This window comes from Rhodococcus sp. WY5 (genome assembly GCF_018588185.1).
Lineage (GTDB): Bacteria > Actinomycetota > Actinomycetes > Mycobacteriales > Mycobacteriaceae > Rhodococcus_F > Rhodococcus_F qingshengii.
On the sequence record NZ_JAAMPR010000005.1, the window covers coordinates 1 to 57,478 of the forward strand.

Below are 57,478 nucleotides of genomic sequence, written 5' to 3' on the forward strand. Positions count from 1 at the left end.
AAAATACAACGCGCATTGGCGAAACTTCTGGAATGTGGTTGCTTTCGACGATGAGTTAGCGGATCGGGCGACCGCCATCCTCGAAGACTTTGTGGACCAATCCAAAGCAGCTCTCGACGAGGGAGAGCTGGATGACAAACAACAAAGCCGCGCCCGGAAATTCCTCGACAAATCTGTCATGGCGCTCGACCGAATCGACAAGGCAGAAAATGCGCCTCTGGCCTGGATAGGTGAGCGGGCCGTGCAGTTCAACCCGCAATCACGAGAGGTCATAGAAAAGCTCGTCCAAGCAATCGCGGAACACCGCAGGACTTTGGACAACGAAAAACTCTGGCGAGTACTCAGACGTGTGGGACTGGACCCGGACGCACGCTGACCTCTCTTTCGTGGCGTTTTTCACCGGTGAGGTGGTCTTTTCAAGACGTCGGTATCGCCCGTGGGGGTGTCAGCGCAAAGCCGCGGCGACAGCGATCTGCGAAAGATCCACTGTTGGACCGTCTTCAGCCCAGACTTGAGTCCTACCGACTGCCAGGATCCCGCGAGAAGGCAAGACGCACCACGGCTCGACACGTGAGAGCACCTCGTGAACGAGAACAGTGGCGTGGAACCGTGTCGGTACGGTGGTGACGTCGAGCAACTCACCTCGCCGCCGCAGGTCGGCAGTCGATCGAGCAGTGCCGTTACTGATCACCACTTGCCGAAGTGGAAGACCGCGTAATGCGAGTACTCCGACGACGTGCGGTTCGAGCCAACCTTGTTCGCGCCATGCGGGAAGGATTCCTCGCCCTTTGGGCAGAGAGATTTTCACGATCGCTTCACGTGCATAGTCAGCAGCCTGTTGTGATCGCTCCTGAGTGTCGGCCGGCGGGCGGCACAACTGCAGAAGTCTGGTGTGCGGAATCGCCGCGTTCTGGCGATTGCTGCCCGCCATCCAGCGCTGGACGGTGCGAACGCTGACGCCGGCGGCATGTGCGACGGCAGCCGTATCGACGTGGCCGGTGGGTGTACGCCCGTAGCAGGTCCCCAACATCGCCTCGAGGCGCTTACGCGTCCACCGAGGGGCCGCAGGTGCCATCACGGGCGATCGATCCCCATCTCGTCGATGCGTTCGAATTCCCAGCCGGCGACATACTGCTCGTCGGCATGGTTCGTCATCCACGTGGACACGCCTTCATCTCCGTTCTTCTCGAACGCCGACCACATTGCTTCGACATCGGCAGGGGTGAGTTCGAGTTGGATCTGGCGGTCCCGCTTGTAGGTCTTGCCGGCGGCGCTCGGACCTTGATGGCCACGTATGCGAAGGTGACCACCCCGATTCGCGAGTGCCTTGCCCTTCGGCGTCCCTCGAAAAGATGCCAGCGCAGCTTTGCGGCCGCGCTGTGTCGTGGCCGCTTGCCGCGATTTCTTTGCGAGTTTCTGCAACGTGTCGGCTTTGGGCTTACCGATCCGCTGGTGTCCTTCAGTTGCTACCCACCGCTGAACCGTACGTTGTGTTACCCCAAGATCTTTGGCGGCATCTGCAGTGTTGAGGCCACCTCTCTTGTTGAGTCCATAGGCAGCGAGCAATAGTCCTCGAACGTCCGGAGCTGCGCGCCCGGGTGAGACCGAGGCGCCGCTTCTTCCAGTGAGGGCACCGAAGATTTTCGACCGGCGGCCAGGATCTTTGTTCGTGTTCTTGCGCGCCATCACTGATCACCGCCAACGGTGTAGTCCGCGGCATTCCAGTCCAAATGGAGTTGGTCTTTTCCTCGGTAGCCCTTACCTGTCAAGAACTCGACCTGGTCGGCGAGCAAGGCCGAGCCTTCCCATTTGTACTGTCCGAACCCGCGGCCTAACGTCTCTTGCTCTCCCGGCCAGGATGCGATCGGATCAGGATTGTCGGAGACGTACAGAACGGTGTCGTTCGAGATGGCAACTGGCCACCTGTCGCTGGCCTTGCCGATCTTCACCACGCGGCGGAGGATGTTCGCTCGGGCTTTCGCGATGATGTGATGGCGCCGTTCCGGTGCATAACCCGGCCGGCCCTTCATGAAATCGCTACTGCCGAGCATGCCCAGAGTGCGCGTGTAGACAACCTTGAGTTGATCGCGGGCGAGTTGAGCATCGGGATCGGCAAGGTCCAATGCGGTTCGCGCATCGCGGATCCGCTTGTACCAAGGATCGAGAACTCTGCCGTGCTCGTTCCACACGTACGCCTCGATAACTTCCGGCTCGTATCCGAGTTCGTGGGCGTACTGCATGGTCGGCGTTGTGACCCATTTGGGCTCGTTGATCGAAAGCCCTCTCGGGTTCAACGGATTCGGGTACCGCCAGTCCGAGGATTCCGGAATCTCGATCTTCCAGTAGCCAGGCAGAGATTTGTCGAATACTGCCCCGCTCTCGTGATGCTGCGGATCTCCGATTCCGAGTTCGAGGCTGGCGATGCCCGCGGCGTGGGATCCGCCTCGGTCATACGCGTGGATAAAGAGATGCTCGGCTTCGTCGGCGGTCAGCGGCCGTGACCAGTCGATGTCGGTTTCGGTGTTGCTCATCTGGGAGGGTGGAATTGGTTGTGACGGAGCGAAAACCGTGTCTCGTTCCCGTGAGCGAGTGCTGATCATGAGATCGAATCCGGTCGTGGACGCAGACATTGCCCACGGGAACTTCAACGCATCGGCGAATGTCGCCAACCTCGACGCCAGCACTGCTGGTGTCGGCGCATCGGCGAGGATCGGCATGTCCAATTCGTCCTGGCCCATGGCGGAGACGAACGCTACCCAGACGCCGCGCTCGTCGCCATGCCATACCCGCGTCCACGTACCCAGGCGATCGCCGAGCTTTCCGCCCAGCGACCACCCTTCCTCCAACGCCTCAGTCACGAAAGGGATTCCTGCAGTCAACGAGCGCATTTCTTCAGCGCGCTTGCGTGGATCGTCCCCGAGGGCGCCCGTCTCGATCCCGAACTGACGGGCCATGGCATCGGTGATCCAGATCTGTCCTGGTTCACTCCACCGCTCGTTGACTGCGGTACCAAAATTCTGTGCTCGGATGACCTCTGCGATGTGTCCGACATGGAAGATCGGCCCAGGATCGACTACCTCACCGCTCGGTAGCCACAATCCGTCGACGTCGAGCACTCCAGCCGGTCCGATGAACTTCGGTCGTGCCACAGCAGCGACGGATGGCGACTTGGACCTGCCGGGAGACAACGACGTCGTACCTGTGCCGTCAATCGGTGCTGCGCTCGAAACCGAATGTGCAGAAAGATCGGTGGATTCTGCTGACACCGGCGACGCGTTTTGCATCGAATTTCCGCTATGGACGCTTGAATGTACAAGGGCAGCACGCTTTTCCGATGTACTCCTGAGCCAGCACTGAACGTGCATCGCGTTTCCGTCGAAGGTGAAAGGCGCAAGCTCGCCACACACCAGGCAAGCCTGGGCCGGTGACATCGGTTGAGCGACTGCCTTGTGGCCGTCGGCATCGTAATAGCTACCCACCTGGAACTCCTCCGAAATAGCAGGGCTGGTCAGGCTCTGCACGTGCTTGGACACTGTGGACTGTATGTCATCACTACGACCATCCGGCCCCATCGGCAGCAGATCGACAAGGTCCAGCGGCCGATCCGGAGATGCAGAACCACCAGAATCGGGATCATCGATGCCCGGCCCGCCATCCCCGATCGGGCTGCCACCACCGTCAGGGCCGGAATCATCCATGCCGTCGATGTCGTCGTCGCCGAGGTGCTCGCCGATCACCTTCCACAACCGCAGCGCAGTCAACCTCTGACGTCGATCTTCACAATGAATGGTGCGCTGAACCGTGTACCTGGGTGTTTTACCTGCGCGTTCTTCGCCGATCAGGATTCCCTCGTCGTACAACGCACGTAGCGCCGTACCTCGATCGATTTGCGGCGCATCCGACATCGACTGTGCTGCCGATTTGAGTACCTGCTCGAGCGCTGTCGATTCGACGAGCAACTGCGCTTCGCCGTCCCGCGGAGTCGGATCCGTCAGCACATAGCCGAGCCGGATTCCGCGAGCATCCTCGCGATACTTCTTCACGTCCTGGAAGTCGCTGACCAGAGTCCGCTTCCAACCCAAACGCCCAGCCAACGGCCGTCCCGGGGCCTCACCGGTACGCACATCGTCGACGTACGCCAACCCGGTTCGCAGAGCATGCGCAATCAACTCTCGCACCCGGGCACCTGTACGGGAAGGAAGATCCGGATCAGCTGCTGCAGTGATGGCATCACGAAGACCGACATGAACAAGCTCGAGCGTGTGATCCACCTCTGCCTGAGTCAAGGCTCCGATATCGAACAGAAAGCGCGTCATGGCAATCCAGCCACCCCAGACAGCGCCGACGGCTTCGGCCTGCCGGACGCTCTCACCGTGATCGCGCAACGACTCTGCGTATGTCGCGGCCGCCCCGAACGCCAACTCCCGGATCTCTTCCAGCCTGCCCGCCAGGTATTGCAGGAACGACGCCATCAGCAAAGCGCGCCCGTGACGACTTTCGTTCTGGTCGAGTGCGATCAACTGGTCGAGTTCAATTTCATCAGACTGCAACGGCACAGCGAGCATGCGCTGAGCTCCGGACCCTGGACGAGGCATCACCTCGGATGTCACAACCGCCGATGCCCTCGGCGGAGTGCCGTCGAGAATGCCCAAACCATCTCGTGTCGAACGCGACCGTTGCTCGCCGTTGTGCACCATTCGCGCGAATTCCTCGAGCGATTTCTGCGCTGCACCCCAATCCCGAGTCGGCGCGACGTCATCAGCCCAATAGAGTGCATCCTTCGCCGAATTGAGCTTGATACGAAGAGCATTGAGGGTATCGCCGTTCCCGGACATCGACGATGCCGGACGGCGGCGATCCCACAGCTCACCCCAGTGATGCATCGCAATCGAGGTAAGTGAGGTCTTGTACGACCCAGGCGAACCCACAACCAGCAGCACCCACGGGTTCGGGCCGAGAGCGGACCGATAGACATGACCGAGCAAGGTCGCCGAGACTCGCGCCGGGATTTTGGTCAGCATCGACCCGGAATGAGCGAGGAACGCTTCGCGGAGCCGCGACGCGTCTTCCACAGGTGCCGGCAGGTCGTAACGAGCAAGCGGCCCGCTCAGGAGGACCGGCGCGACCCGGGCGCCGTCGTTGCTGATTGCACCCCCGGCATGGACGAAGAACCATTCACCTTCAGGGGTGCGTCGCCATCCAGTGGAGCGGAATCGAACTGTGCGGGTGATGGTTCCACCAGCAACTTTGAGCGCGTCGCGAAGTTTCGCGATCCCGGACGGTCGTGAATCGTATGCGGGCGGACCGGGCAGAGACTCCACCCAACCGCAATCACGGAAGTCGAGTGCAGCGATGCGCAGCCGCATGAACTCCCCGGTGTCCGGGTGTGTGTAGCCGATGATGACAGCTGACAATTGCTCCGGCGCTGGAGGATTCGCCTCCTTCTGGCCGACAATTCCTTCACGTCCCATCAGCTCAGGAACATCGACGTCCAACGAATCATCGGTAGCTTCGAGATACTCCATCTCCACGATCCGGGCATCAAGACCCAAAACCAGTTTGGCGTTCTCCTCGCCGTCCTTGGTTGTGGTGATCTCGACCAGCTGCATATCGACGATCCGATACGTCGGCGCCGAAATCGCGGATCCGCGGCGAATAGTCGAACCGCCGATGGGGGCAGCAGCACCCGCTGCGAAGACACCGGTCTCGCCGGCCTTTCGTTCAGCCGCTTCTGCCTCGGGGACCGGCTCCTCGTCGAGTGCGGGGACGATGTCGATCTGCTCGTCCGGATCCTGAAGCAAGGGAGGGACCGGCAATTGAGCGACATCATGGGCAGCGCGGGCGGCGCTGCGTGCCAGACGCCAGATCGCAACAGCTTCATCAGCCGCCTGACCTGCCCATTCACTTCCCTCTGTTGCCGCCTGCAGACGGCAGCGGTCGACGGCTTCGCTCAATGACTCGAAACGGAGCTCGGACTCCACAGCCCAACGCTTGGCGCGCTTGAGCGCAAGCTCGGAAGACTCTGCATCGGTGGCCAGCGCGGCGTGCGCGGCGGCCTCGGCAGCAGCTTTCTCAACCAAGACGTGTTTGCCGCGCACAGCACCTGCATATGCATGCGCCGCAACCTCCCCCACCCTGACCTCGATGAAGCCACCGAGCTCTTCGTCGCACTCCCACATGCCGCCGTGCACGTGGTCAGTGAAATCGCTCTTCGGTTCGAGTGTGGCGGGCACCAGCAGTTTCACATGTGCGCCCACTCCCCCAAGTAAGGAAGCGAGATCGATCCCACGATCCCATCCGGCGTCGTCACGATCGAGCACGACTCGGACAGTGGCATTCTCGAAAACGGCTGCGCACTCCGCAGGAAAGCTGCGCCCACCCTGCGCGTTCGTGGTGGCGACAAGACCGACCTGCTCGGCGGTCTCGACATCTTTCTCACCTTCGACCAGCCACACCGGTGTGCCGGCCGAGATAGCGGCGAGGAGCTGAGGAGTCCGGTAAAGGACCGACTCGAAATCGCGGGGTTTTTGCTTGACCCGTCGCCCCAGCGCAGAGACGAAAACCTGCCGAAACTGCTTGTGTCGGCCGAGCTCGCAGCTGGAGCATTCTTCCCTGACAACCTCTTGGACGAGCGAGCCCTCGGCATCGACGTACGGGTATGTCGCAACCGGCACCCATTCGTGCTCACTCTCAGGGCCTGCAGCTTTGGTGACGATCGACTTCGGGAGGGCCCCGAGCTTGCCTCGGCGCCGGCCAGCGGTTCGCTGTTGGGCCGATCGACCAGCTAACGGATTTGTCGAACTACGAGGGGGAAGAGGTTCGTCGAAGAGATCTGCTGTGGAAATCCCCAGTGCATCGACGATGTCCTGGGCACTTGCCCCGCAACCGTGGCATTTGAGGAGTACTTTTCCGCCGGCACCGTCATTGGTCCAGGTCACTGACAGTGAGGCATTCCCGTCATCGTGAACGGGGCATCGAGCTGAAAGCTGAGTGGAGCTACGCACCTTCATGCCACCCGAGGACTCGAGGAGTCCTCGGATGTTTTCCATCGACCACATGTGGCCGCGGTGCGCGGGTGAGGTCGTCATCGGTCACCGACGGGTGCTTGTGTCGTAGACGACACTGCCCACAAAGGTAGTGCCCCTACGCAGGGGTGAGCTACCATGAAGACGCACCGCTCCTTTCATCAATCGAATTGAGCAGATACTCCAGCTGGAGTACTGCGCACCGGTTCCTTTCACCCTGGTTCCGGTACCAGTTCCTTTCTTGAATTGAACGGATGAATAATTCGAGAAAAGCCCCCCTCCTGCCGCCAAGCACGGGGGGTTTTTCGCTGTCTAGGACGAGGTCATGTCCCCACCATTCGCAATTGTTGGGGCCGAGATCGACGTTCGACTGCGGCAACCAATCGATCGACCTGATCATCGCTGGACGTGTATTGACGCGGGTCGAGACGATGCAGCGATTCCGGGTCGAGCTGAACGATGATGTAGTCGGGCACGTCGAAGCCATGAACGAGCGCAAGGACGAGTACTGCGTAGTCACCGGACGGGAGACCGACATCCCGGGCGCGCTGCTCGTAGATGTTGTGTTGACATTCAGGCGCCCGGGTTGCAATGAACCCACGCGGCCCCTTGTGTGGACGTGCCATAGCGCAACCTTAGGTCCAATTCGTATCTGATAGCGATTACTCGGATTCGTGGGTGTGTCGCTTGCCAGTGCGGTACTCATGCTGACTTCTCTCCCGCCTTCCCTCGATCGGAGAAACTCCCCTCTCTAAAGAGAGGAGGTTCCCGTCGCCCGCTCCTGTGACAGCTCCGCCGAAAATCTTTTCGTTCAGTCTGCGCACGCGACATGACATCTCTGCACGCCCAGTTCTCAGAAGTGCTTCACGCAGAGTCGAATCTCCTCGCGTATTCCTCTACGCGCGAACCTTCGCGAAAATGTGTGGGGAGCGTGGGGAGTGGCCAGAAATGCCAGTTCAGAGGCTATAAATTGCTCCCCACCAGTGTGGGGAGCATGGTGGGGAGCATGGTGGGGAGCATGGTGGAAGACGCGCCGAATTGGTCCACCAGGGATCGGGAAAGGAATTTGCGAACGGGACTAGATCGCCCGAGTCCCGAGCTGAAGCTGCAATGCGACAGCCACCACAACACTTCGGGACGGTGCACCGAACTCCGCGACCTTCTCGTCAAGCCAGTCACGTTGAGCCTTGGTGAACCGGAGTTGGACCTGGATCCCTCCGCGGATCTGAGGGGATTTGCGGCGCTTGGGCAAGGAACTGCCGGCAGACTTATTCGCCGCCCCTTGCTGGAGAATCTCGCCGACGTGGTCGATGTGCTCATCGAGCGCGGCCTCCGCAACGTCGGCGTAGGTTCCGCCGATCCGACCCTTTTCAGCCTTGAGCGCGGTCAAGGTCGCACTGTCGATGTAGATCGGCATGTTCTCGACTGCATCCGCAACGTCCGCTGAGCTCTCTGTCGGCGACTCGGCGGGCTTGGGCGCTGCCGGCGATGCTGCAGGCGACTCGGCGGGCTTGGGCGCTGCCGGCGCGCTCGGAGCGGCTACAGCTTCTCGGGGTTGCGTTGGCGCGCTCGTCGTGACTGGGTCCGGCGCGTCGTTCTCTCGCTGAGGTGCAGGGTTCCTCGGCTCCGGGGTCTGTACGGCTGGGCGAACAGGTGAAGCAGCGGAGGGGCGTGGCGCACGTGACGGCGGAAGGAAATTCGCAAGGCCCGCTCCCCTTCTGCCTGGGCCGCTGGGCGCGGAGAACGCATCTTCGAGGCTTTCGCGTGCAACCTTGCGTGAAGTCATGACACAGCCTCGACTTCCTGATTGATCTCGGTCAGTTTGCCGATGATTTCCATCGTGAGCTTTTCGTAGTCCTCGGCGAGCCCAGTTGCATTGCGCGCCAAGAAATCTTCTTCAGGCTTAGTTCCTGCTCGGAGTGCCTTGAGTCGACCCTTCTGCGCGGCAGCAGCTTGAGTTTCGAGTTCGTGGGCGAGGATTCCGTGTCGGCGCAGGTCGAAGCCGGCCGTCTCGAGGTACCGAATGTAGGTGTCGAAGACGGGAGCAGATTCCCCGATGATTTCGTAGACAGAGTCTCGAACCGCGTCTTCGAGTCGCGAAGAGCGGGAACCGATGCCGAAGAGGACAACGCCGGCGAGACGAAGGTCGGGATTGACGCGCCGAGCGCGTTTGAACCGCTTTGCGATGCGGGTGAGGCCGTCGAGGCTACCCTCGTCTGCTCGCGTGGGAATTACCACGCCCTGGCAGCAGGCCAGCACAGCGTCGAGGATCATGACGTCGCCCGGAGGGGTGTCGAACAAGATGAGATCGTAGTCGGACGCGATACCTGAAAGTGATCGGAATAGCAGGTCACCGAGTGTTTCGGGTTCCCCGTCGTCGTCGCCGTGTGACCTGTTTGCGCGTGAAAACATCAGACCCTGGATGTCGGCGAGGGTGGGCCCTCCCGGAACTACGTCGAGGCCTGGTCGGACGTCTTTGAGTAGCGGCGGCTCGGTGCCGGTGATGAGGGCGTTGAGCAGGTCCTGGCCGTCGGCGACGTCGTATCCGAGGTCGCGGGCGAGATTTCCCTGAGGGTCGAGGTCGAGGATGAGGACTCGCCAACCACCTGCGGCTGCCAGTCCGCCACAATTGGCGCTCAATGAGGTCTTCCCTACCCCGCCTTTGCCGTTGGCGAAGGCGATGGTGTTGGGGATCTGCTTGCTGATTGCAGTTTCGGAAACGGCTGCTGCGATGTTCTGGGCCATTTGGTCACTCCGACGTTGGTGAGGTTTCGGATAAAGAATGTCTGCCGGTTTTCACGCCGCACAACGCGTAGGACATCGCGTGTGATTGATGGTGTTAATTACCGGGTGTGTTCACGCTGTAGTACATACAGGAATTGCTGCGAGGAATCGCGCGGTAATACGTGCGTGAATCGCTGCCTGCATGCAGGTAGTGAATCACGGAGGAAAACTACTTGCAAGTCCTACGTGAAAACATGCAGGTAAACACGGTGGAAATCACGCCAGAAACCACGCCGGAATTATGGCGTGAATGCGTGCGTGTGTTGCCGTGCGAACCGACGCCGGAAGTGATGACGGAAGTGTCACCACAAGAGGGGGTGGAAAGCGCAGGAGAAATCTCAGCGGAACTGCCGGAGGAACGACCACGTGAAATCACGGTGGAACGCCAGCCAGAAGAGCTGCGTGAACACATGCCGGAAACGGCGGTAGTCGGCACGCCTCAAAGGACAGTGGAAGCCGCAGGGGAACGCAAGCCATATCCGATGGTGGAGAAGGCAGGAGCACCAACAGTGGAACCTGAGGTAGAAGGCGCAACAGCAGGCATGACGGAACCGGTGCCGGAAGTGGCGGCGGATGAGGGGGAGAAAACCGGAGGACTCGCTGTCGCTGGCTCGACGCAATTCGAGCCAGATCACCCCAGGCATGGTCGCGCGGGGCGAAAACTCCGTCCACATCGAGATGAATTGAACGGCATACGGGATGACGGAACCCGCACCATAAACCGTGGTATAAAACTATTTGACCTGCGAATATGGGTCAGTTGGTGAGTGGGGAGAAAGTCTGACGAGGTACCCGGCGAGGATCTCCAGACGGCCCGCGTTCGTGTCGCTGACTGCTGATCCGATTGTTGAGGCCGACCTCGGTCGTCGTATGCAAAGCGTGGAGAAGATCCGAGGTCCGCACGAGTGGTTGCAACTCCACGACGAGGTCGACGAGGGTGTCCTCGAGTAGCTCTTCGGCAGCTCGATAGAGCTTCCACAGCTGGGATAGTTCCCACGCCAGAAGTAGGGGACTGGCGAAGAAGAATCCGGCACACATCTTTCTGATCCTGCGGACTTGAGGATTGCTGAATTGGCCGGCAACACGGGCGTCGCCCCAGCGCGCGAAGTACGAGCTGGCCGCACAGTCCACGGCGGTCAGATCCAGCAGTGTGGCGATGTCTTCCCAGTGGCCTGCTCCCAAGCCATACCGGGCCTCCTGCAGGGCCAGCCCGAGTGCACGCTGACACGTCATCGTGTACTCCGACAGGGCGAGGCGGTATCCCTCCAGATCGCGCAAATCGGCGACGGTCCGGAATTCTTGACATCCTCCGGTGAATTCGGTGGCAACCAGCAGGGCCTCGGTGCCGTCCCAGCGGAACTTGGATTGTTTGTAGACCTGTCGATGCCACGCCAGATCATCGATCCAGTGCGCAGGTTCCATGCGCGTCGAACCTAGCGGCAGGGGCATGCCGTCAATGATCGCAGCAATACGAGCCGCTGTCACGAGGAGTGCGGAGGGACACGAGGCGAGCGTCGGTGAGCGATCGGAAGGCGGTCATTCGGTTGTTGGCTGCCGAGCGGTCGAATCTCAGTAGCCGACTGGAAGGGCTACGGAAGGGCGAGCGCGGAGGGCAGGTGGACCACTGGTGGACAAATGGTGGCGCATTGGTGGGGATGTGGTGGGCGCGTGGTGGGCATGCGGTGACGCAGCGGGGAGGCGTTCTTGTGGTGTGGTTGGACCCTCGGTTGGGTGTGCAGCGACATGTTGTCGGGGCCAGGCGCCGACACATGTCAGGGGCAACCGTTTGGCGTTGCGTGAACGGACGTCGTCCCTATTTCCGTGGTGAGGGAAGCCGAGGTCGACCGAATGGGGACTGAAGTCCTTTTCCTCGCCAATTCCCCTGCTGTTGTGCAAGTTTCAACCACATTCCGTGGGGGCTGGTCGCCGCTCTGTCGGGTCACCAACCGGCTGAATTCCGGCGGCAGGGTCTCCATCGGCGGCCCAGCGGAATATCTGTGACAGACGTTACACAGGCAAGAATAACCCGATCTACCACCCAATTGCGGAATGTTTGCATCAGGATCCGAACCGCGCGGTCTATTTATCGTTGTCGTATAACCGCAGGTCAGATTAGGGTCCCAGACGATGGTTTACCCGCTTTGCATCGTTCCTCCTATTTGGAGCGGGTAACTGACGTGTTCGTGGTGTAACTACCCGCCGCTATACCTAGTCGTGTGGCACAAGGTCAGGGCCACACGCCACACGGCCGAAGCGATAGGCGGATACAGATGATTGAGCAATCAGGAGACGATCACACGTCTCAGCGGCAACCTGAGCGCCTTTCCTCGCGCGCCTATGGGATCAGTCACGGGGGAGTGCGATGAGCTCTCCACGGGCCACTGAGCCGACACTTTCGCAGGGGCTCCCCGGGATGCGTCGCCGCCACGAATCGCTCGAAGCTGACTTCGCCACACCAGCGAGCGCTACCTATGCGCTCGTGCCCGACGACGACGATCTCGCCGATCCCGTCGTGTCCTCGAATGTCCATCTGCCCACTGCAATTGCGACGCAGTTGGCCGAAGCGCGAACCGAACGTCGGTTGACCACCGGCGAATTCATCATCTGGGCGATCGAAGAAACACTCGATCATCTCAACGACTACGTCCACCCCGGTGGCGTGGTCGGCGGGCGCCTCTTCAAAGCCAGGGGAGTGGGATCGACATCGCCGGCAAAAGTCCCCACCACGCCGGTGGCCTATTCCCTTCGCGCCTCTGACTTCGACGTGCTCGACGAACTGAAGAAGTCCTTCGCCGCGCGATCCCGGAGTCAACTCATCACTGCGGCACTGACCGCGCACTTTCAGCTTGAGACCGAAAAGGACTGAAACCCATGGTTTTCGAAAAACTCCGCACGACAGCAAAGTCCAAAGCCATCGGGGAAGACGTCGATCCGGACAACCCCACCACCCGGCGCGGTTCGGACTTCACTGCGACGTCGAGAACGAAAGTTCGGCGCCGCCCGATCTTCCTCGCAGCCGGCATCGCATTGGTCGTCGTCTTCGTCATCGGAGCTGTCGCCCTGGTCAACGGAATGCGTCAAGTGACGAATGTACTGGTGGTCTCGCATGACATCGCCCAAGGTCAGCAGATCACCTCGCAAGACCTCACCACCAAACAGGTGAACGCCGACGCTGGAATCGCCTCCGTCGCAGTGGAAGACAAAGCCTCCGTCGTCGGCCAGGCGGCGGCCGTGCCGATCCCCAGCGGCACCGTTCTGAACCCCAACGCAGTGACCACAGCTGTCATCCCCGGCAAAGGCCTGACCCTCGTGGGTGTCACCGTCAGCTACTCGAAACTACCCGCCGAACCGCTCCGAGCCGGCGACCAGGTCCGCATCGTCGACACTCCCCGCGACCAGGATGATTCCCCAGTTCAGGGCCCGATAACCAGCAAAGCGCAGGTCGTTTCGACCAAGTTTATTCCCGAAACGTCGGAAACCACCGTCGACGTTCTGGTACAGGCCGACGAAGCCTCCTGGGTATCGGCGCGAGCAGCGACACGGCGCGTTGCCATCGTGCTCGACCCCAGAGAGAAGTAGTCCGATGTTCGTAGTACTCGCGTCGGCAACCGGCGCTCCTGGCGTCTCGACAACCGCCCTCGGGCTCGCACTGAATTGCGAGAGCGGCGGCGTCCTCTACGTCGAAGCCGATCCCGTCGGTGGATCGCCCTTGCACAGCGGATATTTCAAGTCCTCCCGAGAATCCGCACTCGCTCGTGGCCGCCGATCACTGATCAACCTGGTTGAACCCGCACGACATGGACAGATCGGGCAAGCATTCGGTGCCCAGACACTGAATATTCCAGAGACCAATGTCTGGGCCGTGCCAGGACTCAGAACGGCATCACAAGCAGATTCCATGACCTCCACGTGGGGACCACTCGGCGCGCACCTGCGCACAATCGATCGGAATGGAGCGACAATCATCGTCGACGCCGGCCGAATCGGACATCGTTCGGGACCGCACGACCTGATGGTGCGATCCGACCTGATCCTGGTAGTCACGCGAACGAGCGCAACAGCTCTCGGCTCACTCAAGGGCGTACTCGACCAGCTGCGCGGCCAGCTCCGAGCAATTCGGTCACCCGCTGCACTCGGGCTCGTGGTGATCGACGACAAGTACTACGGAGCAGCCGAGATCGCAAAGTCGTTCGGTGTCGATGTCGCCTTCACCCTCCCCGATTCCCCGAAACACGCGAAAATCTTCTCAGAAGGTCACCAGCTCACCAAGTTCCAGAGAACCCAGTCCCGATACCTGCGGAATCTCGAAGGTGCATGGCCGAAGATGCAGACCTACGTCGAAGAACATCGGCCCGAATGGGTGAATCCGTCCCGGAATCAAACACTCCCGAGCAACCCGTCAACCCGTGAAGCCCTTGGAGAGTCGTCATGACAGACCGCAACGAACAAGACCCGGCACGCGTTCCACTCTGGTTGGTACTGAACGAGGTCGACGAAGCAGACGCCTTGACGATCGACCAGCACTCGGCCCCACCGGTTGCACCAGGGCCCCACGAAAACGCTGACGCTCACCCACTCGGCGCGTCAAGCCCCCATCCCCAGCATCGTAGTAACAGTGCCGCGGCCAACCTCCTCAGCGCCGCAGGTCACGGCAATGCCGCCCCCGTCTCGGCCGAGCAACCCTGGCATGCTCCTCCCATCCCGAAGAACACTGCGAAGCCGATCGATTCCGCAATGAATGCTGTTGCGTACCGGCGTCTGGTGCGCAAGCTCGTCGACGAAGCCTCACAAGAGCTCACGTCAATCGTCTCCGAGCGAAAAGCAGACGTCGCCTCCGAGGACGCCCCCGACACCCTCCTTCCGTACACCAAAGACGAAGAGCAGGCCAAGGGCCGCGACATCATCGCTGACAAGGTCAAACGCCACATAGCCGCCGGAATCGAAAGGGGCTCCGGCGCAATCGATCCAGGCGAAGAGGCACAACTCGCACAGGACGTCTACAACACCATCTTCGGGCTCGGCCCCCTTCAGGTCCTCGTCGACGACCCGAGCATCGAAAACGTTCTCCTCACAGGCACCAGCGTGCTCGTCATGTACCCGGACGGGCGTATCCAGAAGCGCCCCAACATCTTCGACTCCGACGAAGAACTCATCGACTGGCTGATCAACCTCGGCCAACGCGCTGACGGCGGCGGCCGCACATTCGCAGTCAACAATCCGCATCTGCGACTGAACCTTCCCGGCAACATCCGCCTCTCCGCAATGGCATGGACCGTCCCCGAACCTCACGTCGCGATCCGCCTGCACCGGCTCAAAAACATCACACTCGACACCCTCGTCGGATACAAAGTCATGCCCGACCTCCTCTCCCAACTGCTCGCCGCGATGGTCATCGGCGGAGCATCCATCGTCACGTCAGGACCCATGGGCTCGGGTAAGACAACGCTCACCAGAGCGCTCGCGAACGCTCTGCCGGTCGAAACTCGAATCGGCACAGCCGAAACCGAACGAGAACTGTTCCTCCACGACATGCCCGGCCGTAAAGGTTTCGTCGTACCGGCCGAGGTCATCAACGGCGGCGGGGAACGAGACTCGACGACAAACGAATTCAAAGGCGGCACCGACCTGTCCGCCATCCTCTACGCATTCGTGCGCATGCAACTCGAACGAGTAATCGTCGGTGAGGTAGCAGGCAAAGAGATCATCGCGATGTTCAAAGCGATGCAGATGGCCAAAGGCTCTCTCTCCACCACCCACGCCGACGACGCAAAAGGCGCGATCAACCGCCTCGTCACCGTGGCCCTCGAAGCAGGCGTCACCGAACGCTATGCCATCCGACAGGTCGCCGCCCACATCAACCTGATCATCCAGCTCGATACGTCCTACTCCGTCAACGACGCCGGTGAACGCGTCCACACCCGCTACATCAGTGAAGTGATTTGGATCGAGCCGGGCGAGGAGGGCATGCCGGCAGTATCCACGGTCTATCAAGGCCGCCCAGGCGGCACCGGAGAATACGGAACCCTGCCCCCCAAACTTCGCCGCAAAGTCATCGAAGGCGGGTTCCCCGAACACCTGATCCCGCTCCACTCACTGGAATTCGAGGAAGGACACTAACCATGTACACCCTGATGGCAGTTCTCCTCGTCCTCCTACTTCTGGGCGCTCTCACACTGATCTACCACGGCTGGAAAGACCGCAGAGACCCCACAGCCCCCCAGAAACACCGCCGAACCCCCATCCACCTCAGCCGAAAGTACCGCCTCCTCATCATCGCCGGCACCCTCGTCGGCGCGCTGACCTGGATGGTGAGCGGATGGTTCATCGCACTACCCATCAGCCCCATCGCATTCGTCGCTCTGCCTTACCTTCTCGGCAAACCAGCAGCCGAAGGAGAAATCGCCCGACTCAACGCCATGGAAGAGTGGGTGAGAAACCTCAGCGGCGTACTCGCTGTAGGAACGGGCATCGAGCAAGCAATCATCGCCACCCACAAAGCGATGCCAGAAGCCCTCACCGACGAAATCAGCCGACTGATCCAAAGGCTCCGCACCAACACACCGATCAACGACGCACTCCGAAGCTTCGCAACAGACCTCGACGACGCCACCGGCGACCTCATCGTGGGATCACTCATCCAAAGCGCCGCCATCCGTGGATCCGGACTCACCGCAGTCCTCGACCGACTCTCCCGATCAGTGGCCGAAGACGTCAGGAACCGCCGAGCAGTCGAAGCGGCACGCAAAGGCAGCCGCACCACCGCTCGATGGGTCACCATCATCACCATCGGTTTCATCACAGGCCTCTTCGTTCTCACCGACTACATGGCCTTCTACAAAACACCAGCAGGACAACTGATCTTCGTCGTCGAAATAGCCGCCTTCATCGGATGTCTCCTCTGGATGAAGAAGCTCGTACAACCACCGAAACTCCCGCGATTCCTCGGAACCACCCGCAAAGCGGCGAACGAGAAAAGCGAGAGCTTCATCGAGGGAGTTCTGTCATGACATTTCAGATCCAAGCCGCCCTGTTGGCGGTAGTTCTCTGCGTCGGACTCATCTGCCTGTTCCTGCGTTTCGCACCAGCACAAGCATCTCTCTCCGAAGTGCTCGACAACCTCGGCGCACACCGCGCCACCGACAAACCCGCCGACATCAACGTCGACGAATCCGTTCGAGGAAAAGTGGGAAGGCGAGTACTCCCGTACACCGCAGACTCCACGATCCTCAAAATTCCTCGATCAGATCTCGCGATCCTCAAAATCGAGGTTCCATACTTTCTCGGGGACAAGGTTCTTTCTGCGCTCCTCGGGCTACTTTTCTTCCCCGCCGTCAATCTCATGCTCACGATCCTCGGCCGCGGGATCCCCTGGGGCATTCCCGCAATCCTCTCCCTCGCCATCGCTGCAGCGTGCTTCGTCGCCCCAGACATCGAAGTCCGCAAGAAAGCTGCCGTAGCCCGTGAGGAATTCGGCCGGTCCCTCGGCGCCTACATCGAATTCGTCGCACTCAACCGCACAGGCGGCGTCGGAGCCGTGCAGAGCCTCGAAAGAGCCGCAGCAGTGGGCGACAGCTGGGTCTTCCGTCGCCTCGACGAAGAACTCATGCGAGCTCAGCGATCCGGACAAGCGCCGTGGGACACCCTCACCCGAATCTCCGGCGAACTCGAGCTGCCCGACCTCGCCGACCTCGCCGACATCATGACGTTGACCGGCGAACAAGGAGCATCGGTCGCCGTCACCCTCAGCGCCCGCGCATCCGCACTGCGAAACGCTCAACTCTCCGACGAACTCGGCAAAGCCGGCTCCTCGACCGAGAAAATCCAAGCACCCCTCGCGCTCATCGGAATCGTCTTCATGATCATGCTGTTCATCCCAGCCATGTCCAGCATCATTCTCGGATCGTCCTGAGGAAGAGACCAATGGCAACTATTCAATTACCGCCCCAAAGGCGCACCAGCGACCAGAGTGCGAACGCTCCACCAGTGCAAACACGCATTCTCGGCAGTACCCCCCAACAATTCCGCGCTAACCTGCAAACGCCAAGTTTCTGCCTACTCAAAAAAACTTTCACCCAGGCGGTCACAGCGGCACACGAAACGGACCTCTTCATTAGTAGAGGGAAAAACAAACAGGAGGAACCCAGATGATCACCAATTTCGCCCACCGCGCACAGCGCGCAACCACCATCACCACCCTCGCTGGCATCGCGATGATCACCGGATTCCTCGATCGAGCCAGCGGAGCCAACCGACGACGTTCTGACCGCGGATCAATGCTCGAATACGTCATCATCGCGGCCGGCGTGGTGACTCTCGCAATCGCAGTCGTCGCATACATCGGACCCGTCGTCATGCGCTACCTCAACCAGATCCAGTAGCAACCCCACCAGGTGCAAGGGTGGATCGCCGCAACCCTCCTGAACCAGAGGAACACAAACAACGCGCTCCTCCGACGATCCACCCTCACCAAAAAATTCGAGCCAGCGATGCAGAACGGAGCGAGACGATGACACTCATCAACCGCAACCGGCACAACGACAGCGGAAGCATCCTGCGCCTCTGGATCATGTCCGCAGCAGTCTGCCTCATCGCGATCTTCGTTCTCATCCAGCTAGGCCCAACAGTTCAGCGTTACCTCGCAACCATCGTCTGAACACACACCAACGAAGGAGGGGCGATCATGCGGCCACCCACAGCAACACCACTCGCCCGCTTGAAGTCTCGGCTCGGCAACGACCGCGGTGGCGTTCTGGAAACCGTCATCATCTGGCCAGTCGTCCTCCTACTGTTCTTCGGCGCAGTCCAAGGAGCGTTGTACTTCCACGCCCGCAACGTAGCGATGAAAGCAGGCGAAGAAGGACTCCGCCAAGCACGAACACAATTCGGCACATCAGCAGCAGGAACAGCCGCCGCCTACGGATTCATCGCACAGACCGGCGCCACAGTCCTACGTGGCCCCGCCGTCACAGTGACACGCAACCAACGCGAAGCCGCAATCCAGATTGTGGGACAACCGATCTCGCTCATCCCCTTCCTCAACCTGACCATCAACATCGATCAAAGCGCACCCGTCGAACGCATCACCAACCCCGGAGACCTCTGGTGAGCGGCCACCGCCCGGTACCGGCCCGGACGTCGGAAACTGTCAACCTCAGCGGAGGGAAGGTCACCGCAATGACGGACTCACTCAGGAATGAACAGACCGTGGACGAGAACAGTCGCCTATCCCTCAAAGAAGTAATTTGGGGGATCCTGTTCACCGGATCCATTACCGCGGCTCTCTACTTCTACAGCCCAGACGCGATAGTCACCGTCATCCTCGGAACCGGACACCCCATCCCATGAACCCGACACACGCGCGTCCTACGAGCGGAGAAACCTATGATGCGAACACGCAGAAACCGGCTCCTCGTGGCCGCATCCCTCTCACTCTTTCTCCTAGCCCTAGGGGTAACGACCGGATTCGACCCCGACATCCTCTTCCCTTACCGGCCCCTACCGTACTGAACGCAATGACCAACCTACGCAAACGAATACACACCAACGACCGCGGCGCCGAAACCCTCGAACTCGTCATACTGACGCCCTTCATCCTGCTCCTCATCGGCGTCATCATCGTCGGCGGCATGGTCACCATGGCACACCAAAAAGTCGAACACGCCGCAGCCGAAGCATCCCGATCAGCCTCCCTCGCACGAACCATGTCCCAGGCCACCACAAGCGCAACCGAAGCAGCAACATCTGACCTCGCCGCAAAAGGACTCAACTGCGTCAACCTCTCCATCAGCACCGACGCCAGCGGTTTCCGCACCCGCCCCGGCGTGAGAGCCACCGTCCAAACCACCGTCACATGCGACGTCTCCCTCGACTCACTCGGCCTCGTCGGAATCAGCGGAGTCCGCACCATCCGCCACACAAGCTCCTCACCGATCGACACCTACCGAGAGCGAGTCCGATGAACACACTCATCGCGAAACTCCGCAACAAACAAAACGACCAAGGATCAATCGTCCTCTGGGCAGTCATCGGAGCATTCGCTCTACTCCTCGCCCTCGGCCTCGTCGTCGACGGCGGCGGAAAACTCCACGCCAAACAACAAGCCCAACTCGTAGCCGAAGAAGCAGCACGCGCCGCAGGCCAAGCCGTCATCACCCCACTCGCCGCACGCGGAACAGCCGTCGTCGTCAACCCCGCAACAGCCATGATCGAAGCGCAAAAGTACCTCAACGCAACCGACATCAAAGGCGTAGTCGTCCCCACCGGCCCCAACACCCTCCTGATCACCACGACAGCCCACTACACACCGAAAGTCCTCGGCCTCATAGGACTCGGTGAACAAACAGTCGTCGGAACAGCACACGTGAACCTCAACCGCACCAACACCGGCGCCGGAGCAATCGGCGCACCATGAGCGAACCCGGGACCCGGCCCCACCCCGCCCCCGCGCACCCCAGCAGCGAAGGCACCACAACTCCCACCACTTACCGAACGAGCGAGAGGACCCCGACGTGAACGTCGCCGCAGCCCGCCTCAAAGGCCTGCTCTACCTCATTGCACTCCTCGCGCTCACCGCCGGAATCCCGTTCGCGCTCTACACCTTCGCCGGAAACCCCCTCGCCGGCATCACCAGCCTGACCCTCGACACCGTCAAAGAAGCACTCACCACCCAAGACGACGGGACCCTGTTCCTCTCCGCACTGACGATCATCGGCTGGATTGCCTGGGCCACCTTCACCTACTCGATCATCATCGAACTCGCTGCAGCACTCCGCGGCGTCAAAGTCAGACGAATCAAAGGACTCCAGCTCCAACAACACTCGGCAGCGATACTCGTCAGCGGCGCACTCCTACTGATCACAGCCGGCACAGCAACAGCAACCCCCGCAGCCGACGTCCTCGGACCCAACCACACCTCACCCACCTCGATCAGCGCACCCGCCTTCCTCAACGACACCCACACCCAGACCCCACAACAGAACGCCCCCTCCTGGACGAAAACACCAGCACAGACAGCTGCCGGAACAACCATCGTCACCGAATCGGGTGACACACTCTGGGGCCTCGCCGAACGGCACCTCGGAGACGGAACACGCTATCCGGAAATCCAGTCACTGAACCAAAACGCAATCCCAAACGAAGCCTGGATCGACGCAGGCCTCACGCTCACACTGCCCGCATCCCCCGAGAAGCAGCTCGACGGCGCCTACACAGTAAAGGCCGGCGACACACTGTGGGACCTCGCTGAAACGTATCTCGGTGACGGCTCCCTCTACCCCCAAATCCACGGCGCCACCGGACCACTGACTACAGACGTGATCCAGATCGGCCAACAACTCTTCCTGACGCCCACCTCCATCAGCGCAGAAGAAGTTCCGCCGGCAGCATCGCCCAACCCCGCTGAGGAATCGTCCGCACCGCAGCCCGCACCCGAGCCTGCACCCGAGTTGATCCCGGACATCGCACAGGCACCTGATGAGGCAGCTTCGCAGGCGCCTGAGGATGCAGCATCGGCAACTCCTGAGGTGGCCCCTGAGGCTCTTACCGCCGCAGCCGCAGAGGCTCCCGCCGCAGAAGCGCCGGAGGCTCCAGAGGTGCCCGCTTCGTCTGCACCGGCCGAGGCAGCAGGGGAGCAGTCACCGTTGGTGGTTCCCGATGTTCCGGAGCTACCGGAACTGGTGCCCGGCGGCGACGAGATGGCTCAGGCCGAAGCGCGTGCCGCGGAGGAAGCTGCCGCGCGGATCTTCGGTATCGAGATCCCCGCCGCTCCCGCGCCCGAAGCTGCACCCGCGCCTGAAGCTGCACCCGCGCCTGAAGCTGCACCCGCGCCTGAAGCTGCACCCGCGCCTGAAGCTGCACCCGCGCCTGAAGCTGCACCCGCGCCTGAAGCTGCACCCGCGCCTGCACCCGAGTCGGTTCCGGACGTCGCAGAGACCCCCACCGCACCTCCGGAGGCTCCCGTCTCGCCTGCACCGCCCGAAGCGGCAGGGGAGCAGTCACCGTTGGTGGTTCCCGATGTTCCGGAGCTACCGGAACTGGTGCCCGGCGGCGACGAGATGGCTCAGGCCGAAGCGCGTGCCGCGGAGGAAGCTGCCGCGCGGATCTTCGGTATCGAGATCCCCGCCGCTCCCGCTGCAGAAGCCCCCGCGGCAGAAGCTCCGGCGCCCGAGCCTGCCCCGCCTGTACCTGTTGACGTACCCGCCCCCAGCGAAGCGCCTGACGTCGCCCCAGCACCAGCACCGGACCTCCATGAGAACTCACCCCTCGCCTCCGCCCCCACCGCACCAAGTGCCCCCGAAGCACCGATTTCCCCATCCGGGCAGCTCAATACACCGGAAATCGCACCAGAACACACGCCAGAAGTAGCACCAGAATCAGCGCCAGAGACCGGCGCACAACAGGCCGCACCCGCAGACACCGACAACCCCGAAACACTCGTCCCCCTCAACACCACCGCCCCACAAGTGCCGGAAAACACCGCAGCAACCACAGCCCTCACCTCAACCGACAACGCCCAAGACAGCAAAACCGTCATGGGACTATCCGCACTCGCCGGCATCGCCCTCCTCGCCGGCGTCGGGCTCTTCCGTCGACGCCAGCAGAACCGCCGGCGCCGCGGAGAACGCATCCCGATGCCCCAACCCTCGACCGCACTCGTCGAACAGCAGATCCGAGACAACGCAGACCCCGCCCTCCTCGACCTCCTCGACAAAGCACTCCGCGACGTCGCCGACATCTGCCGCACCAACTCCATCCCACTACCCGCACTACTCGGAGTCTTCCTTCACGACCGCAGCATCGAACTCGCGCTCGTAGACGACATCGAACTACCCGCCCCATGGCAACGCGACGCCGAGACGTCGGCCTGGACCATCACCGCCGACGACGAACTCGACCCCCCACTCACCACCGTCAGCCCCTACCCAGCCCTGGTGGAAATCGGCGAAATCGACGGCGGATCCAGACTCCTCCTCAACCTCGAACAGCTTTCCCACCTCGGAATCGCAGCCCCCACAGCAGAGGCCCGCGACATCATCCGAGCACTCGCAGTGTTCCTCGCCTTCTCCCCACTCGGCGACAACCTCAAACTCACCCTCGTGGGCACAGGCGAAGCCCTCGCACGCCCGAACACCGACGGATCAGCACTGATCGAATACGCCCCAACCGCCGACGCAGTCCTCGAACGACTCGCCCGCCACACACGAACCGACGCACAAGCCCTCGCGGACAACGGAATCGACGACATCGCGCACGCGCGCATCGAATACACAGACAGTGCCATCACCAATCCCGAAATCATCCTGCTGTCCGAGCCACTGACACCCGCACAACGCGAAATCTTCGACAACATCCTCGCCAACGCACCACGAGTCGCGTTCGCCGCGGTCACCGCTGCAGACGACCCCACAGCAGACTGGACACTGACCACCGGAACCGACGGATCCGCCACACTGCGCCGCCCAGGCAGACCCGCGTTCGACCTCACACCCGCACGCATCTCCGAAGCAGAATTCGACGCAATCATCGACGTCCTCGAAACAGCGGACGCCGACCCCATCGCCGACGCCGCTTCCCAGAACGACCCATGGACAGCGGAAACCTTCGACGACCGCATCGCAGAAGCAACATCGGTCGACGACCTCCTACCCCACCAGGCGCCGACCGTCCATATCCTCGCAACAGAACCGAACTTCGACACCCCAACAACCGAATTCAACGACGACGAAGCCGACACCGAGCCCCTCACCTACCTCGACCCCGCCGACGAAACATCGATCAACAACACACCAGACACCGCAGAAAACACGCCACCCATCGCGATGGCGATCGCGCCGACACCAGACAACACACCCTCCGTCGACGAACACATCTGGATCCACGTCCTCGGGACCCCACGCGTGACAGCACTCAACGAAGGATCCGATGTCGGCCGACGACCTCACCTCACCGAACTCGCAGCCCTCATCGCCACCCACCCACACCCCGGAATCCGCGGACCCCAAGTCGACGAAAAGATCTGGCCCAAGCAGACATACGCAAACCTCAGCTTCTCCGAACAAACCACAAAACGCACCGCCCGCCGAAACACCGCCTTCACCCGACTCCGCAACTTCCTCGGCGAAACCGCCACCGGAGACCTCGCCTTCCCCAAGGTCTTCGACAACACCGGCAACACCCCATACCGCCTCGACGACACCGTCCACACCGACTGGGACATCTGGAACAACCTCATCGAAGGACACCCCGCCACCGCCGACCACAACGAACTGACCACAGCCGTAGCCCTCGTAGAAGGCGCACCATTCACCACGAAAAAAGCACCCGCACGATACGGCTGGGCAGAAGAACTACGCCAGAACATGATCTCCGAACTCACCGACGCCATCGAAGAACTCTCAGCACGGCACCTACAAGAAGGCGACACGCGCACCGCACTCGAACTCGCACAAAAAGGCCTCGACGTCGACGAATACCACGAAGGCCTCTGGCGCCTCGCGATCATCGCAACCCACGGCAGCGACGACATCACAGCCACCCAAGGCCTCATCGACACACTGCTCACCAAACTCGCAGAACTCGACGTCGACCCCAACGAGCAGACAGCTGAACTACTCCAAATACTCGACGACTTCCACGACACAACCGGCGAACGCCCCTACCGAATCACCCAGAGAGCATCCTGATGCGAACCAACAGACCCAGAGAGCCCAACAACTGGACATGCGAAAGTGTGACATCCAGCCGATACGCTCCGAACAACACCGATAGGGCACCCGAACCGGAAGCCCTGAAGGGGGAACCATGACACACAACATCTTCCGCAAGACGGCAGCTTTGACGTTTGGACTCGTCACAGCCGCCGCCATTGTCTCTGCTTGTGGAACGGACGGCGACACTTACGATCCCGCGCCGACCTCAACACAACAGCCAGTGCTCACGGGTCCGGAGGGATCGCTCAAGTCACCAGAACAACAGGCAACAGAAGCCGCAACCGCGAAGATCAACGAGTTTTACGCAGTTCTCGCAAGCATCCAAAATGATCCAGCGGTTGATATCAATAAATTGGATGGTGTCGCGGTCGACCCGGTGTTGTCGGGGATCAAGGCGGACATCACGACACAGCGATCGAAGGGTGTCGTCGGTTCGGGTGCGATCACAGTTCTAGATACTTCGGTGACGAAACAGGAAGCACCAAAGGACGCAGATGGGAACCCCATTGCTGGCGAGGCTTTCGTGGAGATGCGGACATGCGTAGATATCTCCGCACTGAGTTCGACTTTGCCTGACGGAACGAGCGCGCTAAGTCCGAACCGCGCGCCGGAGCTCGCGAAGTTCACCGTCAGAAACTCGGCATGGCCAGACGCGAGTGGCTGGCGAATTGCAAGTCAACCAACGAAGCCAGGTACATCCTGTGACTCGCCATAACTTCACCAAACACTCCACGAATCCCAAACTTTCAGCCGAATTAGGAGGTGTTCAGTTGAGCATGTCAAGAGCTTTCCGTCGCTCCTCAGCGGCGATGTTCAGTGTCGCTGTTTGCATGAGCATGATGCTCGTAACTCAGTCATCGGCCTACGCGGCTCCAGGTGATTCGTGGGGCGGTGGTGCCGTCGGAGGCAATACGGTTACCGCAGGTGGCGGCTACATTTCTGTCCCCTCCGGGGGAGGTGCTTCAGGCGCGTCCCCGGGGATGCAAACAGGTGGTGGCGGAGCGGGTGGAGCAGGAGCGGGCGGTGGTGGCGGAGCGGGCGGCGGTGGTGGTGCAGGAGCGAGTGGCGGCGGTGCCGCTCCCGCAAATAGCGGCCCTCCGGTTCTGCAACGCAACAGTTGCAGCAACCTCCGAAACAACTGTGCCCCAGCGCCTGCTGCACCAGGAATTGATGTCCCGCCCACCCCGGTATCCCTAGCGGAGGTGATGAACATTGTTTCATCTGCGGTCTCAGCATTGCAGGTTGAGCCGATCGACATCGGAATCACGCCCGAGCCAACAAGCACCGGAGAAAAAGTCGGTTTGGTCGGTTTCAATAGCTGGTTGTGGGTGAACAACCCTTCCGAGCGGACAACCGGGCCAATTAACCGTACGGTTACTACAGGAGTTGTCACCGTCAACCTGAATGCGGTGAACACAGGACTTGCAGTCAATTACGGAGATGGGTTACCGACTATCCCGCCGGTGTGCCCGGTCAATTCAATTCCGTATACCGATGTGGCGATGGATTTGCCGAGTCCGACCTGTAATCACTTCTTAGGCAAGTCGTCTCAGGGCCAGCCTGGTGGGGTTTTCCGTCCGTCGGTCAGCTCGATTTGGGTGGTGTCGTGGTCGGCGATTACCCCTACGGCGAGCTTCGGCGGAACTATTCCGATCACTCCGACCGCTACCACTGAGGTTCGGGTCGGAGAAATGCAGGTGTTGGTTACAAAGTGACAGGTTCGAACTGAGTCTCCGCGAGCAAGGCTTCAAAGCTCCCTGAACGAACCCGATGGGTTCGTTCAGGGAGTTTCCTTTTGTGCGGAAGAAGGACTGCCGCAGGGGAATTGCTTGTCGGACAACGCACTGTGCGCGTCGTCGATTTCCTTGAAAGCGGTCGGGACGAGAGATCTAAGTAGTACGTAGATCCGTTCGGCGACGACGTGAGCAGGCTCGTTGGGGCCGCACTCGATGAATGGGACATCAAGCAGCGGAAGCCTTTCCTGTCGGGAACCGCGTTCACGGATTCGCACAACGGTCCACCCCAACTCTTCGAGCAGGCGGCATTTTCTCGTGTCGCTGTCGAACTTTTCTTTGTGCCAGTACCAGCCGTCGTACTCGATGACGATGCCCAGTTCGGCTGCCACAAAATCGATCGGTATCGGACAGCCGTCCACACGACGCGGCCCGTCGTAGTCATAGACCTTAAGTAGTGCGGCGATCTGTTTGCAGACCTCGCGTTCGCGACGGGACGTGCCTGCGTTGCATCGGGGGCATCCAGCTCCTCCGTAAGCGCGGTTGGAGATTGTTGCTTTCCATGCGTGGTTCTTGTCGCATGTCCACCACGCTTTCGTTCCGCTTCCTGCTGAATATTCCGTTGGGGGAGCGGTATTTCGGGTGGGGTGCCATTCCGCTGCGAGGACCGGTCTTGTTGTTGTGAGGTCGTTGAAACCGGCAAGAACTTTGTAGCCGGAGCAGATGGGGCATGAGCTCCCCGAGCTACGCCGCTGAACTTCTGCTTTCCACTGATGTTGGTGGGCGGTGCATATCCATAGGGCTTCGTGGTCGCTTCCGAAGGTCACGGATTCTGGTGATCGGGTGTTGTCGGGGTGCCATTCAGGGATCAGGTGTGGGTGGGTGGTTGCGAGGTCGTTGAATCCCTGAAGTGCTCGACGATTCGAGCAGTACGGGCAGTCTTGACCGATAGATCGTGACTCCGGGGGTGCTTGCCATTCGTGTCCTTCGTTGCATTGCCACCAGATTTTCTTTTTGCTTCCGATCGTTACTTCTGTCGGTTTCACTGTGTTTCGGGTTGGATGCCATTGGCTGGCCAGCTGTGGCATCACTGTTGCGAGGTCGTTGTATCCGGGGAGAACTGTTCGGTTGGTGCAGACGGGGCATCCGTAGCCGCCGCTGCTGCGATTAATAATTGTTGATTGCCATTCATGGCCGGAACTGCAGGCCCACCAAACCTTTTTGTTGCTGCCGGATGTGAAGGCGGTTGGGGTGAGGGGGTTTCGGGTGGAATGCCATTCTCGTGCGAGGTCGGGACGTGTTGTTTGGAGGTCGTTGTAGCCAGGGAGTACGGCTTTTCCTGCGCAGAAGGGGCATCCTGTGCCCTTCTTTGTCCGACTGTTGACGGCGGCGCGCCATTCGTGTCCGATTTTGCACTGCCACCAGGCTTGCTGCGGGGTCCCGTTGCCGACTTGTGAGGGGGTTGTGGTGTTTTTCGTAGGGTGCCATTGGGACGCGATGTCGACGGCCATCGTAAGCTCCCCACTGGCGGCCATTTATGGCGCATTTTGTGGCCATGGTTTCTCCCCGCGTACGGCCAGATAGTTCCCCACCTGCTGTGAGTCAGATTCGGTCCCGGCAACGCTGGGTGGATGAAATCGAGCAGGGAGATCATGGAAATTTTGGAGGCGTACGACCTCACGGGTAGTTATCGGGCGGCGGCGGAGCTGGCTGGGTGTGATCACCACACGGTGGCCCGGTATGTGCAGATGCGCGCTGCGGGGCAGCCGCCGGACCGCCGGCGGCATCGAGCGCGGGCGATCGACGACTTTCTGCCGAAGATCGAGGAGTTGGTGGTCCGCTCGCAGGGCAAGGTCCGCGCGGATGTCATCCACGAACGGATCGTCGCGCTGGGGTTCACCGGCGGTGAGCGGACCACGCGCCGGACGGTCGCGGAGGCGAAGGCCCAGTTTCGGGCTGGTCGGCGGCGAGTGTATCGGCCGTGGGTAACCGAACCTGGGCTGTGGTTACAGTACGACTTCGGTGACGGGCCAACGATTTCCGGCCGGAAGACGACGTTGTTCTGCGCATGGTTGGCGTGGTCGCGATTTCGGGTGGTGATCCCGATCTGGGACAAGACATTGCCGACGGTGGCGGCGTGTTTGGATGCGACATTCCGCCGCTTGGGCGGGGTTCCGGTCTATGTCCTCACCGACAACGAGAAGACCGCGACGATCGATCACGTGGCCGGGATCGCGGTCCGCAATCCGGAGATCGTGGAGGTGGCACGGCATTACGGCACGACGCTGCGGACGTGTTTACCTGCTGATCCGGAGTCGAAGGGAGGAAGTGAGGCGACGGTGCGGATCGCCAAAGCCGACCTGTTGCCGAAGGAGGTGAACCTGCGCGAGCAGTATCACTCTTTCGGTGAGCTCGAGTCGGCTTGCCGGCAGTTCTGCACCGACGTCAACACCCGCGTCCACAGCTCTACTCGGCGGCGGCCGGTCGAGCGGCTGGCCGAAGAGTTGCAGCGGCTGCATCCGCTGCCGAAATCTCCGTTCACCGCGGTGTTCGGCACTACCCGGCGGGTGAACTGGGAGTCGACGATCTCGGTGGAAGGGGTGCGGTATTCGGTGCCGCACACGTTGATCGACACTCGGGTCTGGGCCCGCTTCCATGGTGAGGAGCTGATCGTGACCGCCGTCGACAATGATGGCGGTGCAGTCGAAGTCGCGCGGCACCGCCGCGGCCAACCCGGTTCACCGGTCCTCGACAACGACCACTACCCACCCCGCCCAGACCGCGACGCCGCCGACCGGGTGCCCAAGCCTCGTACCGCCGCCGAGCTCGCCTTCCTACAGTTGGGCCAGGGTGCCAACAGCTGGCTGGTCGAGGCTGCCGCCGCGGGAGCGCGCCGCATCAGGGCGAAGATGGCCGAGGCCGTGGACCTTTCGAAGCTGCACTCCCCGGACGCAGTCGACAGAGCGTTGGGGACGGCGGCGATGACCGGCCGGTTCGCCGATCGGGACCTGATCTCGATCCTCGACTACCAAGTCACCCACGAACACGCTGATCCGGTCCGTCGCAGCGAGAACCACACTCTGCAACCGGGCACCGCCGCCTGGTCCACCTTCGGCCAGACACCAGCGCCGGCCAGCCCAGCCACTACTGACGATGAAAGCGATGACGCCTGATGAGCACCCCTTTGCGCACTGTTACCAGCGCTAACGGCGACCCGTTGGCCGAGGCGATCGACCTGACTAAACGCCTGAAACTGCCCCATATCCGCAGGTCCTTGAGCGATATCATCCCGACCGCGAAAGCCCAACGCTGGGACCCCGCCGAAGTCGTGCGGGTTCTCCTCGCTGAGGAAGCCGCCGGCCGGGACCGGGCGAACCTGCACACTCGCCGCAAACGCGCGGGTTTCCCTACCGGCAAGACCTTCGGCGACTGGGACGAAACGAAATCGTCGATTCCCCGCGCCACCCAGGACGCGCTCCGCACCCTGGAGTGGGTCGGGCGGCGTGAATGTTTCTGCGTCTGTGGGCCTTCGGGAACTGGCAAGTCTCACTTCACCGAGGCACTCGGGCAGGCCGCAGTCGAAGCTGGGCTGGCGGTGTCTTGGTTCACCATCGAAGACCTCGGTGCCCTGGTCCGCCGGCACCGTGCCGACGACTCCATCGCCCGAGCCCTGACGAGGATCATCCGCTCCGACCTGATCATCGTCGACGACATCGGTCTGCTCCCGGTCTCTGAAGACGCCGCCGAAGGATTCTATCGCCTCGTCGACGCTGCCTACGAACGCCGAGCGATTGCCGTCTCGAGCAACCTGCACCCCTCCGGCTTCGACGAGATCATGCCCAAAACATTGGCCACCGCCACCGTTGACCGGCTCCTGCACCATGCGCACGTCGTCGTCACCGACGGCGACTCCTTCCGCCTCACCGAAGCCACCACCGGCAAGGGGGTGAAGCCCTTCAGCTAACCCAAATCAGAAAGCGGGTGGGGAAAAACAACTGGCCGCCACCGGGGAGAACCCGTGGCCACCAGCGGGGAGAACTACTGGCCGCCTACGGGGAGAACTTCGTGGCCATTGACACGCGATCAGCGGGCTTCGTGAGGCTAGGTCGTTGAAGCCGGCGAGCACTTGCCATCCGCCACAGACGGGGCACTTGGATCCCCTGCTGCGTCGCTCGACCGTTGCCTTCCACTCGTGTCCGAGTTTGCACAGCCACCAGGCGACCTTGTTGCTACCGGTTCCTACTTTGGTGGGGGCGGTGTCGTTGAGGGTTGGGTGCCACTGGGCTGCGAGGAGGGGGTCTTGAGAGGCTAGGTCGTTGATCCCTACCTGAATGACTTTGTTGGTGCATACAGGGCACCCAGTCCCTCCGGATCTGCTGGAGACAGCTGCTTCCCATGAATGTGATCGCGCGCATAACCACCACACTTTCTTGTGGCTGCTGCGCGTGACCTCTTCGGGCCCGAGTGAATTGCGACTGGAATCCCATTGCGCAACGAGTTCAGGGTTAACTGTCGCAAGGTCATTGACGCCGGGGTTCAGTCGACGTCCGCTGCAGAACGGGCACCCTGTCCCTCCACAAGTGCGGTTTGAGATGGTCGCTTCCCACTCGTGGCCCTTCGTGCACATCCACCACGCCTTCTTCGCTGAGAAGGCCGAGACTTCAGACGGTTCGTTCGAGTTCCTGTTGGGATGCCACTGATCTGCAATGTTCGGATATTTCGTCGCTAAATCTGTTTCACCGGGAATTGCGCGAACTCGCATGTGCGGATCCTTGCGTAGAGGTACGACAAAGTTCGTTAGGCAGAAGTAGGGTGCTGCTATCTCGTGCAGTTGGAGATAGCCAAATTCGGATCCACCCAGTCTGATTCGGTGTCTAGGGTGAGCGGTTCGCCGTAGATGTCGAGGTGGCGGAGGTCTTGGTAGAGATCCCAGCAGAAGTTCGGTTGATCGTGGTGGGTGAGGTGTTGGTGGGCGGCCCAGGCGATGATGTTTGCCATTTGCGCGCCGGCGGAGGTACTTGGGGGAGTGGCGGTTTCGAGGATACGGTGCAGGCCCAATTTTGGCGACGGGGGGAGTTCTGTTGTGGTGAAGAGGATTCCGAACTCGCCGTCACCTTCCAGTCTGGCGTTGATTTGTTGAAGGAGGGCGGTGTGGAGTGTCTCTCGCTCGGTCCTGTGGCTGTTGGGGGTAGTTCGGGTGTAGACGCTGCCGATGCGGATGCTCTGGTTGCTGATGGTGTGGAGTGCGTTTGAGAGTGCGCGTTGGCGGCGATGTTTGACGATTTGAGTCTCAAGTTCTGTCGATCGAAGTAGTTCGGTGTCGACCGGAATTCGATGGCGGTGGGTGACGTGTACGCGAGTTTCGTCCCAGACTCGTGTGACATTGGCCCAGTCGTCGGGAGTCGTTTCCATCCAGGTGATGGTGGCTAGGCCGCTTTCGATGGTTCCGCTTTCGCCGAGGTAGATCGCGCGGACGTCGGTCAGTGAGGTCATCTGTATCTCCGTCGGGGGCGTTGGGTACGTCGAGACTATGCCAAGTACATGGGCATGACAAATGATTTGGCATGACAAGTCGTTTGGCTCGGGCGATATACTCCCGGATATGGATGAACTCGACGCGGCTGTGGCTGAGCACAGACATGCCTTGCAGCAAGTTGAGGTCACGAGGCTGAAGTTGCATGAGCAGATACTGAAAGCATTGGCTCGTGGTGTAATTCAGGCGGAGCTGGTGCGCAGGACTGGATATACGCGTGAGCGGCTACGCCAGTTGGCTCGTGAGGCAGACGAGAAGTCCGCCCACTGATATTGGTGATGGTCCATGGAGGCTATCCCGCTACCGTTATTGCGCGAAACAATCCGCAGGTTGGCTCGCGCAGCCGGCAAGTGAATGGCTCAGTGCTGGCGGTTCCGGCGTTCTGCTTTTACGTGTGGCGATTCGTGCTGCGTTGGATAGTGGTGTGCGGCAGTCGGATTTGGTGAGGCGGACTGGTTATTCGCGTGAGTATTTGCGGCGGATTGCGCGTGAGGTGGATGGGGAGTGGGGGGTCATTTCGGCTGGGTGGTGGTTCGGTCGAGGTGGGTGAGCATGGTGGTGAGCATTTCGTGTAGTTCGTCGTGTTCGGTGAGTGCTGTTGTTTTGGTGTCGCTGTCGTCGAGTGTGGTGATGAGGTTGCGGCGGGTGTTGATGGAGGTGATGAGTTCCGTGAGGTGGTTGCGGGTGAGTGCGGTGTTGGTGGTGGGGAGCCAGGTTGGTGTGGTGGCGCGGAGTGTTTGGCGGTAGGCGTTGACGATGGGGTCTGCGTTGCCTTTGGTTGGTGTAGATGGTGTGTAGGGCTTCGAGGTCGTCGGGGTCGAGGGTGACGATGTGTTCGATTCGTCGTGTCATGGTTGCGTGCCTTCCGGTGTGTTGGTGTGGGGTTAGTTAATGCGGGTGTTGTGGGGGCGGCAAGGACGTTTCGCACGCGGTCGGGCGTGTCGTGTGGTGTCGGTTGGCGTTGTCGGGGTAGTGAATCTGGTTTTGTGGTGGTCTGCAATGCAACTGTGGATAACTTTGTGTTTTTAGCGTGGGCAGCGTTGCCGCACAGACCAACGCCCAATCCCGCGAGTGAGGTGTGTCAAGGATCTTGGACAGGTCCTCGTCGGTTATGCAGCTGCTGCTGCCTGTCGGTATTCGTTGAATGCTTCGATCGGTGGTCGATAGCCGAGGGTTGAATGAAGTCGTTGCCGGTTGTAGAAGACCTCGATGTATTCGGCGACGGCGCACCGTGCCCGGCTCCGGGTCTGGAACGATTGCTGGTAGTACATTTCGTTCTTCAAAGTCGCGAACCAGGATTCCGCGGCGGCGTTGTCCCAGCACACACCGGTGCGACCGACACTGGTTCTGATCGCGTTCTTCCTCGCGAACTCGGCGAATCCTGTTGAGGTATATTGACTTCCGCGATCGGAATGGAATACTGCGTCCGGTGAGACGTAGCCGCCACGCATCGCCATCGTCAGGGCGTCGACGACCAGACTGGTGCGCATATGGTCGGCAGTCTGCCACCCGACCACCATCCGGGTAGCCAGATCGATCACGGTCGCCAGATACAACCAACCCTGCCCCGTGCGCAGGTAGGTGATGTCGCCGACGAAGCGCTGTCCGGGTTCGGGCGCGGTGAAGTCCCGCTCGATCAGGTCCGGACTGACCACAGGCCCGTCACCGGCGACGGTGGTGCGTTTGTAAGCACGGGGCTGAACCGCACGCAGGCCGAGCTCACGCATGATGTCCGCGACGGTACCGACGCTGACCTCGACATCGTCGCGGTTGAGCGCGGCGGTGATTCGCCGGCACCCATATGTCTTGCGGGAGTGAATGAATGCACGCCTGACGTGGTCGGCGAGGTCCCGACGACGCGCCGTCGCCGGTGTTTCGACCCGGCTGCGCCAGGCATAGAACGTCGAGCGTGGCACGCCCATCAACATGCACATCCAGCCGATTGCATAGGTGGCCTTCTCCACTTCGATCAACGCGCAGCGCTCGGCTACGGTTGAGTCCTCGCGAAGAAGGCCGCGGCTTTTTTCAGGAACTCGTTCTCCATCCGCAGCCGGCGGATCTCGGCTTGCATCTCTGCCACGTGGGCAGCCTCCACGGGTTCGGTTGCGGTCGCCGGGTCGGGATTCTTCTTACGCCAGGTATTGACCCAGTTCGCCAGCGTTCCGGCGTTTATCCCCAGATCACGAGCCACATCAGCGGTCGAACGATCCAGACTGACAACCATCTGCACAGCTTCAGCCTTGAACTGCGGACTGAACTGGCGGCGAGTCTCGGACACAAACAGATCCTCTCTCAAAACGAGAGTCACTGTCCAAGATTATTGGTACACCCCAGAGGTCGGCTTGTGGGGTCCGCCGTGCAACGCCAACGAGTGAAAAGTGATGACCGCCGGTAAGGTTCCTGATCTACGAACCAGGGGGAACACGTGAAGAAGAAGTTCGCAATCTCACTACTATGTTGTGCGGCAGCACTTGCCACGAGTTGCACCAGCAGCCCAGGGGAAGCCTCGGAAGCGGGTACTGGTGCCGCAAGCGCCGAAGGCTCGACGAACACCGCCGGTTCCGACGAGGGCGGATGGCGCTGCAAGTCGGTCGTGAACACCGACGCGGCGAAGGCCGGGTGGACGCGCGGCGAGGCACCCAACTACTTCTTGCGGTTGACCGACGAATTCGATCTGCCGCCTCAGCTCGCGGGGATCGCCGATCCGCAAGACGTCGACGGCTTCGGCGGAAACTCGGTCAACGCATCTTTCCCCAGTCCGTATGGCGGTCTTGTCCAGTATCAGGACAAGACGGTGGGCGTCATAATGCCTACGGGTAGAACGAATCTTGGCACTCCCGACGCTCAGATGGACGTCGCAGTGGTCGGCCAAGACGGGGGTTTGATCTCGCAGACGCACTACGTCGAGCGCGACGGGCAGGACCTTCCCGAACCCTTCGACCTTGCGAACAAGCAGACGAGCGGCTACTTCCGTGTCGGTGTCACAGACGGAGTGGACATCGCGCCGGCCGCTGCCGGGGACAAGGACGAGAAGGTTTACCTGACGTCGGCATTGGCCGACGCTTTCGATGATTCTGTTGTGTGGATACTGAGCCGAGGGTCTGCGAAGCTGTACAAAGCCTCGTTGTGGTGGTCACTCTCCGAGGGCGCACCTGGCGATGCCAGTTGCATCAAGTAGTCCCGATCCTTGCTCTGTCCATCTCGGCAATCGGGGGGTGTGACGGTGGTTGAACGATTGTGGCTGGATGTTCCGTGTGGAGAGAAAGGGTCTGGCGAAGGTTGAGGGTGCGTGGTGGGATCCGTCGGCCGGCGTGTTGGTTCGCGCCAGGTATGTGGTTCGGTACGGATTCTGGTGATGTGACCATTCTCCGCAGCATGCTGCAATAGTTACAACCTGGGATGTAACTTTTGCAGACTGGTGGATATTTACGCTGATATAGTGGTGCATATGTCCAGCGATTCCCGGATCCTCGACCTTGCTGACCTGTCGTCGGAGCAGTGGGGTCTGTTCACCATGGCGCAAGCAAAGGAGCTGGGGTTCTCTGCGCAGCAGATTGCCCGCATGGCTAAGGCTGGAACGGTGGAGCGGATCCGCCATGGTGTCTATCGGATCGGTGGGGCGCCGAGTGTTCCGTCCGAGCGACTGCGGGCTGCGTGGATGATGATCGAGCCCGGTGCCACTGCTGGTGAGAGGCTGCGTGAGGGGTCTCCGGCTGTGGTGACGCACAGGTCTGCTGCGTGGCTTCACGGCCTTGGTGACGTGGATGCGGATGTGATGGAGTTCGCGACGTCGAAGCGGCGGCAGTCTCGTCTTTCCGATGTTCGATATCGCGTTGCGTCCTATGAGCCGGATGCGTGGACGCTCGAGGATGGGCTGCCGGTTACGACGGTGCTGATGACGATCGTCGATCTCGCCGCGGGGCATCTTGACGGTGGGCATCTGGCGGGCATTGTTCGTGACGCTGTTGTCACCAATCGTGTGGATTCGGAGAGTGTGAGTGAGGCGCTGCGGCCGTTTGCGCATATGTACGGGGTTCGTCTGGGCGATGGCGAAGCTCTTCTGAGTCGCTTCCTCGAGGAAGCTGGGATTCCTCACTCCACGCGTGCGCTGGGGCAGCGTCTGGCTAGTCAAGGGGTGCTCGATCTCCCGAACTCCGCGTTCATGGATATTCCGGCGCTGCAAAGTCTGCGAGATACAGTGGCTCTGATGAATTCTCCGGCGCTGCAAAGTTTTCGGGACTCGCTGGCGCTGGTCAATTCTCCGGCGATGCACAGTGTTCGGGATGCGGAGGGGTGGATCCATTCTCCTGCCATGCAGAGCTTTCGGGATGCTGCGCTGGTCAATTCTGAGGCGATGCAGAGCATTTGGGATGCGGCGGCCCTGATGAATTCTCCTGCGATGCAGACTCTTCGGGATGCGGCAGCTGCTGTGGATCTGCCCGTGGTCGAGGCTGCTCGGAAAATCGCCGACAGCCAGCGGCGCGCGCAGTGACGCGAAGTCGAGGAGCTGCGGCGTTCAAGCGGTCGCTGACGGACCGGCTGAAGAAGGAGTCCACACTTCGGGGGCGCCCGTTCGAGCATTTGCGGCGGGAGTTCTATCTCCAGCGGTTCTTGGCGCGGATCTTCTCACAGCCGGAGGGGCGGTGGTTGCTCAAAGGTGGGGCGTCGCTGTTGGTGCGGCTCCCAGATGCACGGTACAGCCAGGATATCGACCTTCTGCATACTGCGGCGGGCCTGGAGGAGGCAGTCGAAGATCTTCGGGCGGCGGCCGATTTGAGTGAACTTGATCCACTTAGCTTCGTGATCCGCGATGAGCCTGTCGCGATGACTGGTGGCGTCGATGGCGCGAAACTGAAGGTTGAGGTCTATTACGACGCGCTGTACCTCTTCAGTTTTCCGATAGACCTTTCCACTGAGCTCGTTGCGGTCGGTGACGTCGATTATCAGTCCCCGAGACCGATTGTGGCGATGGAGGGTTTGGCTGCGATGCCGGAGTTTGCGCTGTATCCGTTGCCTGCGCAGATCGCCGACAAGGTGTGTGCAATGTATGGGCGGTACGGGCGGGATGGAGGTCCGTCGACGCGGTATCACGATTTGGTGGATCTGGTACTGATCATTTCTGCGTGGCGTTTCCCGGCGGATGTGTTGGCGCGTGGTCTATCTCAGGAGTCTGAACGTCGTGGATTGGTGTTGCCGGCCGCTATGTCGGTGCCTTCGGTGGGGTGGTCTGCCGGTTACGAAGCGATCGCTCGGACGGTCTCGGGGTTGCCTGGTGGGGCGTTGACTCTGGATTCGGCGTTGGTGGTGGCAGGGCGCTGTCTTGATCCGATTTTGTCGAATCAGGTTGTCCTCGGGTTTTGGGACCCGGATGCCGCTGTGTGGGGTGGATAGTGTCGTGCAGCAGTCGGTGTCGGCGAGACGTACTTGCGTGCGCGACGTGTGTGCTGCGACGCAATCAGAGCATTTGCGCGGATTGGATCGAATAGTGTTCTGGTAGTGCGGGAGTCGTCTCATTTGACGTTCACTATGTAGAGGTTGTGGCCTCGTTTCTTTCGGTATGTGCATACGTTGTGGTTTTGCAGCGTGGTGAGTAACGCTTCGTGGAGTGTGCCGTTGGGGACGGTGAATTCTGCTCCGGGTTGAGATATCTGTTTGTAATTTTCGTCGAGGACTGAGAATACGGCGACGATTTGATCGGCTGTTGCAGGTGGTTGGGAATTGCGGAGTAAGCGGAGTGAGCGTTTTGTGTTCGAAGTAGCAGTAGCGATTCGAAGTACGGCGGCGGGGGTTAGGCCGAATTGTTCGATGTCGGCCAATTCTGCAGCTGCTGTGAGAGATTCGAGATCATCGTCGGGTATGTAGTTGTCGATGCCGGCGAGGATCATGTGGCCGATTTTGTTGGCGGTGGGTGCGTCCCGTAGAGCGTCGGTGACCATTCCGGTGAGAAGCGATGGGGTGAGGAAGCTGGTGATCTCAGCTGATGTGGCGATGGCGTGTTTGATCGCCGGCCATCCTGCCTGGTGGAAGTGGGCGAAGGAATGGTAGTCGTCGGGGACGAGGCCGTGTTCGATGAGTTGAGCGAGGAGGGTGGTGGGTTCGGGAGCGATTTGTGTGATGGTGAGCGGTAGGTCTGCGTCGAGGCTGAGAACGAGTCCGATGCGGGTGGTTGGTGCCAAGATGGTGTGGGCGTTGAGGATTGTCATCGCGAGCGGTGTTCGGTCAGTCGGGTCGGCCGGATTATCGGTGATGTCGATTGTGCCGACGTGTTCGAGGAGCCCTGCGAGTGCATCGTCGATGGCGCCGATCGTGTCGATGTAGTTGACGATGTTGGCGAAGGATGGATGGAAGAGTTTGGCGTCTGCGAGGGCTGTCCAGGTGGAGGTTGGAGCTTCGTTCAGGTCCTCGAGCATGCTGGTAGGTGCGGCACCGGCAAGGACTCTGGTGAGGTGTTCGTCGGACCATAGGTCGGCGATGTCGGTGAGTACCTGCTCGAGTGTGTGGGGGCCGGTGATCGTTGATGGTGTCGCGGCGTCATTGTCGATGATGGCGAGGTATGCGTCTGGGCGGTTGATGCAGTAGGCGTAGACGGCGGGGTGGGGAAGAATGCGCTCGAAGCTGATGTCGTTTGTTGCGTGGGTGGCGGTACGTAGGTTTTGTGCGGTGAGTTCGTAGAGACTTCGGTTCACGATCACTTCGCGGGTGTCCGCATCGAGGATGTCGAGTTCCGGTAAGTGGGTGTGCGCGCGTTCGAGTATCGTGACGACCTTCCCGATGACGTTGTGTTCCTGTGGCCGTGTGAAGGCTGGCATTCGGCTGTAGTTGTCGACGAGGTAGGTGTTGAACTCGATGGGGAGGTCGTAAACCTGTTGGGTGTCGACTGCTGCGAGGGCCGCGTCGACGAGTACGTGGCGGACGTCGTCAGGGATCGCGTCCTCGGTGGAGAGGTACTCGAGAATGTGACGCCAGCGATGGTGTGCGAGTGCGGCTGCCAGTTTTTCACGCTCGGTGCCGGTCGTGAAGTACGACGACAGGAAGGTCCGTGCGTCGTCGTCGAATGTGGTCGCAAGCCGGTTGACGATATTGACTGCGCGGGGATCCTCGGTGGCGAGGAGATAGTTGACGATATCGGTGTTGTATGCGACTACCGTGTCGGGGAAGTTGTCGTCGGTCTCGTCGAGAAGGTTGGCGACTGCTCCATCGCGGTCAAGGCGGTATCCGATTTCCATTGTCTCTGTTTGAACGTGTTGGACGATGAAGTTCGCTACGTCGGTGCCTGTGAAGTTTCCGTAGAACTGGGCGGCGTAGAGCGCAAAGTTGCGGTCGAGGTAGCGGCGTTTGATCAGTTCTCGTGCTAGCTGCGATGTGATGGTGCTGTCGATCAGTTCAGTGAATGTTCGATTATCTGAGGGTGTTTCGGGGTTGGTGCTGCGGAAGGGCGTTGTGTGGGTGGGGTTGGGGTAGGTGTATTCGGGCTTTTCTGCGAGGTCAGCGAAGTCTGCGGACCGTAGGAAGGTGATGGCGGTGTCGATTCTGGTGAGTTCGGCTCGGGTTTCCGTTTCGTCGATGTCGTCCCAGGTGCCCGATTCGAAACCTTCTGGTAAGAGACGTCTGAGTTGGTCGTTGGTGATTGAAGCCAGTCGGCCCTTGGAGCCGCCTGAGGAAACCAAGATTTGTAGTTCAGCCGCATATTCCGTTCTCTGCCAGAATTCGTAGGTTCCTATCTGTTCTGGTGTGAATTCGTGGTCACCGACTTTGTAATGCGTTGTTGGCCAACCAGAGTACTGCGAAGCCGATTTGAGAAGGCTGGTGAATGCACGCAGCTGTTCGCCTAGTTTTTGAGCCAATGGTGCTCTCGTACGTAAACATTCACGCCCGGAGACGAGGTCTCGTCGTCGGTGTTCGAGGTTCGCGATCGAGTCTCGTACGAGCCGTCGGCGGTAGTCGTAGAGAGTGTCGAGGTTACTTGTGCGCCGTGAGATGTTTTCGAAGTCTCCGAGGTGGAAGTTCTTGTAGGCGACCAATGCGAACAGGTTGCTCGGTGTCAATCCGGGGGCGACTTTGTCGGTTTCGAGGAGTCTTTCGGCGAACATGAGGTATTCGTTGCGCATGTTGCGGAGCAATCGCATGTCTGTGGAGTGTTGGGCGACGATGTTTAGGAGTGGGCGTTCGATTCCGGTGATTTTTGCTTCGTTGAGGAGGTCGACGAGGAGGTCGCGGGCGTTGCGGTGAGAGATGAACGGCACCATCGGGATGACGATGTCGAAGAATTTTGTGCGGTTGGCGCGCACTGTCTCGCTGGCGGCTTCGTCGTCTGTGGGTGGCGGGACGTCGGTACCGAGTTTTTCGAAGAGGCTGTCGCGCACGGCGTACACGAACCGGAGGGGTTTGGTTCTTGCTTTCGTGTTGTTGAGCAGGGTGTTGAGTTCGCGTAGTGCTTCGAAGATGTGTGGGTCGTCGAAGCGGTCGAGGTCTTCGAAGATCACGATGTCGGTGTTTTCGGTGTCGAAGTAATTGACGATGTCGTCGAGGTATTCGTCGAAGTATGTGGGGGTGCGTTCGGAGAGGGTGACTGTGGCGCCGCCGGCGGATACATCGGCGACCACAAATTTCTCGTGGGTGAGCAGACGAAGAACGGTGCCGGTGCCGATGACCAGTGCTGCGAGGATCACCCATACAAGTACGCGGACAAGTAGTGAATGGGTGTCGCTGGTTCCGGTGACGGGCGGCAGCCAACCGAGCAGTATCAGAAAGGCGCCGAGGAGGAGTGTCGCTATCGTGACCTCACCGAGCGCCCGTTGCCATGTGAGTGTGATGCTGCGGCGGAAGCGTGAATGTCGCAGGGTTTTGGGGGAGGCGCTGTAGACGAGTTGTTTGACGAGTTCTTTCTGTATTCGGTTGGTAGGCGACGTTGCCTCGTCGTTCGGGCCGAGCGTGGAGATGGCGAGACGTAGCGTCGTGGACTGGTTGTCTGCTTCGAATTTGTCGAGGACGCTTGATTTTCCGGACCCGTAGCGTCCGGTGAGAGCGATGTTCAGGTTTTTCGAGTCTTTGATGGCGGCTTCGAGTCTGTTCAGATAGGGCTTGTGCTGGGTTTGCACATAGATGGAAGCCAGAGATGTGAGCGGCACCGACGAGGAATTGGGTTGGGTGCCGGCTCCCTGCGTAGCGGCCGTTGAAGATTCATCGTGCATGTGTGGCGCCCCTTCCGAGACTCTGGCCGGTTCATCTTGTGCGGGACTGTAGCGAGCACGCGGTCGGGGTGGGTGGTGTGGGGATAGTTAATGCGGATGTTGTGGGGGCGGCAAGGACGGTTTGCGCGCGGTCGGGCGTGACGTGTGTCGTCGGTTGGGGGTTGTGGTGTGGTCCGCAACCTGACCTGTGGATGGCCGTGTTTCGTTGGGGATAACTTTGCGTGTTTCCTGGTTGACGCCTTTCAGGGAATTGGGTCTCTTTAAGTTTTGATAGCGAGAATTGGTTGGTTTCGTTCGAAGTGTGGTGTCGTGTTAGCGCCTTGTGGTCGTATGAATGGGTGCTGATGGCATTGTCGGTATTCGTCGAAGTCTTCTGTTCTGTCGGATTGTGGAATTGTTTTGGACTTGTCGGTCTTTCTTACTCTTGACTGGATGGTTGGTTTGTTCGTCATGTCGTAGCAGGTCAGTAGCGGAAGCTGGACCAGATTGAAGTTTCAACCGGCGTTTCTACCGCAGTTAATCAGGTGCGCGGTTCCGTGGCCCCCTTTCCGGTGTCTTCATGCATACTGGGTTTTGTTGTCCGATTGTTTCGCTCTGTCGGGTATTCGTTCCGTCCATTCTTGGACCAGTAATTGGGGGTTGTGCACCATGGTTTTTGCAACAGTTTTCGCTCAGTCGATCGTGGAGGAAATGGATGCCGCTACTAGAGGGCCGGAGGAGGCTGTCGGTTACATCGCGTTAGCGTCGGTGTTTGTGTTCGCGGTTGTGGTGTTGGGTGTGCGGGCGGTGGCTCAGGAGATTCGCCGGCGAGGTGGGTATGGCGTATCGGTGGGGTCGGTCGTTGCGCCTGCGGTGGTGTCGGGGGCTGGGTTGGTGGGTGCGTTGGTTTTCGGGTTCCGGGCGTTCGATCGTGTTGATACGGGGCTGTCGATCCTCGATGCGGCGTTGTCGCTTTTGTTTGTGGTGTGCTTGATTGGTGCGCTCGGGCTGGGGATCTTTGTGTCGAGGCAGGCCGTGAAGTCGCTGGTGTGAGGGGGAAGGCGGGTGCGGGGCGGCGAACGCCACTGGCCGGTGGTCGTCGACGGTGACCGGGTTCGATTTCTAGAAAGATCAACGACGGGGGCAGTGATGGGTAAGGCGAAGAGTAGACGGAAAGCTGTTGTGCGGCAGGCCCCTGCGAGGCATTCGCCTGGCGATGATCTCCGGCATGGACTTGCAGTTCGGCAACGAGCGGTTATGGCGTTGTCGACTGGTGAGTTGAAGCCGTCGCAGATGCCGTTGTTGTTGGATGCGTTCGACGAGGCTTCGACACCTGTTGTGCAGTATTTGGAGCCGTGGGGTCTCGTGGTGTGGGAGTTGCGGAGTTTCCACGCGTCGGGAGTTGTCGGGCCGACGTTGAAGTGGTGGACCGATCTACACGGTCAACCAGCCGCTGTGTTGGCTGCGGATCCCGAGCGGTACTTCATGTTGGGTGGAACTCAGAAGTCCTATTACGGAGCAGCCGATGAGGAGGACATGCTTGTCATGTACTGCGGATATCGGTGCACCAGCCGAGCGACCTTGGATCGGCACGCCTATTTCGCGTCCGAGGAGATGACGGCGCTGATTTTGGCGGGAAGCGAAGGTTCGGCGGATGTCGGTGTGACACTCGCTGATCTGCCCTCGCCATCTGGCGTCGCCTATCTGACGCAAGCGGTGGGTGGTTTGGTGTTGCTGTGGAACACCATCGATGATCTGCTTTCGGTTCAATTGGTGCCGACCACGGGCGCTCGGGATTTCATCGTCAACCAGGGGGAGAAGAAGGTTGGGTGGGGGTACAGGTTCGGCGAGCACTTGTACTTCCCGATGCCGTTTGCCGAGGCGGAATTGAGTGACCCTGAGAGTGATTCCCCGCCAACACTTCAGAATGTCGGCGGGTACACCCCAGGGATGCCTGACGATGCGCCGGATTGGTCCCGCAAGGGTATTTATCAGGGGTGGACGTCCGAGCAGATCTTGTCGGTTTTCCTTTCGTTCACGCACATGCTTCGGCAGGGCGCGTTGGTGGACTCGTCGACGATTCGGACTGCGAAGTCGTCGTTGAGTGGGCGACGTCGCAAGCCGGGGTTGGTGACGTATCTGTCGTACCGTTCTCGTGGTGGAGCTCGTCCGGCAGTGGGCGATGACGGGTTGCCGTCGCGGGTGTACTCGCACAGGTGGACGGTTCGTGGTCATTGGAAGCGGCAGTGGTATCCGAGTGAGCAGCGGCATCACCCGATTTGGATTTCGACGTACATCGCGGGGCCGGACGGTGCGCCGATCAAGACGTCGGACAAGGTGACTCTGCTTTGACCGGGGGATGCTGCTGTCGCCTTCGCTTTGATCCGGCCGGGTGGAAACAAGAGGTGGTGTGATGGTTTTCGAACGCGTTGTGTTGAGTGCAGGGTTCATTGCGTTGGTGATCGGTGGGTTGACCGTCCTTTCAGGTTTCTTTGAGCTGTCTTGGTGGATGGGTGTTCCGATCATCGTCGGAGGGGGTGTCGCGACAGCGTTCGCGATGCTTGGGTTCTGGGAGTTCGTCGACCGAACGCCGCGGCGGCAAGACAAATGACCGGGCGTGATCGAGCGTGGAGACAGTTGAGGTGCAGTAATGGATTTTGAACGCTTCGTGTTGTGCGCCGGACTCTGTACGACACTGTTGATTGGTTTGAGTGTTCTCAGCTACTTCCTTCAATTGTCATGGTGGATGAGCTTTCTGGTGACTGGCGGTGGTTTCGCAGCAGTGTTTGCCGCAGGATTCGGGATCTGGGTGGCAGTCGACCGAGCACGGTGGCGCCGAGACGTTTGAGGCATCGTGAAAGTCGCGTTGGCACGGGTAGGAGGTGGAGATGATGCGGAAGGTCAAACCGTTGTCCACGGTGCAGGAAGCGGCGTGGCGTGCACGGGTGGAGGGGTTGTCCGCCCAGGTTGGGGTGTCGTGCCCGCGCGTGGAGTTCGTTGATGGGGGGATGGTGACTGGTGCTTCCTATCATCCGTTTTCGGATCGGTTGAAGATTCGGGTGAAGTGGATCGCTGCGGCTGGTGGTGATCCTTCGTCGCGGGCGGCGACTGCGTTGTTGTCGCACGAGCTGGGGCACAAGGCGGATCGACGATTCGTGTGGTTTTCGCTTGCGCTTGTGGTGGTGTGCTGTGCTGGTCTTTTATCGGCGGTGTGGTTCGCGGATGGTGTGTGGCCAGCTCTGGGCGCGGTATTGGCAACTGTGGTGGTTTTGACGCCGGTGTTTCATCAACGTGAGTTTCGTGCTGATGATGTTGCTGCGGATACGGCTGGGGTGCGCGGGGTGGTGGAGTGGTTCCGCGTGGCACCAGGGGGGTCAGCTGCAGGTCTCTTTCATCCTTCGGATGCGGCGCGCGTAATACGGCAGGAATTGCGTTCGGGGCGGCCGGCGGAGTGGGTGGCGTTCGAGGGCGATCTGGAAGATCGGCGGGTGGAGGGTCGCCGGCGGGTGGTGGCGTGTTGGCGTGAGTTGTGTGCGTCGGCGTGGGGTGTGGTGCAGCGGCCGTTCGATCGGAGGAAGCGGCCCTGGTCGTGTGCGCTGATATTGCTTGGCGTGGGATTGGTTGCGGCTTACCTCTTCACGGGTGAGTGGCGGCTCCTGGCTCTGGCGTTGGGTGCCCCTGTGCTCTTTGGCGTGGTGGGTTTTCTTGTCTACTTCGTTGTTCCTGGATGGCGTTTGTCGAGTGCGGATGGCTGCGCTTCGTTGCGGGTGGTGCCGCGGCGCTCGGTGCCGGGGGTGTACGAGGTTCGCGGTTATTCGCGGTGGCCTCGTACCGCATCGACCGGTGTTGCGGCGGACGGGTTCGTTGATGACCTTCTCGGTGCGGTGGATACACATGGGGTCACTTTGGTTGCACGGTTTGCGGCTGAGGGGCTGCGGGAGAAGTATATTCGGCGGTTTCTTTTCGAGGACGCACCGCTGAATTTGTGTCAGACGCTCAGTGTTGGGAAGGCTCACTGGTTCTTGGTGCGGCCGCCACGAAAAGTTATGGGGCGGGGTGTGTCGTGAGTGTTGATGTGAGGCGTTGGGTGCGGAATTGCATATGCCGTAGGCGTGGAATTGCCGGTGGCGCTGACTCTTGCCGAGAACGGTGAGTGGCTTTCTTCATGTTCGTGGTGTCATGTGCAGGTGCGATGATCTGGGAAGTGTCCTGACATTGGCGTGCGTGTTCTGGTTTTGCCGGGCGAAAGGGGTGAGGAATTTTGACGGATATGGAGCGCTTGATGGTGGGTCTCCCCTTCTGCATGTTGGTGATTTCCGCATTGATCGTTGTCACGGGCTTTCTTGACTTGTCCCCGGCCGCAGCCGTTGTGGTCGCGAGCGGTGTTACCTTTGTGCTGTTCTGCACAGTGTTTGGGATCTGGTTGCTGATCGACCGAGTTCGGTTGCGGCGAGCTAAGTGACACGGTCGACGGTGTTGTTCTCCCCAGGCAATTTTGCATCATCCCTGCCACAGTCTTGCTGGCCGAGTGTGGTGAGTAGGTACAGGAAAGTGACGGTCCGATGTCGATTATGGTGACTGCAGTCGTTGTGGCGGGTTTCTTCGTGGTGTTCGGTCACTTCGCCGGTGTTCCCCGAGCTCAAACAGTTGCCACCATCGTGGTGATTCTGCTGTCTGCTGTGCCGACACTCTGGATCGACGAAACTACTTCGTTTGCAGCTGCTTTCGGCATTTTTGTTTCCACGGGTGTTCTCGTGTCCCTTGTTCTGGGTGGGGTGTGGTTTCTTGTGAGGTATGTGCGTGGCCGTCGCGACTCGCGTTTGTCCAATTCTGGCGGCGAATTGGGTGGCGTGGGTAGCTGAGGCGTTTGTCGTCGAAGCTTCTTTGTTGTCAAAGGCTTGGACGTTTTCAGCTGAAGGGTGCACGGGTTTCGGGCACTGCCGGCGGCAGCGATCTTAGGGGCGGATTTCGCTAGCCGATGAGCCGTCACTTCCTTCTCGCATCGCGAGAGCTGCGAGAGCTGCGAGAGCTGACAGTTCCGCCATCGGTTTCTCGAGGGCATCAATCCACTCTTGGCCACCGGTGATCATCGCCTGCATCGCTTCCCAATGCCTCCCGTCCGCAAGAATCTGCAACACCTCGGTTCTTCCTCGGGGCGGCAAGTCCTCGATGTCGAGCATGCCGACGTTGCCCTGGTTGAGGGCAACGACAAGCTCGTGAGTTTCGAGCTCCGAGATCATCGGAATCAGTGCCTCCAGAGCGAGGGCAAAGACTGACGAACGGGCGGTCCAACGTGCTCCCGACGAGAAGAAGATCGTCCAGCCATGACAGCCCTCTTTCCGATAGTCGACGCTGTAGTGGGTCGGCGCCTCGCTTTCCCCATTGAACAACGCGGGTCTGACTATGGCGGCCCGCGACATGTGATGATCTGAGCTGACACAGCGCCACGGGGTGCGTAGAGATCCGGCGATAGTCACCGAATTGGCGCGTGATGATACGGAAACCGATGAGTGCGGAAAGATTTCGCACCAGGATGAGGGGGCACCTGAATGCAGATATACACCAAGTACGCGAGTCTTCGAGTGGTGGATCTGCCATACCCCGAGGGGTTGGGAAAGGAGGAGCACAAGGGGATCCAGGCTGCGGTGAAGAACCTTTTGGGGGCAGACGAATTAGATCCCGAGGTTCACGAGGCTCACTTCTGGACCGGGCCGTATCAGGCTGCCGTAGCGGAGCACCTCGCGCCGTTCTTTGCCGAGGACGGAGACATCGTGGACATCGCACGCTGGGGACTGGAAATTGCAGAGGCCAACCCGGCATTCGGTGTGGCAATACCAGGAGGCGAGGCGCATGTTGGGATTTTCGCGGCGAACCTCCCGCCTCAACGCGGTTACTCCAGCAACAAGTCGGAGTGGCAAAAGCGCAAGTGGGCTGGGCAACCCCCAAGGCTGTTCTTCAAGGACGGGCACCTCACGATCCTGGACGGTCGCCACCGCCTGAGCTACCTACGATCGAAGGTTCAGAAGAGTGACCCAGACTTTCCAGTGCTGGTGCGAATCCAGTGGGAAGGTCCGTGAGTCAGTTCAGGCGAATCGCGGCGTCGGTATGCGTGCGCGGGTGCGGTGACACACGATGGCAGAGAGTAAAGGGTTTGTAGGGGGAGTATGCGCATCAAAGATGATCATCCGGAGCTGTTTCGGCAGTTGCATCCGACACGGAACGTGGGGCTGGATCCTGGTTCGGTGACGAATTCGTCCCACCGGATGTTGTGGTGGTTGTGCCCGGCCGGCCATGAATGGTTGGAGTCAGCGTTTCAGCGGACCGCTGAGATGGGGTGGAAGAACGGTGACCGCTATGCCTGTCTGTATTGCGTTGCTCCTGGGTGTGTGGTGAACAGTTGTGGTCATCGGAAGTTTCGGGGCGGTAAGAACGCGATTTTCCGTGTGCTTGCGCATCCTTGTGACAAGTGTGAGATCACCGAGCACGCGCGTCTGATTCTCGATGCGCAGGCCGAGGCTGGGCCTGCCGCGGTGAGAGTTCTCGAGGACAGTCCGTTGTATGCGTTGTTCTGCAGTCGGGGATCAGAGGTGGTGGAGTGGTGGGAGCAGTTGTTTCCGCTGTTCGAAGCCTATTTCGTTCGGATGGTCAGCTTGTACATCGCTGTGGATTCGGTGCAGGGTCGTCGTGCCTTGAGTTGGCCGCAGCCCGCTGTGCTTGGTGGGTGCATGCTTCGCATTCTGGAGGTGTTGCCGGCGAGTTGTCAGGCCGAAATGCAGTCGGTCGTGCCAGCGGAATCGGGGCATTTCGGGCGTGCGGGTCGTACGACCCTGCCTGAAGTGCACCGGCGTTTCGAACTCGGGTGGGCGTTGAAGAATGCTGGGTTCGATATCCGCGACGAGGCGTTGGACGTCGATGTCGATCTGCGTGTGCTTTTCCTCGAGAAGCAACGTTTTTCGTCGACGGGGGAGGAGTCGCCGGTGGATTATTCGCATCGGCACTATCCCGCGTTCGATGCTGCGTCGTTCGACCGGGAGAAGGCATCTGCGGAGGTGCTGCGCAATTTTCGGCCGATGGAGTTCCCGCAGCGCGTGAGGGCGGTGCGGGTGACGCTCGCGGAATCGGCGTCGGCGGACGTCGGCGATCCGCTTGGGCGAGTACATGTCGGGTATGCGCCGGGCCTGTCACCGGAGGAGTTGTGGGAGCGGGCGCGTGGGGTGTGGAAGTTGCGTGCCGATCACGTTGTGGCGTCGTCGATTGTTCTGTTTGTCTTCGACCGGCGGGTGGTGTTGGTTGCGTCGATCTCGGGTCTGTCCGTTCATCGTGACGGTCTGGCGATTGTCGGGACACCGCTGGTTGGTCACCCGTTGATTGGCCGGCCGGATCCGCTGCACACACCGAATCCGTTGGCCCACGGAGCTTTCGATCAAGGGAAGGTGACGCGATGAGGAGCGATATTTCGCGTCATCTGTATGAGGTCGGGTCGGCGCTGTGATGTCGGATGCGCGTAAGACCAGCGATGTGGGGTCGATGTTGCAGTTTCTGCTCGCGACCCAACCTGTCGGTGAGGTGCAGGTCGTTGACGGTTGCCGGGAGATGCGCCGGCATGTGCGATCGAATCCGTTGCCGGCGGCCGGTACCGGCGGGGCGGTGTGGGCGCAGTCGGTGGCAGCGGCGATGGAGAAGCCGCAGCGCGCGAGATCCGGCCTGAAGTCGTCACCGCGCGGACCGAAGTCTCCGGTGCAGTCGTGGACTGCTGTTCTCAACGTCGGTGCGGAGGCTCTCGCGGGAGTGAACGGTGACGTGTCGGTGATCTCCAGTGGCGTCATGGGCCGTCTCGGTATCGGCTCCGACGATGGTTCGTGGAGGTGGATCGCGTTGTCATGTCCGGCTATTGGCGGGTTTGTGCGTCGTGTGCAGTTGGCTGCGACGCCGCTCGACAACCGTGACCCCACCTGGAGTCTGCTCGGCCATGACCGATGGGCGCCGCGTGTAGTGGCGAAAGTTGCGGCGGATGCAGAACGTGGGTTTCTGCTCTGACATACGAAGCGGCGGGCGACGGCTGAACCACGGTATTCCGCCACATTCATGCTCCGTTCTGCGTCTATGGCGTCGAGAGGCGCATCTTTTCCGTTTTGGGGGCCGATCGTGTCGGGGTGCGATGGTTTGCGGGTGTTTGGGTGTGCGGAGATGTAATGGGTGCGGGGTAGAACTGACCTATGGATTCTGTGGAATGCGCTGATGTTCAGTGACATGTCAAGGTGACTGTGCCTCAGCCGCCGTGGGCGGCAGTCGCAGCTTTGTGGCGCTGAGAGTTCAGTGAGTACGAAAGCTGTTGTGCCGGAGTGTCGGTCATTCTGCTCAACGGTCCGAGCCACCGAATCGAGAGGTCAGTATCGATCCGGCGGCCCGAGGCTCGCCGATGAGGGTCGGCGGGCAATTGCGATGTTATAGACATATAGGCCGGCGGGTGGGTAGTGCCATCGGCTGGATGAGCGCACAGGAGGGGTCATGGCATCACCGGAGAAAAGGCTCGAGGAGCTGAAGGCGCGACCGTCGGGGCAGGTCATGCTAGCTCGTCCGGGCAGTTGGTGCCGATGGATCTACGTGGCCAAGGCCCTCGGGACGATCGCGCTCGCCATCGGTGCGTTCGTATGCGTACTCGGACTTCTCGCCCTCCCCCTGGGCTTTCTGGCAGCGGGCACAAACCCGCTCGAACTTCTCTTCCCCGCGATGGATGAGACGAACAACGAACCCACCGACTGGCTGGTGCAGGCAGGTGGGTGGGCGGTGTTCGGGGGGCTCGGCCTTACGCTCGCCGGTTACGGACTCGACGGTGCTGCCGAGGTGAAGATTGCAGGCCCTGACATCGTGACCGCCGGCGAGATCGTCAACGCGCCTACACGACTGGCGAGGCCCCTGGTACGGGCACTCGACGCAGCGGAGACGATCAGGCGCTCTGCTGCCGTGCGGGAAGGGTGGCTCACCGGTATCGACGTCGACGCAGCCCTGTGGAACCTCGCGCAGCAGTTCACAGCCGGAGTGCACCTCGATGGAGAACTGCGCGCCGTGTACGACCAGGTGGCCGGGGCGTCGGTACCCGACTTCCGGGAGCAGATCGACGCGGCTGAAGCTGCTGTTCTCTCGTGCACCGAACGATTGAGGGAAGGAACGCAACGACTGGTGGACATCGCCGACCGTGTCGGCAGTTTCGACCGCGAGCTTGCCGAACCCGCACGGCGAGCCGAGCTGACGAAGGAACGCGAACGCCGTACACGCCGCACCCGTGAGCAGGTCGCGAAACTCACCGCAGCACGGACCGCAGTCGAGAACATCGAGCCGGTCCTCGACAACGTCGCCGACATTGCCGCGGGGCAGCTCGATGCCTACGACGAGCTTCCGAAGATCGAAAAGATCTGAAAAGCAGGGGTATTGGAGATGGCGAATTCGAACGCATCAGCAGCATCCTGGGACGTTAGCGGGATGGCCCGTGGAACAGAATGGTGCCCCTCCGAGGATTTCGGGAGTCTCTCGAATAGGGTGCGGATATGACGTCTGTCGTTGAAAGGGAGGGGGACGTGGTGCCCGTGGGGCAGATGGCGAGCGGGAATGTTTTCCGTACTCGTCTGAATGAACTGTTCGCCGATGCGGGCCCGAATCTGACCAACGCCGGCGTTGTACGCGGCCTTCTCGAACACGGTTGCCGGATCTCGAAGCCGTACCTCTCCCAGCTACGTCACGGGCACCGCGCGAGCCCCTCCGACGAGGTCGTGACCGCGCTCGCGGACTACTTCGGTGTCTCCCGTGGCTACTTCTTCACCGCCCCCGCCGCGAGCGGTGACGTTCACGTCGATGACGCCCAGATAGTAGAGGGTTTGGACGACGCGGCGCACAAGGCGCTGCTGCTGGCAGCGAACGAACTCTCCACGCCTTCGCTGGAACTGCTGGCCGATCTGGCTACCAAACTCCGCATCTCCGAAGGTCGCCCGGTGATTCCTGCGGATTCACCCTCCTACGTGCGCCTCGTCGAGGCGGCCTTCCGGTCTCGCCATTCCGTATCGCAGCCGCAGATCAGGCACCCGTAACCCCTGTTCGGCTGACCGGTTGCCGGAACGTCACTGAATTCGTTAGGGCCGTCACCCTTTTGTGATCGTGAGCCCCGTCACATGGACGTTTTAGATGAAACTGCCTGGTCTGCGTTCTCTGTTCATGTTGCGGTAACCCTGAGTAGGGCGTGGTGTTACCCGATTCCGGTTTTTGGGGCTGGTCGGTCGTCTATGTGGTGTTGTAGCGTCCCGACCAGACATTCAGCAAAGTTTCGGCAATCGCTGTGGTTGCTGGACTGCTGTTTCACCGAGGGAGATTCGCGCATGGACACGATGACAAGCACCACCCCCTCTACGGCGGTGCGAGGACGCGGAACGTTCAAGGCTGCGGGTGCTTGTGCTGCGGTCTCAGCGGCATTGATGGTGGGCAGCCTTGCGTTCGCGGGGAGTGCGTCCGCCACCCCGACGGCGCTGCCGGACGAGTTCGCGCACACAGTCACCGACGACGGCTGGACCCTCGACCTCGCGGCTACCAAGCTATCGGCGAACCCGGTCCCGAACCTGGCGACAACCGCATTCACCCGCGAGGGATTCGTGTCGGCGAAGGTCACCGGCACCATCACCGGCGCCGGAAATTCTGCGGTGAAAACGGGCTACATCGAGCAGGGGCTGCAGATCGGCTGCCAAATCGACGTCTCTTCCGGCCTCGGCCTGGGACTGGGCTTTTCGCTCGGCCCGTCGGTGGGTGTGTCCATTTCCGGCACCGGCCCGAGTGCGAACGTGGGTGCGAACGCGTCGGTGAACCCGAGCATCCAGACCACCATCGCACCGGGCACGATCACCACAATTCCGCTGGGGAAGAAGGACCTCGAGGCTGCGAAGGCGTCGATCACGGCGGAGAACGTGCACGTCAAGGTCGATGCGTGCATGGGCCCAGTCACGATCCGCTCGTACGCACAGTTCGCCGTGTCGACGGCGACGTCGGACAACAGTGTGTTCGTGTACTCCGATCCCACCTGGCTCTGACTCCTCCGCGTCTGTCTCTGCACATCGTCTGGTGTGCAGCACTTTTCACACTCCGATAGGAGACCATTCATGTCTAGTACACGCGCGAAGACGATTGCGGTAACCACCGCAGGAGCGGTGGCGGCGACGGCGGGAATGCTGCTCGCGTTCGCTCCGGCCGCGAGCGCGGCGCCGGCTGAGTTGGGTGCCCCGGTGGTGCAGGTTCCCCTCAACCACGCCGTGACGGTCGCCGCCCGAGACAGCGGGATCGTGGCCGCCCTCTCGAATGCAAACGTGACGATCCCGGTACCGGGGTGGGAGCGCGTCATCGACGCGTCGGCTGATGTCCTGGCAAGCCAGACGGCCCGTGCTGCCCAATATCCGAACGGGTGCACCTCGTTCCAGTTCTACCTTCCGCCGGGCGGAACGTGGGCTGCTCAAGCAACTTCGTACATCAACTGCCCCTGGTAATCAGCTACAGCTTCCTGTGCACTGCTGCATCTTTTCCCGGTGACCGCCCGTTCCTTGGTCGGTGACGGGTATCTCGAGTCCCGCGTTTCTGGTTGGCGGGGAAAGGAATTCACCCCCGATGACGACCTCGTCGAACGCCCCGATGACTTCACCGACCCGCCGCGACATGACTGCCGAGCGTGCGTTGCCGTACGTGCCTCCGGGAACCGTTCCGGCTCCGGCAGCCGTGTATGACGATCTACCCCGCAACGCAGTCGGTACGGGTGATCGGGGGTGGGACCCGGACAGTGAACTGAGTCAGAGGTCGAAGGCTGTGATCGCGGCCGTGTTCGGGCTCGCACTACTGATTGCGGCGTTTGCGGTGATCGGACGCCTCGGGGGGTGGGCGGCGGATTACGGGACGATTCTGGTGTATCTGGCATTCTTTCTGTGGATGTCGATCGCGGGGCGGGTGTTCTGGTGGGGCGCAGATACACTCATCGCCGAGATTCGGAAGAAGTCGAACACGGCCGGTGATCGCCGGTGAAGACGTCACGCCGGTTCGACCGCACCTCGCCGACCACGGTGATCTCCACCGTGGTGGTGCTCGCGGCGATGGTGATCGCATTGCTGGCGCTGCTGATCTTTGCTCCGACCTCCTCGGCAGGGCCGGCAGAGGACTGCGCAGCGGTGCGGGCACGTGATCATCAGATCTACCTGAATCTGATCGCCTCACTGCCGCCCGGTGCGCCGATTCCGCCCGAGTACATCAACCCATGCCTGACCGCGGCGCCCACCACCACGACGGCTGTGCCGACGACCACGGTCGGGCTTCCGGGTGCGCAAGCTCCGGGCGGTGGTCCGAATGTCGGTGCGAATGCTCCGACGAATTTCCCGACCTACAACGGCACCCCCATCGTCCCGGTTCCGACGATCGAGGTTCCGCCTGTTGCTTCCGAGTCCCCGACTTCGGAAACCGGTGCCGGCGCATTCCCTGATGCGTCGAAGCCACAGGTTCCCTCACCCACATCCACACTCAACCCCACCCCGGGTGAGGGAACCACCACCGACCGCGGCCCCGGACCCGTCCCCACCTCGGCACCGGATAGCGTTCCCGCACAGTCGGAATCAACACCGGCTGCCACGACCTCGGGGCTCGACGACGATAATGGACGTGACCGTTACCTCGAACTCGTGTTGGTCGGCGCCGCCGCGTTCACTGCAGGCGGGATCGGAGTGCGCGGTCGCCGTTCACCGTTCGGCCCACGTACACCGCTGAATGGACGTACACCGGAATCGGTTCTCTCCCAGGGGGTCGGAACTCTCGCCTCACCTCTGATGCAGTACGCCAAGGGCGGCCAGTCGAAGATCACGGTCACCGAACCAGACGGCGGACGCCGCACGTTCTTCCTCATCCACGACGCGACATCCTCACACGAAGCGGAAATCCCTGTCGACGTTCCGCCCGGCGGCCACATGAATGTCAATTCGGACGGCTCCGTCACCGTCTTCGACGCGGACGGAAACACGGTCTCGGTTGTGGCAGCGCCGTGGGCGTACGACGCCAACGGAAACCCTGTTCCGACGGACTACGAAGTCCGCGACGGCCGCCTGATTCAGAAGGTGTACGCCGACGAAGCGACGGCGTACCCGATTTTGGCTGATCCGCCGGACAAGAAGGTGAAGGCACCAGCTTCGGTGGCCTCGAAGCAGGTGACGAAGAGCTCGAACACCACGTCGAAGCCGAATTCCGCGACGCCGCGTACGAGTCCGCAGAAGCCGCAGAGTGGGAACACGAATTCGGGGAACACGTCCGGCGGGAATACCTCGGCACCGAACTCGATGACACCGCGCACGAGTCCACAGAAACCGCAGAACAGTGGGAACACGAATTCGGGCAACACCTCTGGTGGGGACACGTCGGCACCGAACTCGATGACACCACGTACGAGTCCACAAACGCCGGCCGTCAGCGCGGAGCAGCAAGCGACCAATCAACTCGCCGCAGCGCACGGCGAAGCCCCCTCGGGTACCGGCACTTCGGACGCACCGAATTCGATGACGCCGCGCACGACGCCTCAGAAACCGCAGAACAGTGGGAACACGAATTCGGGCAACACCTCTGGCGGGAATAGGTCGGCACCGAATTCGATGACGCCGCGCACGAGTCCACAGAAGCCGGCCGTCAGCGCGGAGCAGCACGCGGCCAATCAACTTGCCGCAGCGCACGGCGACGTCCCGGACGGTTTCACCGGAAACGTACCGTTGGCTTCGAATTCCGATCAGGGCGCACCGAATTCGATGACGTCGCGGACGTCACCGCATTCCCCGACCGGGTACATTCCGCACTTTCCGCCCTCCAGTGAACCGTTGGGATCTCCGTTCTACGTTCCTCCGCCCAAAGCAGACGAGAAGGCGTTGGCCGAATCTTTTGCGAACCACGGCGGATGGCTGACCCAGGTGCTGAGCGGGAGAGAGCAAGGGATCTATGTCGGTGCCGCGACGGCAGCGATGAGTGTGATGCGCAGTAACGGCAATAACCAGTCCGCGGACATGATCGATCACTACTTCAACGGCGGCGGATCCCCCTATCAGCTCAGCCCTGAGCGAGTGGCCGAAATTATGTCGGGAACCGGCGCGGGCCTACCCACTGACGCGACTGCACCGGCAGACTTCGTCAATGCTCAGCGCCAACTGGCGGTTGAGCAGGCCGTGCAAGCGGCGAGGGAAAATCCCGACCTGATCGGACAACCGATCCCGTATCGAAGCGGCTGGAATGCAATTACCGCGTCCCCAGCGGACCCTGATGCGGTTCAATCGATCAATCACTTCAACGCGCAATACAACGCCGTAGTTGTCGTGGGTGACGCGGATGCGTCCGGAGTCGCTCCGATCGAGATCCGATCGAATACCAACATCGCCGACGCATACGATTTCGACCATCACTCCTGGGTGACGCCCGAGCATTCGGTACCCGGAGAGGGCGTTCTCTCACAAACCAAAGGGCTCGGGGTGCAGGCAGTGGGAGACTTGATGGCGTCGGCAAACGAAGCAGGATTCGCGACGCCGTACCCGGTGCACGGCGAGACCGGAATCGTGACCGAAACCGGAACTGCACAGGTGCGTTGAACATGACGAGGAGTCAGCAGTGACGAATGCAACTGGTAACGGCCGCACGCGCGGGCCGCGCCGCGGAAAGCTCGTGCGGCTACTCGTCGTGCTTGGTGTTGCTGTTGTCGTCGTTGTCGTCGCTGGTTTCTGGACCTTGATAATTTTGGGCGCGGGGGAGCTCAAACCCGATGGCGGCGATGCCCCTGCCACTGTGGGCAAGATCGGTGAGACGTTCGAAAGTGATGGTGTTCGGTACCGGATCACAGCGGTCGAACCGGTGACCGAGATTCCCTGCTCGACATCACCTGTGGGTGAGCTCCCCGTGTACCGGTTGGATATCACGATCACAGCAACCACATCCGCGGCCCGCTTGGATGATCCTGTCAACGAATTCGTGATCGCTCGAGCGCCGAACGGGTACGCAATGCCTGGCCCGCGGGTGTGCGATGCAACAGGACATGACGTGAGCACGAAGATGGCGTTGACCAGAAAGGATTGGCCGGTGAGTTTCTATTTCGAGTTCACTGCCGACGCAGGCGCCCCCATCACCGCGCAGATCTCCACCTACCCTCCAGTGTTCATCAACCTGACGTAACTCCTTACATCGAGTGCGACCGCACGCGTCGTCTGCCTGGTGTAGGGCCAAGCGTGCGGGCTTTTGGTGGACTACGACGTCCCCTCTATCGCGGTCGATCTCATCCGCCGCAGTTTTAGACGACCCCCCCGGCCATCGACGTCGTCACCACCGCCGAGGAGACCCACGGGTAGTAGCAGCAGCGGCCTTCGACGGGTCCGAAAAATACTGTCACGAAGCATGCTCGATGCCCATTAGAGGAGAATACGGATGCTCATCTTCGGAACACGCACGAAAACAACCTTCGTCGCGGCACTGTTCTTCACCTGCCACCTGTGCAGGGTTACCGCGGCGCAACGCCTGCACCGCCGCCGCACCTGGTTCACCCTGTTCTTCCTTCCCGTCTTCCCGTTCGGACACGGTCAGGACTACATGGCCTGCGCACACTGCGGACAAGCCACCGCCCTCGCTCGCCTCGATGCGGAACGGTTCGCCGCCGACGCCGCACACTACGAAGCTCAGCGTTTGAACACCGAAACGCTCGGCTGACGTGCGCGGGGTGCACTGTCCCGACAAGTCGCTTGCGGGCGCAAGGACACGAGAAGAGAGGAACGAAATGATTGTCCCCACGCTCGGAGGAATACTGTTTGCGATCTACCTCCTCATCTACCTCATCCGCAAAGGTTCCTACAAAAATCACCGGCCACCAGTTCCCGACAGATGGCCGGAACTACCACCGCTGACCTCGGACAGCGACCCACAGGCCGCACTGGAAGACCCTGACAACGCTCGGTGATGCACGTCTACATCGATGACCGAGCTCGGCAACCCCGGGCCGACGACCCAAGCTGCTGCACTACTTCCGCCGCGCCGAGGTAAGCCGATACCTGCTGCGCGAGCCGTGGACCCTCGACGACGCACGAGAGGCTGTGCGTGCCCCGGCAAGCACTCACTCCCTGTCATTGGAGGTTTTGAGGGCTCCACAGTCGGGGAAAAATCCGAACATGGGCACAGCTGAGTGGGCCTATCGTCCTGGACAAAAGCGCCGGTCAGCGGATTCTACGAATGCGACTGCGGTGATGCGCACAGGGTGAGCACCGACGAGCCGACCACGTGCTACCTCCTCTTCCGCAAGAATGCTCTGGAGGAGCATGACGTCTGAAAGAAGTTCGCCCCCAGTAGGTTTGACATACACGCAGAAAATCGACACGGCCGGCACCTGGATCGGGGGAAGTAGCTTTCGACACCGACATGCCTGCGCCCCCACGTTAAGGTTGTCGCCATGATCTGGATGTTCCGGTCCGAGGCAAGCCGTCACGCTGCACGTATCGAGGTCGCGGAG

At 60.8% G+C, this 57,478-nt stretch carries 53 protein-coding genes and 1 pseudogene (1 of these 54 cut by a window edge); 41 read left to right on the forward strand and 13 right to left on the reverse strand.

All coding sequences use genetic code 11. The annotated features are described in order from the left end of the window. Positions 1–376, forward strand: a pseudogene (locus tag G4D79_RS32840) (hypothetical protein); the annotation flags it as partial. Positions 377–445: 69 nt separating this feature from the next. Here G4D79_RS32840 and G4D79_RS32845 read toward each other — a convergent pair. From G4D79_RS32845 to G4D79_RS32870, 6 genes are all read right to left on the reverse strand, one after another. Beyond that, on the reverse strand, positions 446–1,075 hold the full coding sequence (locus tag G4D79_RS32845; RefSeq protein WP_250888155.1) for a hypothetical protein: 630 nt from the start codon (positions 1,073–1,075) through the stop codon (positions 446–448). Further along, positions 1,075–1,686, reverse strand: a complete 612-nt coding sequence (locus tag G4D79_RS32850) for a terminal protein (RefSeq protein WP_214514894.1) — start codon at positions 1,684–1,686, stop codon at positions 1,075–1,077. Before G4D79_RS32850 ends, G4D79_RS32845 begins: the two co-directional genes overlap by 1 nt. Then, entirely contained in the window at positions 1,686–7,088 is a 5,403-nt protein-coding gene (locus G4D79_RS32855; protein ID WP_250888146.1) for a telomere-binding protein, read from the reverse strand. The genes G4D79_RS32850 and G4D79_RS32855 overlap by 1 nt, the downstream gene beginning before the upstream one ends. A 260-nt stretch (positions 7,089–7,348) precedes the next feature. Beyond that, positions 7,349–7,651: a hypothetical protein gene (locus G4D79_RS32860; RefSeq protein WP_214514895.1), complete on the reverse strand. Its 303-nt coding sequence runs from the start codon at positions 7,649–7,651 to the stop codon at positions 7,349–7,351. Between the two features lie 452 nt (positions 7,652–8,103). Beyond that, positions 8,104–8,811, reverse strand: coding sequence for a hypothetical protein (locus G4D79_RS32865; protein ID WP_214514896.1), 708 nt, complete (start codon positions 8,809–8,811; stop codon positions 8,104–8,106). Continuing rightward, positions 8,808–9,770 (reverse strand): ParA family protein, encoded by a 963-nt coding sequence (locus tag G4D79_RS32870; protein ID WP_030537745.1) that lies wholly within the window; start codon positions 9,768–9,770, stop codon positions 8,808–8,810. Before G4D79_RS32870 ends, G4D79_RS32865 begins: the two co-directional genes overlap by 4 nt. Before the next feature lie 248 nt (positions 9,771–10,018). Between G4D79_RS32870 and G4D79_RS32875 the strand changes: the two genes are divergently transcribed. Beyond that, on the forward strand, positions 10,019–10,576 hold the full coding sequence (locus G4D79_RS32875) for a hypothetical protein (RefSeq protein ID WP_214514897.1): 558 nt from the start codon (positions 10,019–10,021) through the stop codon (positions 10,574–10,576). Here G4D79_RS32875 and G4D79_RS32880 read toward each other — a convergent pair. Further along, positions 10,566–11,258, reverse strand: coding sequence for a hypothetical protein (locus G4D79_RS32880; protein WP_214514898.1), 693 nt, complete (start codon positions 11,256–11,258; stop codon positions 10,566–10,568). The two genes, G4D79_RS32875 and G4D79_RS32880, sit on opposite strands and share 11 nt — an antisense overlap. 913 nt (positions 11,259–12,171) lie before the next feature. Here G4D79_RS32880 and G4D79_RS32885 point away from each other — a divergent pair. The 15 genes from G4D79_RS32885 to G4D79_RS32955 all read left to right on the forward strand — a co-directional run bounded on the left by G4D79_RS32885 (position 12,172) and on the right by G4D79_RS32955 (position 26,232). After that, complete coding sequence (locus G4D79_RS32885; RefSeq protein WP_214514899.1) at positions 12,172–12,675, forward strand: hypothetical protein; 504 nt, start codon at positions 12,172–12,174, stop codon at positions 12,673–12,675. 5 nt (positions 12,676–12,680) lie between these two features. After that, a complete protein-coding gene (locus G4D79_RS32890) occupies positions 12,681–13,388 on the forward strand; it encodes an SAF domain-containing protein (RefSeq protein ID WP_214514900.1) in 708 nt (235 codons plus the stop codon). 4 nt (positions 13,389–13,392) lie between these two features. After that, positions 13,393–14,241 carry a hypothetical protein gene (locus G4D79_RS32895; protein ID WP_214514901.1) on the forward strand — a complete coding sequence of 283 codons (849 nt, stop codon included), beginning with the start codon at positions 13,393–13,395 and terminating at the stop codon, positions 14,239–14,241. Further along, positions 14,238–15,926, forward strand: a complete 1,689-nt coding sequence (locus G4D79_RS32900) for a CpaF family protein (protein ID WP_214514902.1) — start codon at positions 14,238–14,240, stop codon at positions 15,924–15,926. Before G4D79_RS32895 ends, G4D79_RS32900 begins: the two co-directional genes overlap by 4 nt. 2 nt (positions 15,927–15,928) lie before the next feature. Further along, the gene (locus tag G4D79_RS32905) at positions 15,929–16,816 is read left to right on the forward strand and encodes a type II secretion system F family protein (RefSeq protein WP_214514903.1); all 888 of its coding nucleotides are present in this window, start codon (positions 15,929–15,931) and stop codon (positions 16,814–16,816) included. Continuing rightward, on the forward strand, positions 16,813–17,718 hold the full coding sequence (locus G4D79_RS32910; RefSeq protein ID WP_214514904.1) for a type II secretion system F family protein: 906 nt from the start codon (positions 16,813–16,815) through the stop codon (positions 17,716–17,718). Before G4D79_RS32905 ends, G4D79_RS32910 begins: the two co-directional genes overlap by 4 nt. Before the next feature lie 235 nt (positions 17,719–17,953). Continuing rightward, a complete protein-coding gene (locus G4D79_RS32915) occupies positions 17,954–18,187 on the forward strand; it encodes a hypothetical protein (RefSeq protein WP_214514905.1) in 234 nt (77 codons plus the stop codon). A 128-nt stretch (positions 18,188–18,315) separates the two neighbouring features. Further along, positions 18,316–18,462, forward strand: coding sequence for a hypothetical protein (locus G4D79_RS32920; protein WP_155277957.1), 147 nt, complete (start codon positions 18,316–18,318; stop codon positions 18,460–18,462). A gap of 27 nt (positions 18,463–18,489) precedes the next feature. Then, a complete protein-coding gene (locus tag G4D79_RS32925; RefSeq protein ID WP_030537754.1) occupies positions 18,490–18,915 on the forward strand; it encodes a TadE family protein in 426 nt (141 codons plus the stop codon). A 68-nt stretch (positions 18,916–18,983) separates the two neighbouring features. After that, complete coding sequence (locus G4D79_RS32930) at positions 18,984–19,154, forward strand: hypothetical protein (protein WP_196248308.1); 171 nt, start codon at positions 18,984–18,986, stop codon at positions 19,152–19,154. Positions 19,155–19,321: 167 nt separating this feature from the next. Next, complete coding sequence (locus tag G4D79_RS32935) at positions 19,322–19,768, forward strand: TadE/TadG family type IV pilus assembly protein (protein WP_214514906.1); 447 nt, start codon at positions 19,322–19,324, stop codon at positions 19,766–19,768. Continuing rightward, positions 19,765–20,220, forward strand: a complete 456-nt coding sequence (locus G4D79_RS32940) for a pilus assembly protein TadG-related protein (protein ID WP_030537757.1) — start codon at positions 19,765–19,767, stop codon at positions 20,218–20,220. The genes G4D79_RS32935 and G4D79_RS32940 overlap by 4 nt, the downstream gene beginning before the upstream one ends. Positions 20,221–20,317: 97 nt before the next feature. Then, positions 20,318–24,490, forward strand: coding sequence for a LysM peptidoglycan-binding domain-containing protein (locus tag G4D79_RS32945; protein WP_214514907.1), 4,173 nt, complete (start codon positions 20,318–20,320; stop codon positions 24,488–24,490). A 118-nt stretch (positions 24,491–24,608) separates the two neighbouring features. Beyond that, the gene (locus tag G4D79_RS32950; RefSeq protein ID WP_250888147.1) at positions 24,609–25,232 is read left to right on the forward strand and encodes a hypothetical protein; all 624 of its coding nucleotides are present in this window, start codon (positions 24,609–24,611) and stop codon (positions 25,230–25,232) included. 490 nt (positions 25,233–25,722) lie between these two features. Next, positions 25,723–26,232 (forward strand): hypothetical protein, encoded by a 510-nt coding sequence (locus G4D79_RS32955; RefSeq protein WP_214514908.1) that lies wholly within the window; start codon positions 25,723–25,725, stop codon positions 26,230–26,232. Positions 26,233–26,297: 65 nt separating this feature from the next. Here G4D79_RS32955 and G4D79_RS32960 read toward each other — a convergent pair whose 3' ends face one another. Further along, positions 26,298–27,761 (reverse strand): zinc-ribbon domain-containing protein, encoded by a 1,464-nt coding sequence (locus G4D79_RS32960; RefSeq protein ID WP_214514909.1) that lies wholly within the window; start codon positions 27,759–27,761, stop codon positions 26,298–26,300. Positions 27,762–27,881: 120 nt separating this feature from the next. On the opposite strand from G4D79_RS32960, the gene istA reads away from it, so the two are divergent. Next, entirely contained in the window at positions 27,882–29,423 is a 1,542-nt protein-coding gene (istA, locus tag G4D79_RS32965; RefSeq protein ID WP_030538069.1) for an IS21-like element IS1415 family transposase, read from the forward strand. Then, complete coding sequence (gene istB / locus G4D79_RS32970) at positions 29,423–30,214, forward strand: IS21-like element IS1415 family helper ATPase IstB (RefSeq protein WP_003944771.1); 792 nt, start codon at positions 29,423–29,425, stop codon at positions 30,212–30,214. Before istA ends, istB begins: the two co-directional genes overlap by 1 nt. A 6-nt stretch (positions 30,215–30,220) precedes the next feature. Here istB and G4D79_RS35500 read toward each other — a convergent pair whose 3' ends face one another. Then, positions 30,221–31,012: a zinc-ribbon domain-containing protein gene (locus tag G4D79_RS35500; RefSeq protein ID WP_214514910.1), complete on the reverse strand. Its 792-nt coding sequence runs from the start codon at positions 31,010–31,012 to the stop codon at positions 30,221–30,223. Between the two features lie 56 nt (positions 31,013–31,068). Then, positions 31,069–31,743, reverse strand: coding sequence for a hypothetical protein (locus G4D79_RS32980; protein WP_214514911.1), 675 nt, complete (start codon positions 31,741–31,743; stop codon positions 31,069–31,071). A 109-nt stretch (positions 31,744–31,852) separates the two neighbouring features. On the opposite strand from G4D79_RS32980, the gene G4D79_RS32985 reads away from it, so the two are divergent. Beyond that, entirely contained in the window at positions 31,853–32,053 is a 201-nt protein-coding gene (locus G4D79_RS32985) for a hypothetical protein (protein ID WP_214514912.1), read from the forward strand. Positions 32,054–32,892: 839 nt separating this feature from the next. Here G4D79_RS32985 and G4D79_RS32990 read toward each other — a convergent pair. Next, a protein-coding gene (locus tag G4D79_RS32990; RefSeq protein WP_214514849.1) for an IS3 family transposase occupies positions 32,893–34,061 on the reverse strand; the annotation gives its coding sequence in 2 pieces (ribosomal slippage) (positions 32,893–33,803 and positions 33,803–34,061; 1,170 coding nt in all). A gap of 147 nt (positions 34,062–34,208) precedes the next feature. Between G4D79_RS32990 and G4D79_RS32995 the strand changes: the two genes are divergently transcribed. From G4D79_RS32995 to G4D79_RS33005, 3 genes are all read left to right on the forward strand, one after another. Next, on the forward strand, positions 34,209–34,961 hold the full coding sequence (locus G4D79_RS32995; RefSeq protein WP_214514913.1) for a hypothetical protein: 753 nt from the start codon (positions 34,209–34,211) through the stop codon (positions 34,959–34,961). A gap of 270 nt (positions 34,962–35,231) precedes the next feature. Then, positions 35,232–36,275, forward strand: coding sequence for a type IV toxin-antitoxin system AbiEi family antitoxin domain-containing protein (locus G4D79_RS33000; protein WP_214514914.1), 1,044 nt, complete (start codon positions 35,232–35,234; stop codon positions 36,273–36,275). After that, a complete protein-coding gene (locus G4D79_RS33005; protein ID WP_214514915.1) occupies positions 36,272–37,174 on the forward strand; it encodes a nucleotidyl transferase AbiEii/AbiGii toxin family protein in 903 nt (300 codons plus the stop codon). The genes G4D79_RS33000 and G4D79_RS33005 overlap by 4 nt, the downstream gene beginning before the upstream one ends. A gap of 119 nt (positions 37,175–37,293) precedes the next feature. Here the strand turns inward: G4D79_RS33005 and G4D79_RS33010 are convergent, their stop codons facing one another. After that, on the reverse strand, positions 37,294–40,974 hold the full coding sequence (locus tag G4D79_RS33010) for a P-loop NTPase fold protein (RefSeq protein ID WP_214514916.1): 3,681 nt from the start codon (positions 40,972–40,974) through the stop codon (positions 37,294–37,296). Positions 40,975–41,622: 648 nt separating this feature from the next. Here G4D79_RS33010 and G4D79_RS33015 point away from each other — a divergent pair. The 6 genes from G4D79_RS33015 (at position 41,623) to G4D79_RS33040 (ending at position 45,815) form a co-directional block, all read left to right on the forward strand. Continuing rightward, positions 41,623–42,006 (forward strand): hypothetical protein, encoded by a 384-nt coding sequence (locus G4D79_RS33015; RefSeq protein WP_214514917.1) that lies wholly within the window; start codon positions 41,623–41,625, stop codon positions 42,004–42,006. Positions 42,007–42,210: 204 nt separating this feature from the next. Further along, the gene (locus G4D79_RS33020) at positions 42,211–43,305 is read left to right on the forward strand and encodes a hypothetical protein (RefSeq protein ID WP_214514918.1); all 1,095 of its coding nucleotides are present in this window, start codon (positions 42,211–42,213) and stop codon (positions 43,303–43,305) included. Between the two features lie 61 nt (positions 43,306–43,366). Further along, the gene (locus G4D79_RS33025) at positions 43,367–43,564 is read left to right on the forward strand and encodes a hypothetical protein (RefSeq protein ID WP_214514919.1); all 198 of its coding nucleotides are present in this window, start codon (positions 43,367–43,369) and stop codon (positions 43,562–43,564) included. Positions 43,565–43,603: 39 nt separating this feature from the next. Next, positions 43,604–43,801, forward strand: a complete 198-nt coding sequence (locus tag G4D79_RS33030) for a hypothetical protein (RefSeq protein ID WP_214514920.1) — start codon at positions 43,604–43,606, stop codon at positions 43,799–43,801. Between the two features lie 40 nt (positions 43,802–43,841). Continuing rightward, complete coding sequence (locus G4D79_RS33035; protein WP_214514921.1) at positions 43,842–45,020, forward strand: hypothetical protein; 1,179 nt, start codon at positions 43,842–43,844, stop codon at positions 45,018–45,020. A 495-nt stretch (positions 45,021–45,515) separates the two neighbouring features. Further along, the gene (locus tag G4D79_RS33040) at positions 45,516–45,815 is read left to right on the forward strand and encodes a hypothetical protein (RefSeq protein ID WP_157127682.1); all 300 of its coding nucleotides are present in this window, start codon (positions 45,516–45,518) and stop codon (positions 45,813–45,815) included. 93 nt (positions 45,816–45,908) lie between these two features. Here the strand turns inward: G4D79_RS33040 and G4D79_RS33045 are convergent, their stop codons facing one another. Continuing rightward, positions 45,909–46,373, reverse strand: coding sequence for a hypothetical protein (locus G4D79_RS33045; protein ID WP_214514922.1), 465 nt, complete (start codon positions 46,371–46,373; stop codon positions 45,909–45,911). Between the two features lie 129 nt (positions 46,374–46,502). On the opposite strand from G4D79_RS33045, the gene G4D79_RS33050 reads away from it, so the two are divergent. The 12 genes from G4D79_RS33050 to G4D79_RS33105 form a co-directional block, all read left to right on the forward strand. Next, positions 46,503–47,030, forward strand: a complete 528-nt coding sequence (locus G4D79_RS33050; RefSeq protein ID WP_214514923.1) for a hypothetical protein — start codon at positions 46,503–46,505, stop codon at positions 47,028–47,030. 87 nt (positions 47,031–47,117) lie between these two features. Beyond that, a complete protein-coding gene (locus G4D79_RS33055) occupies positions 47,118–48,398 on the forward strand; it encodes a zinc-ribbon domain-containing protein (protein ID WP_214514924.1) in 1,281 nt (426 codons plus the stop codon). 46 nt (positions 48,399–48,444) lie between these two features. Next, on the forward strand, positions 48,445–48,990 hold the full coding sequence (locus G4D79_RS33060; protein WP_214514925.1) for a hypothetical protein: 546 nt from the start codon (positions 48,445–48,447) through the stop codon (positions 48,988–48,990). A gap of 471 nt (positions 48,991–49,461) precedes the next feature. Continuing rightward, entirely contained in the window at positions 49,462–50,370 is a 909-nt protein-coding gene (locus G4D79_RS33065) for a hypothetical protein (protein WP_214514926.1), read from the forward strand. Positions 50,371–50,498: 128 nt separating this feature from the next. After that, a complete protein-coding gene (locus G4D79_RS33070) occupies positions 50,499–51,035 on the forward strand; it encodes a helix-turn-helix domain-containing protein (protein WP_214514927.1) in 537 nt (178 codons plus the stop codon). Positions 51,036–51,416: 381 nt separating this feature from the next. Continuing rightward, entirely contained in the window at positions 51,417–52,022 is a 606-nt protein-coding gene (locus G4D79_RS33075) for an MspA family porin (RefSeq protein WP_214514996.1), read from the forward strand. A gap of 69 nt (positions 52,023–52,091) precedes the next feature. Continuing rightward, complete coding sequence (locus G4D79_RS33080) at positions 52,092–52,472, forward strand: hypothetical protein (RefSeq protein ID WP_214514928.1); 381 nt, start codon at positions 52,092–52,094, stop codon at positions 52,470–52,472. Between the two features lie 118 nt (positions 52,473–52,590). Further along, a complete protein-coding gene (locus tag G4D79_RS34875) occupies positions 52,591–52,998 on the forward strand; it encodes a hypothetical protein (RefSeq protein ID WP_250888148.1) in 408 nt (135 codons plus the stop codon). After that, on the forward strand, positions 52,995–55,580 hold the full coding sequence (locus G4D79_RS34880) for a hypothetical protein (protein WP_250888149.1): 2,586 nt from the start codon (positions 52,995–52,997) through the stop codon (positions 55,578–55,580). The genes G4D79_RS34875 and G4D79_RS34880 overlap by 4 nt, the downstream gene beginning before the upstream one ends. Before the next feature lie 19 nt (positions 55,581–55,599). After that, complete coding sequence (locus tag G4D79_RS33095) at positions 55,600–56,157, forward strand: hypothetical protein (protein ID WP_214514929.1); 558 nt, start codon at positions 55,600–55,602, stop codon at positions 56,155–56,157. A 249-nt stretch (positions 56,158–56,406) separates the two neighbouring features. Further along, positions 56,407–56,685 (forward strand): zinc-ribbon domain-containing protein, encoded by a 279-nt coding sequence (locus G4D79_RS33100; protein ID WP_214514930.1) that lies wholly within the window; start codon positions 56,407–56,409, stop codon positions 56,683–56,685. Between the two features lie 733 nt (positions 56,686–57,418). Continuing rightward, positions 57,419–57,478, forward strand: partial view of a hypothetical protein gene (locus G4D79_RS33105; protein WP_214514931.1) — the 5' end (the start) only. The gene runs 654 nt beyond the window's last position; only the first 60 of its 714 coding nucleotides appear in the window; the start codon lies at positions 57,419–57,421; the stop codon falls past the right edge of the window.

What these genes read in the sequence shown, in the direction of transcription:
- G4D79_RS32845 (WP_250888155.1), bottom strand. Translation starts at nt 1,075, where the DNA reads ATGGCACCTGCGGCCCCTCGGTGGACGCGTAAGCGCCTCGAGGCGATG.
- G4D79_RS32850 (WP_214514894.1), bottom strand. Translation starts at nt 1,686, where the DNA reads ATGGCGCGCAAGAACACGAACAAAGATCCTGGCCGCCGGTCGAAAATC.
- G4D79_RS32855 (WP_250888146.1), bottom strand. Translation starts at nt 7,088, where the DNA reads ATGACGACCTCACCCGCGCACCGCGGCCACATGTGGTCGATGGAAAAC.
- G4D79_RS32860 (WP_214514895.1), bottom strand. Translation starts at nt 7,651, where the DNA reads ATGGCACGTCCACACAAGGGGCCGCGTGGGTTCATTGCAACCCGGGCG.
- G4D79_RS32865 (WP_214514896.1), bottom strand. Translation starts at nt 8,811, where the DNA reads ATGACTTCACGCAAGGTTGCACGCGAAAGCCTCGAAGATGCGTTCTCC.
- G4D79_RS32870 (WP_030537745.1), bottom strand. Translation starts at nt 9,770, where the DNA reads ATGGCCCAGAACATCGCAGCAGCCGTTTCCGAAACTGCAATCAGCAAG.
- G4D79_RS32880 (WP_214514898.1), bottom strand. Translation starts at nt 11,258, where the DNA reads ATGCCCCTGCCGCTAGGTTCGACGCGCATGGAACCTGCGCACTGGATC.
- G4D79_RS32885 (WP_214514899.1), top strand. Translation starts at nt 12,172, where the DNA reads ATGAGCTCTCCACGGGCCACTGAGCCGACACTTTCGCAGGGGCTCCCC.
- G4D79_RS32890 (WP_214514900.1), top strand. Translation starts at nt 12,681, where the DNA reads ATGGTTTTCGAAAAACTCCGCACGACAGCAAAGTCCAAAGCCATCGGG.
- G4D79_RS32895 (WP_214514901.1), top strand. Translation starts at nt 13,393, where the DNA reads ATGTTCGTAGTACTCGCGTCGGCAACCGGCGCTCCTGGCGTCTCGACA.
- G4D79_RS32900 (WP_214514902.1), top strand. Translation starts at nt 14,238, where the DNA reads ATGACAGACCGCAACGAACAAGACCCGGCACGCGTTCCACTCTGGTTG.
- G4D79_RS32905 (WP_214514903.1), top strand. Translation starts at nt 15,929, where the DNA reads ATGTACACCCTGATGGCAGTTCTCCTCGTCCTCCTACTTCTGGGCGCT.
- G4D79_RS32910 (WP_214514904.1), top strand. Translation starts at nt 16,813, where the DNA reads ATGACATTTCAGATCCAAGCCGCCCTGTTGGCGGTAGTTCTCTGCGTC.
- G4D79_RS32915 (WP_214514905.1), top strand. Translation starts at nt 17,954, where the DNA reads ATGATCACCAATTTCGCCCACCGCGCACAGCGCGCAACCACCATCACC.
- G4D79_RS32920 (WP_155277957.1), top strand. Translation starts at nt 18,316, where the DNA reads ATGACACTCATCAACCGCAACCGGCACAACGACAGCGGAAGCATCCTG.
- G4D79_RS32925 (WP_030537754.1), top strand. Translation starts at nt 18,490, where the DNA reads ATGCGGCCACCCACAGCAACACCACTCGCCCGCTTGAAGTCTCGGCTC.
- G4D79_RS32930 (WP_196248308.1), top strand. Translation starts at nt 18,984, where the DNA reads ATGACGGACTCACTCAGGAATGAACAGACCGTGGACGAGAACAGTCGC.
- G4D79_RS32935 (WP_214514906.1), top strand. Translation starts at nt 19,322, where the DNA reads ATGACCAACCTACGCAAACGAATACACACCAACGACCGCGGCGCCGAA.
- G4D79_RS32940 (WP_030537757.1), top strand. Translation starts at nt 19,765, where the DNA reads ATGAACACACTCATCGCGAAACTCCGCAACAAACAAAACGACCAAGGA.
- G4D79_RS32950 (WP_250888147.1), top strand. Translation starts at nt 24,609, where the DNA reads ATGACACACAACATCTTCCGCAAGACGGCAGCTTTGACGTTTGGACTC.
- G4D79_RS32955 (WP_214514908.1), top strand. Translation starts at nt 25,723, where the DNA reads ATGAACATTGTTTCATCTGCGGTCTCAGCATTGCAGGTTGAGCCGATC.
- G4D79_RS32960 (WP_214514909.1), bottom strand. Translation starts at nt 27,761, where the DNA reads ATGGCCGTCGACATCGCGTCCCAATGGCACCCTACGAAAAACACCACA.
- istA (WP_030538069.1), top strand. Translation starts at nt 27,882, where the DNA reads ATGAAATCGAGCAGGGAGATCATGGAAATTTTGGAGGCGTACGACCTC.
- istB (WP_003944771.1), top strand. Translation starts at nt 29,423, where the DNA reads ATGAGCACCCCTTTGCGCACTGTTACCAGCGCTAACGGCGACCCGTTG.
- G4D79_RS35500 (WP_214514910.1), bottom strand. Translation starts at nt 31,012, where the DNA reads ATGCGAGTTCGCGCAATTCCCGGTGAAACAGATTTAGCGACGAAATAT.
- G4D79_RS32980 (WP_214514911.1), bottom strand. Translation starts at nt 31,743, where the DNA reads ATGACCTCACTGACCGACGTCCGCGCGATCTACCTCGGCGAAAGCGGA.
- G4D79_RS32985 (WP_214514912.1), top strand. Translation starts at nt 31,853, where the DNA reads ATGGATGAACTCGACGCGGCTGTGGCTGAGCACAGACATGCCTTGCAG.
- G4D79_RS33000 (WP_214514914.1), top strand. Translation starts at nt 35,232, where the DNA reads ATGTCCAGCGATTCCCGGATCCTCGACCTTGCTGACCTGTCGTCGGAG.
- G4D79_RS33010 (WP_214514916.1), bottom strand. Translation starts at nt 40,974, where the DNA reads ATGCACGATGAATCTTCAACGGCCGCTACGCAGGGAGCCGGCACCCAA.
- G4D79_RS33015 (WP_214514917.1), top strand. Translation starts at nt 41,623, where the DNA reads ATGGTTTTTGCAACAGTTTTCGCTCAGTCGATCGTGGAGGAAATGGAT.
- G4D79_RS33020 (WP_214514918.1), top strand. Translation starts at nt 42,211, where the DNA reads ATGGCGTTGTCGACTGGTGAGTTGAAGCCGTCGCAGATGCCGTTGTTG.
- G4D79_RS33025 (WP_214514919.1), top strand. Translation starts at nt 43,367, where the DNA reads ATGGTTTTCGAACGCGTTGTGTTGAGTGCAGGGTTCATTGCGTTGGTG.
- G4D79_RS33030 (WP_214514920.1), top strand. Translation starts at nt 43,604, where the DNA reads ATGGATTTTGAACGCTTCGTGTTGTGCGCCGGACTCTGTACGACACTG.
- G4D79_RS33035 (WP_214514921.1), top strand. Translation starts at nt 43,842, where the DNA reads ATGATGCGGAAGGTCAAACCGTTGTCCACGGTGCAGGAAGCGGCGTGG.
- G4D79_RS33040 (WP_157127682.1), top strand. Translation starts at nt 45,516, where the DNA reads ATGTCGATTATGGTGACTGCAGTCGTTGTGGCGGGTTTCTTCGTGGTG.
- G4D79_RS33045 (WP_214514922.1), bottom strand. Translation starts at nt 46,373, where the DNA reads ATGTCGCGGGCCGCCATAGTCAGACCCGCGTTGTTCAATGGGGAAAGC.
- G4D79_RS33050 (WP_214514923.1), top strand. Translation starts at nt 46,503, where the DNA reads ATGCAGATATACACCAAGTACGCGAGTCTTCGAGTGGTGGATCTGCCA.
- G4D79_RS33055 (WP_214514924.1), top strand. Translation starts at nt 47,118, where the DNA reads ATGCGCATCAAAGATGATCATCCGGAGCTGTTTCGGCAGTTGCATCCG.
- G4D79_RS33060 (WP_214514925.1), top strand. Translation starts at nt 48,445, where the DNA reads ATGTCGGATGCGCGTAAGACCAGCGATGTGGGGTCGATGTTGCAGTTT.
- G4D79_RS33065 (WP_214514926.1), top strand. Translation starts at nt 49,462, where the DNA reads ATGGCATCACCGGAGAAAAGGCTCGAGGAGCTGAAGGCGCGACCGTCG.
- G4D79_RS33070 (WP_214514927.1), top strand. Translation starts at nt 50,499, where the DNA reads ATGACGTCTGTCGTTGAAAGGGAGGGGGACGTGGTGCCCGTGGGGCAG.
- G4D79_RS33075 (WP_214514996.1), top strand. Translation starts at nt 51,417, where the DNA reads ATGGTGGGCAGCCTTGCGTTCGCGGGGAGTGCGTCCGCCACCCCGACG.
- G4D79_RS33080 (WP_214514928.1), top strand. Translation starts at nt 52,092, where the DNA reads ATGTCTAGTACACGCGCGAAGACGATTGCGGTAACCACCGCAGGAGCG.
- G4D79_RS34875 (WP_250888148.1), top strand. Translation starts at nt 52,591, where the DNA reads ATGACGACCTCGTCGAACGCCCCGATGACTTCACCGACCCGCCGCGAC.
- G4D79_RS33100 (WP_214514930.1), top strand. Translation starts at nt 56,407, where the DNA reads ATGCTCATCTTCGGAACACGCACGAAAACAACCTTCGTCGCGGCACTG.